Below are 57,671 nucleotides of genomic sequence, written 5' to 3'. Positions count from 1 at the left end.
TTTCGTCCGAGAAGCCCGATCAATTCATGATTAAGGCGCTGTTAAAAACTGATAGATGTCATAAAAAGGCCCTGGGATTGCAGGGCCTTTTTATGATTAGCGGAGAAAGTCTGCTACAGGAGTGTATGTGAGGCCAAAAGTGTCCGCTACTGCCTGGTAGACGACTTTGCCTCGGATTATATTTAATCCCGAGCACAGGTCTTGATGTGTTCGGCAAGCATCTTTCCATCCTTTGTCTGCCAGTTCCAGGGCGTACGGCAGGGTGGCGTTTGTCAACGCCAAAGTAGAAGTGTAAGGGACGGCTCCTGGCATATTGGCCACACAGTAGTGGAGCACGCCGTCAATCACGTAGGTGGGATTTTCATGTGTGGTAGGCCTGCAGGTTTCAATGCACCCGCCCTGATCCACTGCGACGTCCACCAGTACCGTGCCAGGATTCATCAAGGCCAACATGTCCCTGGTAATCAGGTGAGGTGCCTTTGCACCCGGTATCAGTACCGCACCAACTACCAGGTCGGCTGTTGGAAGTAATTTCCGGATGTTAAACTCATTTGACATCATGGTATTTACATTGGCAGGCATGATATCCGCTAGGTGCCGCATTCTTGGCAAGGAAACGTCTAAAATCGTGACATCAGCACCGAGTCCAGCCGCCATCCAAGCGGCATGTGTTCCCACGATACCTCCGCCTAGGATCAGGACTTTTGCCGGAAGGGTACCGGGGACCCCACCCAATAAAATCCCTCGCCCTCCTAAAGGTTTTTCGAGGTAATTTGCACCTTTTTGAATGGCCATCCGCCCGGCTACCTCCGACATTGGGATCAATAGGGGTAAACTCTTATCTGATTTTTCCACAGTCTCATAGGCAAGGCAAACCGCCCCGCTTTCGATCATTGCCCTTGTCAGGGGTTCATACGAAGCAAAATGGAAATAGGTAAAGAGTAACTGATCCCGTCTTATCAGGCTATACTCCTGTTCGATGGGCTCCTTTACCTTGAGAATCATCTCTGCAACCGTATACACTTCTTCTATGGACGGAAGGACGGTGGCCCCTGCTTGAAGGTATTGGCTGTCGGAAAAGCCGCTTCCTATACCGGCATGTTGCTGGACAAAAACTTCATGCCCGCGTTTGGAGAGCTCTTTGGCTCCGGCAGGTGTCAAAGCGACCCTGTTTTCGTTGTTTTTGATTTCCTTGGGAACTCCGATTTTCATTTCTATGCAGATTAATGGTGTGTTAGGGTTGTTCTGAAATATAACTAAATCAAGCGATTACGTTCACGAGCTGAATGTTTGGAATGTTCAATGAATGGTAGACAGGTGCTCGCCTTTTTCATACGTGTAGCGATGGTACAAGTTGGTGTACAGTTTTGATAAATCCAAATATAATACTGTTTTTAAATGCGTACGGTATCTTAAACAGAATTTTTACATATGGAGTATCGAAAATATTCCAATCATAAATTGGGAATAGTCACAAATTTCAGTATTTTTGGAGCAATAGGATTTTTTGTTTTCATTCGCTAGTTATTCGTAAGTAGAATTTGAGATGGAAGAAACAACCACGTCATATCGGAGAGAAAGGGTGGAAATAGATCGCGGTCAGGTCATCGAAGATTACCGTTTGGCGATGCTTAGTAGGCATGCGTCGTTGATGGGCAGGAAGGAAGTATTCATGGGCAAGGCCAAGTTTGGCATATTTGGCGATGGCAAAGAGTTGGCGCAGATAGCGATGGCGCGGTATTTTGAATATGGCGATTTTAGGTCGGGATATTACCGGGATCAGACGTTTATGATGGCCATTGGAGAGCTTACAGTAGAGCAGTATTTTGCTCAGATGTATGCCCACACCAGTGTAGAACGTGATCCTTCTTCGGCAGGAAGGCTGATGAATAGTCATTTTGCCACCCGATCGCTAAACCCGGATGGCAGCTGGAAGAATCTGATGGAAATCAAAAATTCTACAGGCGATATTTCACCTACGGCAGCACAGATGCCCCGCTTAGTGGGTTTGGCATATGCTTCCAAACTATATAGAGAAAATCCGGAACTTCACCACCTGACGCAATTTTCCCACGGTGGGCGAGAGGTCGCTTGGGGAACCATAGGCAATGCGTCCACCGCTGAGGGGATGTTTTTGGAAACCGTGAATGCCGGAGGGGTGCTTCAAGTGCCCATGATCATCTCGGTATGGGACGATGAGTATGGCATTTCCGTTACCAATGAATATCAGGTAACCAAAGCCAGTATTTCGGAGGCACTTGAAGGCTTTCGAAGAACCCCAGAAAAGGCTGGTTATGAAATATTGGTGGTTCGCGGTTGGGATTATGAGGGGTTGCTCAGGACTTATGAAAGGGCGGCATCTATCGCCCGTGATGAGCATGTTCCTGTACTGGTGCACGTAATAGAAATGACACAGCCCCAGGGGCATTCTACTTCCGGATCCCATGAACGATATAAATCCAAGGAAAGGTTGGCATGGGAAGCTGAATACGATTGTGTACCGCAGTTCAGGGCTTATATTCTGCATAATGGCTTTGCAACGGAGGAGGAGCTTGACGAGATCGAACAGGAAGCAAAGCGACAGGTGCGCATTAGTAAGGAAAGTGCCTGGAAAGCCTTTACCGAGTCGATCAGTCAGGACCTGAATCTAACACTTAGCCTGTTGCGACGTGCGGCAATGCAAAGTAGTCAGCGAGATCAGGTTTTTCAGCTTGCCAAGGAATTATCCAAGACGCTCCACCCCATTCGTATGGATGTGGTGAGTACGGTTCGGAGGGCCTTGTGGCTCATGCGGGTAGATCCGATGGAGGTGAAGGCAGAGCTCATGGCTTGGTATCAAGAAGAGTCAAAGAGAAACCTGGACCGTTATAGCAGTCACTTATACAGCGAGTCGTCCGAACGTGCCGAGCTGGTGGAAGTGATCGAACCCATTTACGAAGAAGGCGCTCCCATGGTGGATGGAAGAGAGATTCTTCAGGCCTGCTTTGATCATATGCTGACGCACAATCCGCTCGTATTTGCGATCGGTGAAGATGTGGGTAAGATCGGTGACGTAAATCAGGCATTTGCCGGCCTTCAGGCTAAGCACGGTGAACTTAAAGTAACCGATACGGGTATTCGGGAAATGACGATTATCGGACAGGGTATAGGAACGGCGCTACGAGGCTTGAGGCCTATTACTGAAATTCAATACTTGGATTACTTGGTATATGCACTAAATACGTTGACAGACGATTTGGCCAGCCTGCATTATCGGACGAAAGGAGGGCAGAAGGCACCGCTTATAATCCGTACGCGAGGCCACAGACTTGAAGGTGTTTGGCATTCAGGATCACCCATTAGCATGATTTTAGGGTCTCTGAGGGGTATACTGCTTTGTGTGCCGAGGAATATGACCCAAGCCGCAGGTATGTATAATACACTACTGAAAGGCGATGAGCCGGCAATTCTCATCGAGGTGCTCAACGGTTATCGAATGAAAGAAAAAATGCCTGCGAATGTGGGCGAGTTTACGGTTCCAGTAGGACAGGCTGAGGTTATACGAAAAGGAACCGATATCACAGTGGTTACCTACGGGGCCATGTGTCGCATTGTCGTGGATGCCGCTGAAATATTGCAATCCATGGGTATTTCCTTGGAAGTGGTTGATGTACAGACACTTATTCCTTTTGATAGAGGGCACATAATTGGGAAATCCATTGCGAAAACAAACCGGGTGATTTTTGCGGACGAAGATGTTCCCGGAGGGGCTTCTGCGTATATGATGCAGCAAGTATTTGAAAATCAAGAAGTGTATTTTTCATTGGATTCCCAGCCGGTTACGATTTCAGCGAAAGATCACAGGCCTGCGTATTCCTCGGATGGGGATTATTTCTCCAAACCGAGTGTAGACGATGTGGTGGAAATCGCATATGCGCTGATGCATGAATCTGACCCAACTAGGTATCCTAGAATTTACTGATAATAGAATCGGAAAAATCTTCTTTTTTAGTTACCTACTCCTTTGTACTTGGGATAAGGTAAAATCCGGTGTAGTGATCGCATTACTGCGTTGAAGTTGACGATCCTGCACTTGGACTTCCAGGCGTATGGTGTCATTTCTGAAAATGCTATTCCATCCGAGAGAAAGCATGGCATAGCGTATTTGCCCTTCTATGGATCTCCCGCGGTCGTCGGTGAGAATTCTGGGGAAACGTCCGTCAAACGTAGTGAAGTAAGGAGGAGCCGACCAGTCAAACTCGGTATACTGGCCACTCCGCTTGATAAAAAACTTGATAAAGATATTGTAATAATCGGGATTTTCCTGCACCCAAATGGTATCATTAACCCGTACATTGTTAATGAGGGGGGAGATGATCCAGTCACGGTTATTGAACGAAGGAGCCTCTGCGGGCCTATTTCGGTAGGTGATAAGCTGACCGTTTTGATCCCTGGGATAGATCAACTCATTGAAGGGTGGGTCTATATCTCTTGGATTTAGTCCTAAATCTCCCTCTTGGTCTTTGAAGTTTATAGTGACGATGAGGGAATCCGCTTCATTGGTTTCTACATATTCTAACGTATTAAAGCTGATTTCCGGTATACTAGGGAATCCCTCGGGAGGTGTAATGCAGGCATACGCGCCTGCTAGTACTAGGAGGATACAGGAAACTTTTATTACCTTCATTTGCTTTTTCATTTAGCAACGGTGCTGGAAGTCCGTAAAGTTGTTTAAAAATAGTTTTTAACCCTTAAAATAACGATGAAATATTTCAAAAGTTTTTCAGAATCGCTTGAAAGGCTGGAAGAGTACGGATTTGAAGACCTGGCGGTTCGGCTTTTTCGGCTACAGGCGGAGGCGAACCCTGTATACCGCGCTTACATTGAAGCACGGAGGTTATCCGTAGGCAGCGTGAAAAGCCTAGAGGATATTCCGTTTTTGCCATTGTCGTTTTTTAAAGACAAGGCAGTTTACTGTGGTAATATCGATGATGCTAGCCGATTCTATTCAAGCAGCGGCACGACCGGGCAAGTTTCCAGTAAGCATTACTATTGGTCGGAGGGGTTCTACCTAGCCCACGCTAGACGGATATTTGAAAAGTTTTATGGTCCGTTGGATACCTATCATTTGATCGCCTTGTTACCCTCATACCTGGAGCGGCAGGGTAGCTCGCTCGTTGCCATGGCAGATTACTTCATTCGAGAAACTAAATCGGATTATTCTGGTTTCTATTTATATAATCACCAAGAACTGGTAAAAACACTTTCAATTTTAGGTCAGCGTGCCGATAGGAAGGTTCTTTTATTGGGCGTAACCTTTGGGCTCTTGGACTTGGTGGACTCTGGTTTGGACCTCCCGCTGATTCCAGAGCTGATGATTATGGAGACCGGAGGGATGAAAGGGAGAAGAACTGAAATGATTCGCGAGGAAGTTCATGACCGGTTGAAACAGGCTTTTGGTGTGTCGCTCATTCATTCGGAATATGGAATGACGGAGATGATGTCCCAAGCATACTCCAAAGGGGAAGGCAAGTACGATCTTCCAGATTCAGTACGCATATTAATCAGGGATCCACATGACCCTTTCACGTATAAGCACCATAAAACGGGAGGGATTAACGTTATTGATTTGGCTAATTTCCATTCCTGCGCTTTTTTGGAAACACAAGATCTTGGGCGCTGGGATGAGGATGGTAGATTGGAAATATTGGGGAGATTTGATTATTCAGACCTCCGAGGATGTAATTTAATGGTCAATTAATTTTGCGAAGCCTTTAGAATTAATCATATTTGGTCACATAAAATTTACTCGATATGCGGAAATTAACCTTCATTGCGTTATTAATTGGCCTAATGGCCATGGGAGCCTGTGCTTCCAGCAAACCTTGTCCGGCTTATGCCAAAGCTGATCTGAACAAAGAGATAAAGGGATAAAGAATATGCTGACGCTAGTAGTCAGCATATTTTTTTACGTCATCTTCGCTAATTTCGTGATTGCCAAGGATTACGAGGCGTTCCACGACATTTCTGAGTTCACGAATATTACCGGTCCATGGATTTTTTTTCAATTTTTCCAGTGCTGCTTCCTGAATGTTCTTTTTGGCTGTGCCGTATTCCGCGGCAATGTCTTCCAGAAATTTATCCACCAACAAAGGAATATCTTCTACCCGGTCTTTGAGAGAAGGTACTTGAATTAAAATCACACTTAACCGGTGATACAGATCTTCCCGAAAATTACCCTCTTTGATTTCTTTTTTTAAATCTTTATTGGTAGCAGCTAACACCCGGACGTCAATGCGTATGTCTTTGTCACCACCCACCCGGGTGATTTTGTGTTCTTGCAAAGCCCTTAGAACCTTTGCTTGAGCAGATAAGCTCATGTCGCCAACTTCGTCCAGAAACAAGGTGCCCTCGGAGGCCTGCTCAAATTTACCCTGCCGCTGTTTTAAAGCAGAGGTGAAAGACCCTTTTTCATGGCCGAAAAGTTCACTTTCGATGAGTTCTGCGGGAATGGCAGCGCAATTTACAGCAATAAACGGGCCGGATGAACGGTTGCTTTTCGCATGTATCCAATGGGCAACCAATTCTTTCCCTGTGCCATTAGGTCCGGTAATCAACACGCGGGCATCGGTTGGCGCTACTTTTTCGATGGTCTCTTTGACCTGACGTAGTGCTTCGGAACTCCCTACCATGTCGAGTTTTTTGGAAAGCTTTTTCTTTAAAACCGTGGTTTCCTGCACCAAATTCTTTTTGTCCAAAGCATTTCGCACCGTCAATAATAGCCGGTTAAGGTCTGGTGGTTTAGGGACAAAGTCAAAAGCCCCTTTTTTAGTGGCTTCAACAGCTGTCTCTATGCTCCCATGAGCCGAAATCATGATAAACTGCGGCTGACGATCCAAGGTACCTACTTTGGTGAGCACCTCGATGCCGTCAATTTTCGGCATTTTTATATCACAGAGCACCAAGTCCACTTCGTGTTTTTGGATCATTTCAAGGCCTTGCTCCCCATCTTGGGCCTCAAGAATCTCATATTTCTCATACTCAAGGATTTCCTTTAATGTGGACCGAATGGCCTTTTCATCATCAATGATCAAAATTTTTGGCATATTTATATGTGTTAAAGGTCGAAAAAGCGTGCAAGCCTGTAAGCCGGGTTCTGTCACCTAGTGAGCCTTACGGTAAAAACCTGCTTCCTTGGTTACTTGTCATTTATCTAGTCCCGGCTTCACAACCGGGCTCAATCGATCTACCCGTTCCGTATGAGAGCGAGCAACCCCCTGTGAGATGCAATCCCACGACGGAACCTATTTGATCTTTCAACCCATAAGGTTTGCCTTGCCCCTACTGTTGCCAGTAGGGCGGTGGGCTCTTACCCCACCATTTCACCCTTACCCAACGATCAACGGAGGGCGGTATATTTTCTGTGGCACTAGCTGTAATCATGCCGTCGCCAGCATAACCCCTTCCCGTTAGGAAGTATGGCGCTCTATGTTGCCCGGACTTTCCTCCCCGCACGGACCTGGATCAGCACGGAGCGACAAGTCAGCTTGCACGGTACAAAAGTAAGGTTTTTTGGCGGTTTAGCATCTTGTGGAACACGTCCTATTCTCTTAACTACTTAATGAGGTGTCTATAGGTGGGGTCAAAGCAGGTTTGATGGATGACTTTTAGTCATTCGAACTCCATAGCGTTTGATAAGGTCATAAATCTTACTCGGTATTTAGGTCTTTTTTTCAAAAGATTTAAACCTTTTTGATTGTCGCTAGTTTTGTATCTATAAGGCTTAGACAAGCTTTTCTTCATAGTGCTGGGTTAGGCCGCCTCATCTTGGTGAGGCGGCTTTTTTTGTGGGGTATCATGATTGATCCGATTCGCGAAGATTCATCGATACCTGCGGACCGGGTTAAATTTATCCATACCTTTGTAGGTAAATATTTTCTCAGATGATTATAGTAGAAAACGCCGTATTGAGTGATGATATCAAAGAAAACTATTTTGTATGTGACCTTGCAAAGTGTAAAGGGGCATGCTGCGTAGAAGGAGATGCCGGTGCTCCCCTGGAGGACGATGAGATTGCAGTTTTGCAGCAGGATTATGAGCGCATCAAGCCATTTCTTTCCGAAAGGGGAATAGAAGCCATACGGAAAAAGGGTGTTTGGGAACTGGATCAAGAAGAGGAAAAAGGGACGGCGACCATTGGAGAGAACGGAGCCTGCGCATTTTCGTTGAAGGATTCAGATGGCGTACTGAAATGTGGAATAGAAGAGGCTTATACGGCTGGAATGACAGCTTTTCGAAAGCCGATCAGCTGCCATCTCTATCCCATTCGGGTGACCAAATACGACCAATTTGAAGCGCTAAACTACGACCGTTGGGATATTTGTGATGCCGCATGTACGTTGGGGAAAGCATTGGAAGTCCCCTTGTATAAATTCCTGAAGGGAGCACTTGTCCGCAAATACGGGGAGGAATGGTACGATCAACTTGTTGAGGAGATTGAAGGGAAATGAAATCTATAAAATCATCCATGGGTGATTTAGCAAATTCCGGGTGTACGATTTTTTTCAGGTTCCCTATTTTACAGATAGGGGTTAGTCTCTAAGTTGGGAGGAGATAGATGTCCATTTCACTTCCGTATCCTGCATACATCCGGTTCATTTAAGCAGCATAAAGGGGGGATCTCCTGTCTGCCCGTCTTCGATTTATCAAAAAAAATAATACGTTACTCTTGTCAGCCTGAAGGGAGGCAAGAGTAACGCAGAACCTCCCGACCGGCATCGCAACGCGCGATCACAAAAGCTTTGTTGTCAGCGTTTATTTTTCAATTGGTGGAGGATAACGGATTCGAACCGATGACCTCTACACTGCCAGTGTAGCGCTCTAGCCAACTGAGCTAATCCCCCAAATAATTTTTGACGAATTCACCTATCGTAACCTACTACCCTGTAAGTGGTCGGCGGCTCGCTTATGGGAATGCAAATATAGATACGGTTTTGAATTCGACAAATTATTCTGTGGAATAATTTGTCCTGGTGAGGATGCTTCTTCCCAAGGTTACTTCGTCGGTAAATTCCAGTTCACCACCTACAGGAATTCCTCTTGCGATGGTACTTACCTTGGTACCAAGCGGTTTGAGTTTTCGGCTTAGGTAAAAGGAGGTGGTGTCTCCTTCCATGGTAGCGGGAAGCGCTAGGATTATTTCTTTTACTACTTCTCCTCCGTGGGGCTGCACTACTCGGGAAAGGAGGGAGTCTATATGGATATTATCCGGGCCTATTCCCTGAATAGGGGAAATTACCCCACCCAGCACATGATACAACCCGTTGTATTGGGAAGTATTTTCAATGGCAAGCACATCGGGTATGTCCTCTACCACACAGATAAGCGAGTGGTCTCGCCGGTGTCCTCCACAAATGGAACAGATTTCCGTGTCGGACAGGTTGTGGCACACCCGACAATAGCTGGTTTTGGTACGAAGGTCTACGATGGCTTTGGCTAACGAGGTGGCAACAGACGCATCTTGTTTTAGCAGATGCAGGGAGAGGCGAAGGGCTGTCTTTTTACCGATACCTGGCAACCTACTTATTTCTGTTACAGCCTCTTCGATAAGCTTTGAAGGAAAGTTCACACTGACTGAAATTAGACGATTGTAGCCTGAATGCCCGCATCTAAGATAGATTCACACATGGGTTTCAGTTTTGCAAAACTCCCCTTTTTTACGGAGCACTTGCCCTTGAAGTGGATGATAAGGGAGCATTGCTCTGCCTGTTCCATCGTGTGATTGCAAACTTTCACCAGGATACGGATTACATGCTCGAAAGTATTTACGTCGTCGTTGAATACGACAAGGTCGTATTCCTCTTGGTCGACTATCTCCTCCAGTAGTACGTCTTCTTCGATTTCGATCAAATGTTCTAGTGGTTTCATTTTGCAAAGATAATAAATTGTCACAACTTTAGCGCGCTCAAGCCTGATTGCATATGGATATCACCCTGATTTTAGCCGTCATTGGAGGTTATTTTTTGCTCTTGTTTCTGATCTCCTGGTTTACAACCAGAAAAATTTCCGCAGAGACCTTTTTTACCGGAGACCGACAATCCCCTTGGTTTTTGGTGGCTTTTGGGATGATCGGTGCGTCCCTTTCCGGTGTGACGTTTATCTCTGTACCGGGTGAAGTTGGGACTAGTTATTTTTACTATTTTCAGATTATTTTGGGTTACACTCTTGGGTATGCAGTCATTGCAAAGGTATTGCTGCCACTCTATTACCGCTTAAATCTAGTTTCGATATATGCCTATCTCGATGATCGATTTGGTTTTTGGTCTTACAAAACGGGTGCTTTTTTCTTTATTTTATCCCGAACATTGGGCTCCTCCATTCGGGTATTTCTAGTAGCGGGGGTGTTGCAGTTAATCCTGTTCGATGCGTGGGGGGTTCCGTTTTGGGTATCCGTATTGGTGACCGTATCCCTTATCTGGCTGTATACCCATCGAGGTGGTATCAAGACAGTGGTTTGGACGGATACCTTACAGACCTTGTTTATGCTAGCGGCGGTCGTGGTGAGTATTTTTTTGGTAAAGCGTGAGTTGGGATTGGGTTTTGTGGAAATGGTGGAGGTGGTTTCTTCTCATCCTTATTCTAGGGTATTCAACTGGGATTGGCAAGAAGGGACGAATTTTTTCAAGCAGTTCTTTGCCGGGACTTTTATCGTCATTGTTATGACTGGCTTGGATCAGGACATGATGCAAAAAAACCTGACCTGCAAAAGTTTAAAGGATGCTCAAAAAAACATGTTTTGGTTTACCATTATCCTTGTAGTGGTAAACCTGATTTTTCTCTCTTTGGGTGTTTTGCTTTACCTCTATGCGGAAGCCAATAGCATTCCTCTGCCGGCAAGGACGGACGATTTATATCCCTTGCTCGCCAGTAAACATTTCTCCGCATTTGCAGGTGTGGTGTTTGTGTTGGGTATTACAGCTGCGGCATATAGCAGTGCAGATTCTACCTTAACGGCACTCACTACGTCCTTTTGTTATGATTTTTTGCAGATACAAAATAAATACGGGCTGGTAAAGCAAGTGAGTGTCCGCAAGCTGGTGCACTTGGGTTTTACGGGGTTGATGTTTCTTGTGATTTTGGTCGTAGAATGGCTAAACGACCAAAGCGTCATCAACGCCGTGTTTTTGATTGCAAGCTACACCTATGGGCCTTTGTTGGGGTTGTACAGCTTTGGGCTTTTCACAAAATGGCAACCGAGAGATAAATGGGTGCCTCACTGTGCACTGATAACTCCTTGCCTCGCCTATTTGATCTCGTTGTATTCCGAAAGCCTCTTTGGCGGATATAAATTCGGATTTGAGATTTTGATTCTTAACGGTGCGCTGATGTTTTTGGGCTTGTTGCTGTTAAGCGTCGGCCAGCGGAAGAAAAGCTAATAGACTTCCGTCTTCTTAATCGCTAAGCTTATTACCGTCCAGATGATGATTTTCATGTCCAATAAAACGGACCAATTGTCTACATAGAAAATGTCCAGTTTGCACCGGGAATAGATGTCGTAAAAAGTTTTTGTTTCACCGCGAAACCCCTTTGCTTGGGCTAGTCCCGTAATCCCCGGCCGTACCGTGTGCCTATACATGAAATTGTTTATTTCCGCCGAAAACCGATCATTCATCGGCAACGCATGCGGCCTGGGGCCTACGATCGACATTTCTCCGATCAGGACATTGATGAACTGAGGAAGTTCATCCAAACTGGATTTTCGAAGAAAGGAACCAAAACGGGTGACTCTCGGGTCATTTTTTGTTGCCTGTTTGAAATCTGCCTCAGAATTGGGGCGCATGGTTCGGAATTTGTAGCAATAGAATGGCACGTTGCCTTTTCCATGTCGCAACTGGCGAAAAAGTATGGGGCCTTTTGAATCCAACCGAATGACAAGCGCAATCAAGGGGAAAAGCCAAGAGAAAACAAAGACAAAGAGTAATGAACTCACCAGGATGTCAAACGTCCGCTTTAGCTTGTCCTGATTAGGGTTTAGAAACCTGGCTTTTTTCAGTTTTTTAAACCGTCTTTTGACCCTCCGCTTTTCTCGGTTGACGTTAACAGAAGTAACAGTTAGAATTTCAGCCATTGTCTGGTACGAACGATTGGTTTTTATTACATACAATAATGTTGCCGAATTGTTCCCGTTTGTCTTTTTTGTATTATTAAAAATGTTTTTCAAAGCTAAATAAACTTATTTTAATCTCCTAGACAACAGTAGGTTATTTTTTTGTATCGGTTATGAATGGATGAAAAAATTAATTGTGAGTCAAAATTTTGGGATGTTTGTTGAATTATTGTTAAAACAACACGAAATTTAGACCTCTGTCCTCTACGGGTGGTAAGGTTGTACGCAGGCGACACATGGAGGGAAATTAATATATCATACGAAGGTTTTCTTGTCTGCCGAACAGGCACGCATTTCGATAAACCGGGGCACGTTTTTACTGCCTAAAAGCAACATGATACCCCATGAAATGGGGACCGGGAAAATCATCGACGGGATTGCTCTCGTTCATTTGGTTTAGAACATGCGACGGACGCTTGAGAGTGAGGTGTCGGCGGGAAAAGTCAAAGTGTTAAATGGACACTAGGGTCCCAGAAATGGTCTTCAAAGTCTACCACACAGTCATTTTTTACCCGAATCCCCTCTTGTTCTAACAACTTTTGCATTTCCAGTGGGTGTCCAAAATGATTTTTGCCCGTAAGCATACCTTTGCGGTTTACGACTCTATGAGCGGGAATATCTCCTGCTACATGTGATGCGTTCATTGCAAATCCCACAGTTCTCGCCCCACTTTTTGCACCCAGAAAGGAGGCGATAGCACCATATGAGGTCACACGTCCTTCGGGAATCTGACGGACCACTTCGTATACATCATTGAAAAAGTTTTGCTGATTAGAGTTCACTGGACAGTTGGATGATTTTCTGATTGATCATTCGTTTGATTTTCTTTTCCACTGCGCGGTCTCCACTTATCAGCTGAAATTGGACTTTTATTTTTACGGCATCCCGCTGGATTGCAATTGCCTTGAGGACAAAGGAGTTTTTGGAAATGTGTTTTTCTACGGGGTTTAGGTGTCGAATTAAGCTGTTTTCCAGTGAGTCCAGGTTTAGTTTGTCGCTCAGCTTTGTTTCAAACTCGAAGGACATTTTTTTTATGTTTTGACGCGAGTGATTAATCACATGGGAGGAAAGGATTAAGCTGTTTGGTATCATAACGAGGTCGTCATCTTCATTTGCGATGATGACATTAAGCAGGGTGATGTCCTGAATTTTTCCTTTGAATTCACCCATTTTGATATGGTCTCCAAGAGTCAATTGGTCAGAAAACATAATAATCAGCCCATTAATCATGTTGGTGATATAGTCCTTGGAGAGCAGCGCAATTGCAGCCGCAACGATGGTGATGCTCGATAGGAATTCAAGTGGCTGAATATCTACCAGTACCATGATACCCAGCAGGACGATAATAACATTTAGGATGCTTGCAATGCGGTTGATACCCAACACGAAATTACCGTGTAAGCCGGTTCGTCGCTTTCTTCTCAAATAGAAGCGTATTAGTATGATCCTACCCAGAGAAATAACCAAGTTGCCGGCTACAACCACTTCAAGGGCGGTCAGGTAGCGGTTGATTTTTGGAAAGTACGGCTGGATTAGAGGGCCCAAATATTCAGACCCTACCAGCAAGGCTATGTATACGACAATTTTTACCAGAAAAATGGACCGACGCTTTCGCTCGGAGACTTCTATTTGGTCTTTTTTTGGATTCATGGGTATTTCAAAAATAAATCTTTAATTTTAAGGATTTGGAGAGATGCTCGCAAAATTATCGGTTTGAAACGTAAATAAATAATGAATGGATCGGAATATCATCGTAACAGGTAGTACGGGTAATTTGGGTACGGCGGTTATCGCTAAATTCAAGCGAGAAGGGTACCAGGTCATTGCCTTGGTTGAGCCTGGGAGTGATGTTGAGTTGGAGGAGGCAGACGATGTGTACCAGGTGGATGTGACAGACGAGAAGGCGGTACTTGCCTTTGCCAAGGAATACAATCTGCAGTATGGAGAACTCGATTGTGTGGCATTACTTGTTGGTGGATTTGCCATGGGGTCGTTGGAAGAAACATCCCAGTCGGAATTGTCCAACATGTTTTCACTGAATTTCTTTAGTGCCTTTAATATGGTGAAAGCCTTTTTGCCCGCTATGAAAAAGGCCAACCGAGGGTGTTTTCTGTTTGTTGGAGCCAGGCCGGCATTGGAAAAGGCTTCTGGGACACACGCTTTGGCATACGCTTTGAGCAAGGGATTGGTGATAGATTTGGCAGAATTTACCGCCCATGAAGTGTCTGGGACACAGATACGTTCCCATGTCTTTGTGCCGAGCATTATAGACACACCACAGAATAGAGAAAGTATGCCGGATGCGGATTTTACGCAATGGGTTTCTCCGGCTGATATTGCGGAAGCCATGCATTATGCGGTGAATACCGGGGCGTTGCGAAACATGACCTTTAAGTTATATGGTGGAGTTTGATTCAAGCTATGATAATTCAAAAAGAAGATAAACCATGTTATTTATGAACAGTAGAATTCTAATGGTGCTTTTTATGGGGTTTTTTCTACCTCAAATGCTGATGGCCCAAACGAATAACGAGACAAGGCCTCTTCCGGCCTTTAATGGCGTGAGCGTTTCCAATGGCATTGAAGCGGTCTTTGTAAAAGGAGAAAAACACGGAATTGAAATTACCGCATCGGGATTGGAGCTATCTAGGGTGGAGACTTCCGTGACCAATAGGGTGCTTGAGATGAAGATTGCCGGAGTAACGCCGCGGTCGGCAACCGTGAAAGCCACAATCACTTATGTAGATTTAGAGAATGTGCAGGCTGCTACCAGCGCCAAGGTGTTTATCAAGGACCCCTTGGCGGTCAGATCCGTTCAATTGTCAGCCGCCACCAGCAGTTACATTGAGGCCGTTATACAAGCACAGGGTTTGGTGTTGGAAGCCCAAACCAACTCCAAGATTTTTGTGAAGGGTAAAGCCTCCGATTTGAATTTTTCGGCGGCTACCAATGCAGAAATTGATGCAGAAGGACTTGAAGTTGCCCATGCGGAGGTAAAAATCAATACCAACGCAAAGGGCAGCTTTATGGTGACGGAATCCTTAAAGGGTACCGCAGCCACGCGCGGCAGAATTACTTACACCGGAGATCCCAAGATTTTGGATGTGAAGACAAATACAGGAGGCGCGATCGATGAAAAATAGTGTGGTTGCCAGGTTTGTTTTGTTTGTTACGCTGTTTTGGGGTGGCTCCCAGCACGGATTGTTTGCCCAGCAGCTTAGTGCGGAGAACGAAGTTCGTGATCTGCTCCAAGGATTTTTTGTGGCTATGAAGAAGAAGGATAGCGCAACCATTCGGCAGGCCTTTCACGTGGATGCTGTCATGCAGACGGTGGTTCAGGACGGAACTGTCGCCAGTCTAGGAACCAATGATGTCAGTGAATTCTTGAAAAGAGTTGGAACCAGCGAGGTAGAGTTGGATGAGCGGCTTTTGGCATATAGTATACAGGTTGATGGTTTATTGGCCCATGCATGGACACCATATGAGTTTTATGTGGATGGCAAATTCAGTCATTGCGGGGTGAACTCATTTCAGTTGATCCGAGCTGCCGAAGGGTGGCAGATCACCCACGTGATCGATACGCGAAGAAAGGAAGGCTGCCGATAGGCGGCCTTTTTTGTGCCGTAGGTTTGCAATCGAGCTACCCAAGGTTGATTCGGTGAACTGGTTCGGAGGCAGTTTCTTTTGGTAATTCAGGCCCTAAAAACTTGTGATATATAAAATTTGTCCTTAGAATTGTGCCTCAATTCAAGAAGTATGGATTACGCAGTACACACAATGACAGGTAAACCGGCGTCCGAATCCGTTTGGACGATTGACTGCGCCTATTTTTCTACCGGTTCAACCTTTCGTACTTACACCTCCATTACGGGTTAATCCCGTTCTGAAAACACATATCCCCCTTTTTGCAAGGTCTATTTTAGGCTTATCCACTACCTTTTAATCATATGTAAAGCAATGAAAATATTAAAATTTGGCGGTTCCTCCATTGGAGATATAGACAGGATAAAGAGCGTTCTCAACATCATAGGGAAGGAAAAGGACAAGGGTGAGATAGCGGTGGTTTTTTCCGCATTTGGTGGGGTGACGGAAGACCTGTTACGGTGTTCTGCACTTGCCAAAAACAACGATCCGGCCTATCAGCCCTTGTTGCTCGCGATGGAGAAGCGCCATATGCAACTGGTCAAGCAGCTTATCCCGGTGCAGCGACAGTCATCCGTGCTAACTTACGTCAAGGTTCGATTTAACGAGTTGGAGGATTTGTTTCACGGGATTTTTCTGATAAAGGAATTTTCTGCCAGAACTTCAGACTATGTGGTTAGCTTTGGCGAGCGGATTTCTGCTTACATATTGGCGGAGGCGCTGCGGGAGAAATCCCTAGATACGGTGTTTTTAGATGCCAGGGAGGTGGTTAGGACAAACGATCACTTTGGAAATGCTAAGGTGAATTTCCCGACCACCAATCAGTTGATCTGGGATTTTTACACCAAAAACAAAGGCAAAATGTTGGTTATTACCGGGTTTGTGTCGTCTACAGATAAAGGGGAGACCACGACACTCGGCAGAAGTGGATCGGACTATACGGCTGCGATTTTTGCCGCCGCGTTGAAGGCCGATTCTTTGGAAATTTGGACCGACGTATCAGGGGTGATGACCGCGGATCCCAAGCTGGTTTATTCGGCGATCACTATTCCACAGTTGAGTTACAGCGAGGCCATGGAGCTCTCCCATTTTGGAGCAAAGGTGGTTTTTCCGGCCACCATGCAGCCGGCAATGCGCCGACGCATTCCTATTTACATAAAGAATACCTTTGATCCCGCTAATTCCGGTACCTTAATTTGTGACGAAACAGAAAACAACAAGCTGATAAAGGGGATATCTTCGCTCAGCCACATTTCCTTGCTAAATGTACAAGGATCCGGCCTGGTAGAAGTGGTTGGGGTCAGTAGCCGGGTATTTGGGGCTTTGGCCCGTTCTGGAGTAAATGTAATCTTGATATCCCAGGCTTCTTCGGAACACAGCATCTGCATTGCGATAAAATCATCGGATGCAGCAAAGGCCAAAGAGGTGCTGGAGCAAGAATTTCATTACGAGATCATTGCTGGGGAGATGGATAAAGTGGCCGTCGTCCCCAACATGGCCGTGATTGCCGTAGTAGGGGAAAACATGAAACATCACCCCGGTGCCAGCGGCAGGCTGTTTCAGGCACTGGGAAGAAACAATATCAACGTTTCAGCTATTGCCCAGGGCAGTTCAGAGTTGAATATTTCGGCGGTAATCAAACAAACCGACCTTCAGAAGGGGTTGAACGCATTGCACGAAGCGTTTTTCTTGGCAGATAACAAGGTGCTGCACGTTTTTTTGGTAGGGGTAGGTCTGATAGGGAAAGCCTTGATGAAGATGATCAACAACCAACTCTCCAAGTTGCAGTCCGATTATATGTTGGATATCAAAATCCACGGATTGGCCAATTCACGGTATATGGCCTTTGACGAAGACGGCTTTGACCTCTCTCAAAATCCTGTGCCGTCCGAAAGAGACCTTCCGATGGATCTGAATGTGTTCCTAAATACCATGAACAGCATGAATTTCTCCAATTCAGTGTTGGTGGATTGCACGGCAAGTCAAGAAGTGGCAGACAGTTATCAGCGGGTGTTGGAATCAAAAGTAGCTGTAGTAACACCGAACAAAAAGGCCAACTCAGGTACCTTGGAGAAGTACAAGGAGCTAAAGAAGCTTTCCGGTCAGCGTAATATCAAATTTCTGTACGAGACCAATGTGGCGGCAGGTTTACCGGTGATCAATACGTTGCAGGATCTCATCTTGAGCGGTGACAAAGTGATCCGTATCGAAGGGGTGTTGAGTGGTTCGATGAACTTTATTTTTAGCGAACTTAGCAAGGGCATTCCATTTAGTGAGGTAGTGGCCAATGCCAAGGCAAAAGGATACACCGAGCCGGATCCTAGAGATGACCTGAGTGGCATGGATGTGGCCCGAAAGATTTTGATCCTCGGTCGGGAAGCAGAGCAAGAGCTCCATTTTGAAGACGTTACCGTCCAAAGCATGGTGCCCGATGACTGTGTGCACACCAGGTCGGTGGGGGAGTTTATGGAGAAGCTTCGTGCCCACGATGATCATTTTAAGGAATTGCTGGAGGAGGCAAACCGAAAGGGTGAGAAATTGCGATTTATGGCGGTTTTGGAAAATGGGAAAGCCTCCGTTGGACTGCGTTCAGTGGATGCCAGCCATCCCTTTTTCTCCTTGGTAGGTAGCGATAACATGATCTTATTTACCACCGAACGTTACCATGAATTTCCGATGATCATACGCGGTCCCGGGGCTGGGGCCGATGTGACAGCGGCAGGCGTGTTTGCAGACATCATTCGACTAGGTAATTATTCCCGATAAAGATGGAAAATAAGAAAGTAACTGCCTTTGCTCCAGCTACGGTAGCCAATGTGTCCTGTGGCTTTGATATTCTGGGGTTTGCCGTGGATAGCCTAGGTGATAAGGTCACCGTAAGTCTAAATGACCTAAACGAGATCCGCGTTACACGCATAGAGGGGGATAACGGCAAGCTTCCGTACGAAATAGAAAAAAACACCTGCGGGGTCGCTGTTAATGCCATGCTTAAAGACATGGGTTACCATGGTGGTGTAGACATAGAATTGTACAAAGGGTTGCCCCTGGGAAGTGGTATGGGTTCCAGTGCCGCGTCGGCCGTCGCCGCTTTGGTGGCTACTAACAGGCTTTTAGGAAACCCATTTGAGAAATCCGCCCTACTGCCCTTCGCCATCGAATCAGAACGGGTTGCCTGTGGCGCAGGACATGCAGACAATGTTTCTCCGGCCCTTTTAGGGGGCTTTGTGCTGATCAGAGACTATCACCCGTTGGACGTGATTCCACTTAATGTTCCCAGGGGCCTTTATTGTACCTTGGTGCATCCCCATTTGGTTTTGAATACGGCTGACTCGCGAAGTGTTTTGAAGCAGCACGTTTCTTTAAAGGATGCGACCACCCAATCCGGCAATATTGCAGGCCTAGTGGCTGGCCTGTATCAAGAGGATATGGCCCTTATCAGCCGATCATTGAATGATGTCATTGCAGAGCCTTCCCGATCTATTCTTATCCCTGGGTATGATGAGATGAAAGAAGCTATAAAAACTGCGGGTGCACTTGGCTGCGGGATTTCCGGTTCGGGTCCCACGCTGTTTATACTTTCGCCTACCGAAGAGATAGCTTGGGAGGTCAGCAGAAGGTCTCAGGAGGCTTACGACAAAGTTGGCCTGGAGATCGATGTATACGTGTCTGCCATAAACACCCGTGGCGCCTATGTTATCGAAGAGAAAAAATTGGCATAAACCCGCAGTTCCGCCTAGCTGCCAACCTCTAGTACCATGAAGTATTTCAGTACCAACGATAGAACGCACACCGTTTCCCTTCAGGAAGCAGTGATTCAGGGTTTAGCACCAGACCAAGGGCTCTATATGCCGGAATCCATTCCTGTTTTGTCACCGTCACTCATACAGCGTATGAGGGAGATGTCCTTTCGGGAAATAGGCTACGAGGTGATTGCGGCACTTTTTTCCGAGGACTTATCCGTAGAGCAAATTAGGGATTTGGTAGACCATACCTTGCAGTTTGACGCCCCCTTGGTTCAGATCGAGGAGCATGTGTTTAGCTTGGAGTTGTTTCACGGTCCCACCTTGGCCTTTAAGGACTTTGGGGCGAGATTTTGTTCTAAGCTCATGAGTTTGCTGCTGGATAAACAGCAGGTGAAAGTATTGGTGGCAACTTCGGGAGATACCGGCAGTGCCGTTGCCAATGGGTTTTTTGGTGTCGAAGGTGTGGAAGTGGTTATACTGTATCCCTCCGGCAAGGTTAGTGAACTGCAGGAAAAACAATTTACCACGCTGGGCGGTAACGTGACGGCCTTGGAGGTAGATGGTGTGTTTGACGATTGCCAACGAATGGTGAAGGAGGCTTTTCTGGATCCAGCGCTCAAAGGGAAAATGCTGCTGACTTCTGCAAACTCCATCAACATCGCAAGGTGGATTCCACAGTGTCTTTATTATTTTTATGCGGTTTCCAGGTTGCCCGAGGGGCACGGTAAGATTGCTTTTTCGGTTCCCAGTGGCAACTTTGGAAATATCGCGGCGGGAATGTTGGCGGAAAGGGCTGGCTTGCCCATCGAGGTCTTTGTGGCGGCTACGAATGTCAATAAGGTGGTGCCAGCGTACTTGGAGGGACACCCCTTTGCCCCAAAACCTTCCATCCAAACAATCAGTAATAGCATGGATGTGGGAAATCCCAGCAACTTTTACCGGCTGTTGGCTTTGTACGGTGGAGATGAGGCAATGCTTCGGGATAAAGTGAAGGGCTATTTTTACTCGGATAGCCAAACCAGCGAAGCCATGAAGGCCGTGAGAAAAAGCACGGGCTATACCATGGATCCCCATGGGGCTGTGGCGTATTTGGGCTTGAAGGATTTTATGGCCTCGCAAGAAGAGCCCTACGAGGGTATTTTTCTGGAAACCGCCCATCCTGGTAAGTTCCGGGATGTGGTGGAGGAGACGCTGGACGAATCCTTGGATATGCCTAGTCGATTGATGGATTTTATGAAGGGCGAGAAAAAATCCATTCCGATCGCAAACGATTACCAGGCTTTTCGGGAGTTTTTGCTCCAGTCCGTGTAAACGATTAGGATTGGTTATTAGGTATGCGACCTAGATTCACGCCCGGTTAAAGTGGATAAACGCTTGAAGGATGGTTTTTAGGTTATGCAGGTCTTCTTGGTCAAGTTGTCCCTGTTGGATGGATTGGAAAAGTTTATGAGGAATCGGAAGGGCTTTTTGTTTGGCTGATTTACCGGTATCCGTTAGGCTGATGATCACTTGCCTTTCGTCTTGCTCGGATCGCTCCCGTTTGATGTAACCTTTTTGTTCCAGTCGCTTTAGCAGGGGGGTCAGGGTACTGGTTTCCAAAAGAAGGCATTCTCCCAGATCCGTGACTTTTTGTCCGTCTTTTTCCCAAAGTAACAGTAATACCAAATACTGAGGGTAGGTGACTTCCAGTTCCTGAAGCAAAGGCTGGTAGCGTTTTATGATCAGTCTGGAGGCCGCATAAAGTGGAAAGCAGATCTGATTTTCAAGTTTTAGCACGTCTTCATTCATGGTCGGTAATTAGAGAAGCTGCTTGATGGTGGCTTCTATTTTTTCGGGTTTGGTGGTGGGAGCAAAGCGCTTTACCGGGTTACCGTCACGATCAATCAGGAATTTTGTGAAGTTCCACTTGATATCATCGGTAAAGAGACCGCCCAAGGACTGTTTGAGGTAGGCAAACACCGGGTGGGTGTTTTTCCCGTTTACGTGTACCTTGCGCATGAGTGGGAAGGTGACACCATAATTGATGCTACAGGTTTCGGATATGTTCTTGTCTGAGCCGGGTTCCTGATTGGCAAATTGGTTACTAGGAAAGCCCAATACCACTAAGCCATTTTTTTGGTAGGTCTGGTGTAGTTTTTCTAAGCCTTCAAATTGTGGGGCAAGGCCACACTTGGTCGCAGTGTTTACAACCAATACCACATTTCCCTTGAATTGGTCCATCTTCACAGTAACTCCCCGAATGTCGGTTGCTTCTAGGTCATAAAAGGTTGTCTCGTTAAGCTGTTGTGTAGTTGCATTTCGCTTAGAAAGGGCCTTGAGCGCACCTGTGGACCAAAGTGCCCAAAGGATCAGAACCGGCTGAAAAAACAAACGAATGAGGCGTGCACGGTCGGTGTCCAAGCCAAAGGCATCCGTTCCATTTACGTACTGAGCGACATTTCCCGGAAAAATTAGCACAAAAAAGATTCCCAACGCCAGACCTACCCAAACCCGATGCTTTTTCCAAAATACCATGGCCAAGCCGAGGGATAACTCGATGATGCCGGACAGGATGACTACCAAGTCTTTGCTCAATGGAATCCAGTTTGGTACCTGAGCTTGAAATTCTTCCCGCTGAAACGTGAAATGGCCGATGGCAGCCAAGATCATAAAGGAGCCAAGTATGATACGGAGAATTTTTTGAAGTAGATGGGTTTCTACGTACGGATTGGGTAAATATCGTTTCATATTATATCGTAAACGATATAAATAGGGTTTGGTTCACATTTTCCCAAAGAGAAGGATTCTTTTTTTGGTGGACAATTTCCGCTGTTACCAAAACAGGCGCGTATTCAAGCACTTTTTGGTAAGGATAAGGGGGTAAATGACGCGAAATGCCTAAATTCGTCGCTCAATCATCTCAAACCTACGCTATGAAGCTGATGTGGAATCTTATGGTAACGGGCCTACTTTTTTTAGGCACTTTGCAAGCACAAACTTGGTCTACGCTAAACCCTGCTAATTCCTGTACGGAAAGGCATGAATGTGCGGCTGCGGCTATCGGTGACAAGCTTTACTTACTCGGTGGACGGGGGCTGAAGGCGGTAGAAGTCTATGATCCCAATACGAACCGATGGGAAACGAAGGGAATGCCTCCTTTTGAAATGCACCATTTTCAAGCGGTACCTTACCAAGGAAAAATATATGTGTTAGGTGCGTTTACCGGTGGGTATCCTCATGAAATGCCGGTGTCCCATATTTATATATACGACCCTGTTTTGGATACCTGGATCCAAGGTGACGAAATTCCCGCCGACCGAAGAAGAGGCGCCGCGGGCGTGGCGGTTTATAAGGATAAATTTTATTTGTTGGGAGGTGCAGAGGATGGACATTGGGCTGACAATAGGGAGTATTTGGATGAGTATGATCCGCAAACCGGTCGGTGGACCAGGCTTGCGGACATGCCCCGAGTGAGAGACCATTTTCAGGCGGTGGTTTTAGGCGACAAGCTGTATGCAGTTGGCGGGAGAAGGTCTTTTGCCAAAGAAGGGCATGGTTTTGAGCTTACCTATGCCGAGGTGGATGTGTATGATTTTCAAAGGAATGCCTGGGAAACCCTCCGGGCCGATTATAATCTGCCCACCGAGCGGGCCGGAAATTCTGCGGTTAATTATGGCAATGGATTTATTGTTGTGGGAGGAGAAAGTGACCATCAGGTGGCCGCCCACGATGAAGTGGAATATTTTGAACCTGGCAAAGGGTGGAGGCTGTTGAACCGGTTGGAGCGCGGCAGACATGGTATGCAGGTAGTGCCTTTGGGTGGTAAATTTTACGTCGCAGCCGGTTGCGGCAACAGGGGAGGTAACCCGGAACTGAACAGCATGGAGGTACTAAAATAGCAATCGACAAAACGCATGGTAAAAGGAACGCATAACGCAGTCGAAGACGGGCGGAATAAGGATATACAGGTTTTCATTAATGGAGAATTGCTTCCAAGGCAGGATGCCAAAATTTCCGTCTTTGATAGTGGATACTTGGTAGGAGATGGTGTTTGGGAGGCTTTTCGGTATCACGAAGGAAAGATGCTTTTTTTGGATAAGCATTTGGATAGGCTTTGGCAGTCGGCCAAAGTGGTGGGCATGCACTTGCCCTTCAGTAGGGATTCCTTACGAACAGATATACAGCGTACCTTGGATGCCAATGCCATGCGAGACCATGTGCATGTGCGGGTTATGGTGACACGGGGCATCAAGAAAACCCCTTCTCAGGATCCTCGATTCACGATTTCAGGCCCCAATGTCGTCATTGTGGCGGAGCACAAGCAGGCCTCTGTAGACAATAAAAACCGGGGGATTTCGCTGTGGACCAGTACGATTCGTCGCGGTTCTCCCGATTACTTGGATCCCCGCCTCAATTGCCATAGTAAACTCCATGAGGTACAGGCATTGATTCAGGCGATAGAGGCTGGAGCGGATGAGGCCTTGATGCTAGATGTAAACGGTTTTGTAGCCACTTGTAATTCCACCAATTTTTTTATGGTGAAGGGGAAGGAAGTTTGGACATCCACGGGGCAGTATTGCATGAATGGCATCACCCGAGCGCATGTAATAGAATTATGTGAGCGGTATGGGGTGGTATGCAGGCAAAAAGATTTTTCGCTTTTCGACGTGTACGGGGCTGATGAGGCATTCGTTACGGGTACTTTTGGTGGGCTTACGCCGGTCACGGTCATTGACGGCAAGGACATTGGAGAAGGAGCCTTTGGCCCAATAACCAAACAGTTGAGCGATTGGTATGAGGGGTTGATACAGGAGGAAATCAAGCGACAGTGATGGGTGGAATGCAAACTACGAAACGAATATTTGTGTGGTCCGGGCCACGAAATATCTCCACGGCACTGATGTATGCGTTTGCGCAGCGGACGGACACCCAGGTGTTTGATGAGCCATTATACGGATATTACCTTGCCCATAGTCCTGCGAAAGCATATCACCCGGGTACCGAGGACATATTAAGGACCATGGAACATGATGGGGATCGGGTCGTGATGGCGATGCAGAAGAATCAGGAGAAGCCAGTGCTCTTTTATAAGAATATGTGTCATCACCTGTTGGATTTGAACCGGGCTTTTATGAAGCAAGGATTTAATGTGATACTGACCCGTGAACCTCGGGAAATGTTGTCTTCGTTTCGAGAGGTGATAGCAAAGCCCGCTATGAATGACGTGGGCTATCAAGCGCAGGTGGAGTTATTGAATTATTTTAGAAATGAATCCCTACCTTTTGTGGTGGTGGATTCCAAAGACCTCCTATTGAATCCGGCGGGTTACTTGGAGCGCTTGTGTGAGCGAATTGGAATTCCCTTTGATCCGGCAATGCTTTCTTGGGAAGAAGGGCCCCGCAAGGAAGATGGTATTTGGGCACCCTATTGGTATTCTAACGTGCACCGATCTACCGGGTTTGCACCTTACAAGCCCAAAGATGTCCCTTTTCCAAGTTCTCTCGAACCCCTTTTGGCTGCTTGCCAGCCGCTGTATGAAAAATTAATGGAATGTAAGTTATGAAGCGGTCTCTTTGATGGTACATCTAGAGGTTTTTGTCGTTCCGATGAATTCATCACGCCCACAGGCTTGGTTGCTTTTTTTGTCAGAAGCTGAAAAAAGTCGTATTGAACAAGATATACGGCTATATCGCCAGATGATCGGAATTCAAAATAGATTTAAACTCCACATAGGCCAAAAATAAATAAAGAACAGACAGCCAAAAGCCGACTATTCTTTCCTTTAATAAACCTTACAAAACAAATATAAGATAAAATTCAGAGAAGTCAATCTGATCTGTGATCGGTGGTTAGGGCGATTTTTTGGCTAGGGAGTAAAATCACGTACAAATAGCCGCAATCATACCTCCAAAAATCCACCTATCATCTACTTTTACCGACCAAATACACCCAATCTGCCGGGAGCTTGATTTTTTGAGAATCTACAACGAATTAACTGTTGTTTTGAAAATATTTTTACGTTTATCCAAAGCTGTTAACAATTTTCTATCTAGCGGGCAATTTCCCTAATATTCTATTGAAATATTAAAAATTACGTTTAAAACTAAACATTGCAAAAAATAAATAAACCCCTCATCTTTAACGTGTAAAATTAACAATCATTAATTATTGTTTTCTTAAATCCAAAAAAACGTATGACAAACTATTTACCCAAAATCAAATTGCTGTGGGTAGGGTTGATGCTTTTTATGGTGTCAACGCTGACTACGCAAGCCCAGACCAGGGAAGTGACGGGTACGGTTATTTCCGGAGAGGATAACCTTCCGCTTCCCGGTGTTTCCGTGCTTGTAAAAGGCACTACTCGTGGAGGTGTGACGGACATCGATGGTCAGTTCCGCGTGTCGCTTCAGCCGGGAGATAACGTGTTGGTATTTTCCTTTGTGGGATTTACCCCTTTCGAAGCAGAAGTAGGGAGTCGCTCCAGCATGGAGGTTACACTAATGCCGGATATGCAATCCCTCAGCGAGGTTATCGTGGTGGGATATGGTGAGCAGAAGAAGGAGACCATCACAGGTTCCGTGGCGACGGTAAAGGGAGCGGAGCTGGTGAAATCCCCCGCGATGAACCTGACCAATTCCATCGCAGGACGAATGGCCGGAGTGATCGCCGTAAACCGATCCGGTGAGCCGGGCTACGATGGTTCAGGTATCCGTATCCGGGGTTCCAACACCCTTGGTAACAATGATGCCTTGATCGTAATCGATGGGATTCCTGCCCGTGCGGGCGGTATCGATCGATTGAATCCAAATGACATCGAAACGATTTCCGTATTGAAGGATGCTTCTGCCGCCATCTACGGTGCGCGTGCGGCCAACGGTGTAATCTTGGTGACCACCAAGCGGGGAAAATCCGGAAAGCCTGAGTTGACGTATCAGTTTAACCAAGGATTTGCACAGCCAACCGTGATACCCAGAATGGCCGATGCAGCACAGTATGGAGAGATGCTGAACGATCTTAGCGTGTATGAGTTGCCCGTGAACGAATGGAGAGCTGCTACCGATGCCTATCGTGCTACGGGGTCTTACACCCGTCCCAATGGACAGGAGAGAACAGCTCCCTTTAGCCCGAATGCCTTAGAAATGCACCGTGCGGGAACCGATCCATGGAACTATCCCAATACAGATTGGTTTGGTGCTACGCTTAAGCCATGGTCTCCACAGGTTCGACACAATCTACAGTTGAATGGAGGAGGAGAGAATATACGCTACCTTGCTTCGTTGGGTTATCAAAACCAAGACGCATACTACCGAAATTCAGCTACTGGCTACAAACAGTATGATATGCGGTTGAATTTGGATGCAAAGGTAAATGAATACATTGATTTGCAATTAGGGATATTGGCCCGTCAGGAATACCGATTCTTCCCTACCCGTGGTGCTGGTGCAATCTTCCGTATGCAGATGAGGGGCAAGCCGCATGAGCCTGCTTTCTGGCCTGACGGCAGACCAGGTCCGGACATCGAAAACGGGGAGAACCCAGTCGTCATCACCACCAATGCGACAGGTTACGACCGCGATACCCGTGATTACTTTCAGACCAACGGTGCGATCAATATCAAAATACCAGGAGTGGAAGGATTGAAATTCCAAGGTACTGCTTCCGTGGATAAACTGAGCCGATTCCAGAAGCGATGGGAGACTCCTTGGATTCTTTATCAGAGAGGGAGCGGCTTTGAAGCAGATGGTGTGACTCCGGTGTTGGTTCCCAGTGAAAGAGGGCCTGCTGAGCCCCGGTTGCGTCAATCCAATAATAATCAGCTGAATATCCTATTGGGTGGTGTGTTTACCTACGACAAGCAAATCGGTGATCATGGGCTGAATTTCTTGGCAGGTGTGAACAAAGAAACCGTAGAAGGCGATGATTTCTTCGCTTACAGGAGGTTCTTTATTTCGCCCGCTATCGATCAGATGTTTGCCGGTGGCGATGCCGAAAAGGACAACGGGGGTGGAGGTTTCGAAAGAGCCCGATTGAATTACTTCGGTAGAATGGCCTACAACTACAAGGAAAAATACTTGTTCGAGTTTCTTTGGAGGTATGACGGTTCTTACATTTTTCCTGAGCAAACCCGTTTCGGATTCTTCCCGGGTGTAATGGCCGGTTGGGTAGTGTCTGAGGAAGATTTCTGGAAAAATAACATTCCTGTGATGGATTTCTTCAAAGTAAGAGGTTCTTGGGGACAGATGGGGAATGACCAGATTTTCTTTGATGGTAGCTTGCAGGAGTACCAATTCCTTTCTACATACGGTTTCCGAAGCCACATTTTGGAGAACAATGAAGCAAAAACGCTATTTGAAACCCGGGTACCCAACAATGCGATTACCTGGGAGGTGGCCAATAACTCCAATATAGGCGTAGAAGGCTCCCTGTTGGATGGAAAAATCTTTTTTGAATTGGATTATTTCTACAACAAGCGAACCAATATCCTTTGGAGAAGAAATGCATCTGTTCCACAGACGAGTGGACTTGCGTCTCTTTTACCTGCAGAGAATATCGGTGAAATCGAGAATCAAGGATTTGACTTTAATGTGGGCTATCGTGGTAGAAAGGGCGATCTACAGTACAGCGTCAGCGCAAACGGTGGGTACGCGTATAACAAAATTCTTTTCTGGGATGAGCCTCCGGGCGCACCGGAGTGGCAGCGTTCTACCGGCCTTCCAATGAACACGCCTGCTCCTATGTACCTGTATGATGGGGTTTTTGCGACCGAAGAGGAGATCGCCGCTAATCCATTGGATTATTCAGCCATTACGAACCAATTGCGGCCGGGTGATATGAAGTTTGTGGATTACAATGGCGATGGTGCCATTACGCCGCTTGACCGAGTGCGTTTAGATCGAAACAACATCCCTCGTTTTCAAGGTGGTGTGAACATGAATGCACAATGGAGAAACTTTGACCTCTCTGTACTGTTCCAAGGGGCTGCTGGTGCAATAGCGCAGGTAAGCTTGGGCGAATCTGGAAACATTGGTAATTACCTGTTGGAATTCTATGAAAACCGTTGGACGATTGACAACCCAAGTACGGAATATCCACGGATCGCCAATCGAAGCGATCAGTATTTTTCGTCCGGCAACGATTTCTGGTGGAGAAGTTCTGACTACATCCGACTGAAAAACCTAGAGATTGGTTATACCGTGCCTTCACAGGTTGGAAGCCGGTTCGGTATCAGTAATCTCCGATTTTATGTAAATGGCTTGAACTTATTGACTTGGGATAAACTGAAAGTATACGATCCGGAATCTGACAATGCCACAGGACAATACTATCCCCAAGCGAGGGTGATCAACGGTGGTCTATCAGTAACATTCTAAGCCCCAAAAACGTAACGATATGAAATACAATATAAAACATATTTGGGTAGGGTTGATTTCAGCTACATTGATTGTTACTTCCTGTAACGACGAGTTTTTGAACACCCAGCCCCTAGGACAGGTGTCGGAATCAGCCGTATGGCGTGATGCAGGTTTGGCCGAGGCCTTTGTAACGGACATTTACGCTGCCCTAGGACAAGGAGGTTTTTCCGAACAAGCGCTGGCGTCCTTGACCGATGAGGCGATTTTTACTCACCCAGGTCGAAACATAAACGTAGTAACAGAGGCTCGATCCAATCCGGAAACACCGGGATGGATCGATGCCACGCGAGGTTGGGTGAACATGTACAATGGCTTACGTGCGGCAAACATTGCCATCCAAAACCTTAGTGACCCACAGTTTGAAAATGCAGGGGGTATAGTCGACCGATTACTTGGCGAGGCGACTTTCATGCGGGCATATTTCCACCACCAGTTATTGCGTAATTATGGTGGCGTGCCCATTGCAGATCGTGCGTACACGTTGGAGGAAGAAACCTACGAGCTTCCTAGAAACACCTTCTCGGAGGTGGTGGAGTTTATCGTTCAGGATCTGGATCGTGCCGCACAATTGCTCGATGGCCACAACATGGTAAGGGGCCGTGCAAATAGAATCGCAGCACTGGCGTTAAAATCAAGGGTGTTGATCTATGCGGCCAGTGACCTGCACGATATGGCTGTCGCATCTGGAAAGTCCAGTGTTATTTCTTCGTATCAGAATAAGGAATTGATAGGATATACGACGGGGAGTCGCACAGAGCGATTGCAACGTGCTAAGGCTGCTGCCAAAGCGGTGCTGGACATTGCTGATGGCAACATGCTTAATTTGACGGAGCCGCTACCACACAGTGAAGCAATCCAAGTATATACCAATAACTCTCTTTCCCGAAACGGTGGCGAAGCGGAGATGATTTTCGGTCGCTATTTTCTGGCTCAAAAGCCTGAAACAGGGGGTCGCCATGGTCTGCACAACGGACCTAACGGATACAATAACTGGGCTGGAAATACCCCCATCCAATTGTTGATTGACGATTATGCGATGATGGATGGTACGCCATTTGATTGGGATAATCCGGCACATGATGAGGCACCTTACCAAGATAGAGAGGCCCGATTCTATGCGACATTCCTCTATGACGGCGCTCAATGGAAGCCGCGTTCCTCTGCTAATCAGGCCTTGGATCCACTTGGGCAAATTCAAACTGGAACCTACGAGCGTACAAATGCGCAGGGACAGGCGGTCACCCATTTTGGATTGGATACCCGAAACAGCCCGATTGAAGACTGGAACGGTTCATATACTGGATATTATATCAGAAAATTTATCGAACCAGATCCAAACTTTGTAGACCAAAACACCTGGCAGGAAATTCCTTGGCCGAACATCCGCTTTACCGAGGTAATCTTCAATTATGCGGAGGCTTGTATCTTTTTGGGTGAGGATGTGGAAGCCAGAAATTGGCTGAATAAGATTCGTTTCCGTGCTGGTCTGCCAGCTCTCACAGAATCTGGAGACGATCTGAAAATGGCATTCATCAACGAAAAGCGTAAGGAAATGGTCCACGAGGAGCAGCGCTATTACGATGCCCGAAGGTGGATGATTGCGCCGGAGACATTAGGAAGGCAGGCAAACGGCATCAGTATTACCGGTACCTTTAAACCTGGCCAGTCCCTGAGTGTCTATCGATACGACCCAGATGTGTACAACTACTCTTATGAGATAATCGATATCGATCCGGGAAAGGAAAACCGACTGTGGTTGGACAAGATGTATTGGATGCCTATCCAATTCCAGGAAATGCAGCGTAACGCAAATCTAATACAGAATCCCGGTTACTAAGTTGCTTCGGGAACTGCTTAAAGTGAAAAGGCTGCCTCCAACTGGGGGTGGCCTTTTTTTGGGTTTAGAGGGCTGGTTTAACGGCTGTCTTTGGGGGTAAAAGTTGTACTATTCCGTACATATTATAACAGCGGTACTGAAAGCTGAATCATTTTTCGTATTTTGCGCCTTCGTTAAAAGATGGGTATGTCCAAATTTGAAGCTATAAGACCTTATTACGATAGTGAAGTGAACGATGCATTGGCGGCGTATGCAGACCACCCGATGCTGAAAGCGATCATGCATTTCACTTTCCCGGATGTGCCGGATGAAGCGTGGCGAAGCCAGCTTCTCAGAACACATTCCATAAGGGATTTTCAGGTTAACTTCATCTACCAGGCAGTTTTGAGAGTACTGGAACGAAGCTCCTCTGGACTGACAACTTCCGGGTTTGAGAAGTTGGAGAAAAATAGTGCTTACCTATTTATTTCCAACCACCGGGACATCATTCTCGACACCTCCCTTTTGAATGCAGTATTGTATGAACATGGATGCAAAATGACCACTTCGGCGATCGGGGATAACTTGGTCAAAAAACCTTTCTTGAAAGCATTGGCCAAGCTGACCCGGAGTTTTATCGTACATCGTGGGTTGAGTTCCCGTGCCATGTTGGAAAGTTCCAAGTTAAATTCGGAGTACATTAGAGACTCGATCTTTTACGAAAACCGGTCAGTTTGGATTGCCCAGCGGGAGGGACGTACGAAGGACGGCAATGACATGACCCAGAAAGGTGTTTTAAAGATGTTATCCATGGCCTGTGAGGGCCAGGATTTAGCGGTGTATTTCAAGCACTTAAAGATTGTTCCCGTCTCCATATCCTATGAAAACGACCCCACTGACTTGCTGAAGATGCCGGAGTTGTTGGCCAAAGCCCGGTCGGAAACCTATGTAAAAGACAAAAATGAAGACTTCCGAACGTTGCTCAGCGGAATCATGGGACAAAAGAAACGTATTCATATCGCTCTCGGTGACGTGCTTCATGATGAAATTGACGTCATTTTCCAGGAGGAAACCACGCTAAATAGACAGCTTCAGCGAATTGGAGAGGAAATCGACCGGGTGATACTTTCCAATTTCAAACTATGGCCCACCAATTATATAGCCGTTGATTTACTCCATAATTCCAACGAATACGCCAGTCTCTATACAGAGGCGGAGAAACTGGCCTTTGAAAGTCGGTTTTTATCGGGGGTGGATAAAGATAATCCGGTGGCTGTACAGAGTTTTTTAGCCATGTATGCCAACCCGGTGATTAACAAACACAAGGTCTTGATCTCTTAGTGGCATGTTGGTTTCTTTACCAATAGATGTCCGATAGCCCAATAAAAATTAATTGAATAACGATGGATTGGTATTCCCGGAAATAATTGTGAATTAGGTGGATTACCCGTAATGGCTAGTGGGGGTCTGCCTCTGTGATGAGACAAGCAGTGAACACTAGATAACTAACTATAGACATATGAAATCGAAATCTGTACGCGTAGGACTGCTGCAATTGGCTTGTTGTGCAGATCCCGCTCACAATATGCGGAAGACCGTAGAGGGCATTCGGAAGTTGGCGCAGGATGGTGCGCAGATAGTTTGTTTACAAGAATTGTTTCGCTCCCTTTACTTTTGTGATGTGGAGGACTATTCGAACTTTAAGCTTGCCGAACCCATCCCAGGACCTTCAACGGATACGTTGGCCGAGTTGGCAAAGGAATTGGGAGTAGTTATCGTGGCCTCTCTGTTTGAAAAGCGAGCCGAGGGGCTCTACCACAATACCACTGCGGTATTGGATGCTGATGGAGCGTATTTAGGTAAATACCGAAAAATGCATATACCCGATGATCCGGGTTACTACGAGAAATTTTATTTTACTCCGGGCGATTTGGGTTACAAGGTTTTTGCTACCAAATTCGGAAAACTAGGCGTACTGATCTGTTGGGATCAGTGGTACCCTGAGGCGGCCCGAATTACCTCGTTGATGGGGGCGGATATTCTTTTTTACCCTACAGCTATTGGATGGCACAAGGATCAGGATTCCCAGACAAACCAGGATCAGTATCAAGCCTGGCAGACCATCCAACGATCCCATTCGGTAGCCAACGGTGTGCCGGTGGTCTCGGTCAATAGGGTAGGGATTGAAGGCGATATGAAATTTTGGGGAGGATCTTTCGTCAGTAATGCGTTCGGTAGAGTGGAATTTCAGGCAGACCATGAAGCCGAGACGTCGCAAGTGGTGGAGATATCCTTAGAAGGTTCGGATCGGTACCGTACGCATTGGCCCTTTTTGCGAGACCGGCGGATCGATAGTTATAACCCCATATTAAACCGGTATTTGGATGAGTAGCGATTGGCAGCAGGGTCGAGTTGGAACGATGGAGTTTCCGGCTGATAAGGGATATTATTTTCCGGCTGAGTTTGCACCTCATCAAGCCACCTGGTTAAGCTGGCCCCATAAGGAAGCTTCTTGGCCCGGAAAAATTCACACTGTTTATGATCCTTACGTCCAATTTATTCGCTATGTGACGGAGGGAGAAGAGGTGCAGTTAATGGTGAAGGACCAGTCAATGGAGGATTTTGCCAAGTCACATTTGATAAAGGGACAGGTTGATCTGGAAAGGATTATATTCCATCATTTTCCGACCAACGACGCTTGGTGCAGAGACCATGGCCCTGCCTTTTTGATTAATCCGAAGGCAGCTGCTAAGAAAGTGGTAGTCAACTGGAATTACAATGCTTGGGGAGATAAATATCCGCCGTATGACCTAGACAACCAGATACCCCAGCGGGTGGCTGACTACCTGCAATTGCCTTGCTACCATCCCGGTATTGTGATGGAGGGAGGTTCGGTGGACTTTAATGGAACTGGAACGTTGCTTACCACCACTTCCTGTTTACTGAACCCAAACCGTAATCCTCATCTGAACCAATCCCAAATCGAGGAGTATTTGTATAGATACTACGGCGTGAAGCAGATTCTTTGGTTAGGAGATGGGATTGAAGGAGACGATACCGATGGGCACGTGGATGACATTACCCGGTTTGTAAGTGAACGTACAGTGGTTACCGTGGTAGAGGAAAACAAGCGGGACAGTAACTTCCATCCCCTTCGTGAGAATTTGAAGCTGTTAGAGTCCTTTCGGCTGACGGATGGAAGCCCCCTTTCTATCGTTGAGCTTCCCATGCCTTCCCCTGTGGTTTACGAGGGAACACGGTTACCCGCCAGTTATGCGAACTTCTATATCGCCAATGCCTGTGTGGTGGTGCCTACTTTTCGGGATAAAAATGACGATAGAGCCCTGGAAATCATTCAAGATTGCTTTCCCGATCGAAAAGTGGTGGGCGTGGATTCGCTGGATATTATCTGGGGTTTGGGATCCTTCCATTGCCTCAGTCAACAAGAGCCTATGGTTTAGTGCGCCTTTTGCTGATACCATTGTGACTTACTGATCGCTGTCTCGAACAGTGAAAGCGATTCATGCCCGATGGAGCACTGATGAGGTGTTTGGTTTTTCTGCCCTGCACTCGTTTACGCCATCGCCTAAAGGACCCTTCCAGCAGTTCAATCCGCATGAGTCGGATGACCGCCTGCTCGTTCAGACCAAATTGCTGGAGAATAGCCTCAAAGGGTGTGCGATCTTCCCATGCCATCTCTACGATTCGATCTCGCTCTTCTGTAGTTAGGTGAAGAATTTCTGATTTTTTCATTGTCTCACTTAAACCAGCAAGTAACCAAATTGTTTGCTTTGTATCCGTAGCCTATACGCGACACAAAATGTCTTGAGTATTTCTTTTTTGGCGGATACGCTTATCTATCAAGATTCGGTGGAGCTGTAATAGTACAAAACCCCTTCAAATTCGTATTATTGTAGTTCAACCGATTTGTTATGCGCTTGTTTTTAGCTGCTTCCTTCCTTGCGGCATTAGCTCTTGGCGGGTGCTCGTTTCGATCTATTCAAATCTATCCGGATATCACTTACATGGAGGACGGGTTTTTGGGGGATTTGCCGGAGAAAAGGCTAACGGTCTTTGCGCCGAAAAAGCAGCATGAAACGTATCCGGTGTTTGTATTTATACACGGAGGGAGCTGGCGGTCGGGCAATAAGGAAAAATACATCCCTTTGGGAAAACGGCTTGCGAGAAAGGGGTTGGTCACCGTGGTTATAGACTATCCACTGAGCCCTACCTACAAGGTTCAAGCCATGGGAAAGGCTTCGGCAAAGGCGGTGGATTGGGTGCGTACCCATATTGGGGAATATGGAGGCGATCCCGATCGGATTTTTGTATCCGGCCATTCTGCGGGAGGTCATTTGGCCGCACTGATTAGCGTTCGGGACGAATATTTTGATTCGGTAGGTGTGGCGCAAAACCCCATTCGTGGCGCAGTGCTCATTGATCCAGCGGGATTGGATATGTACACGTATTTGGTAGAGGCAAACAATGCTCCTGGAACCTCCCATAACCGTTCCTTTACCGATGACCCTCAAGTATGGAAGGATACTTCTCCTATGTATCACCTTCACGAAGGGATGCCTCCCATGATGATTATGGTGGGTGGGCGTACGGAACCCAGTATTCTCCATGGCTCCGAGCGTTTCATAGAGGCCCATCGGCCTTACGAACCGATACCTCGCTATTACCTTCAAAAGCGCAAAAAACACATTCCCATGATCCTTCAATTTCTATACACACCCTCGCGAGCCTATCGGTGGGTGTTGGGATTTATCCATGAGATTGGGGATGATGCAAAGACCATACCGTGAAGCGGTTTTGTGATAAGTGAGGTTCCACGCCCAACTGGAGAAATGCCGGCTGGCCTGTTGCCTTTTGTACAGGATCGTATTTGACCATTGAAATATGACATTGAATAGATTAAACATCCAGCGCTAAACCGAATGAAGCTAAGAAATTTTCGAATGGTTCCGGTAGGGGTTTTTGTACTCCTTTTAGGTTGTGTATCCACTCCACGCAACGGACGTGAACTCAAGGCGCCCGGAGGATATTGGAGTGAGACCATGATGAAGCTGGCCTACGGTGTGGGTGCGCTGCGGTTGATTGATAGAAATCCAGAGATACCCGCGGATGTAGAGGTGTTTTCGGACCAAGTATACAAAAGGATAGACAGTGTCGAGCTGGCCTTGGATGTGTATAGGCTGCGGGATCAGGGAGATGAGCGAAAACCCACGCTAGTGTTTATCCACGGTGGGGCTTGGAAGACAGGAAAGCGATCGGATTACCTGCCCTATCTGATTGATTATGCGAAAAAAGGGTATGTGACGGCCACGGTTTCCTATAGGCTTTCCCGAGTAGCCAAGTTTCCCGCCGCCGTGAGGGATGTGAACTGCGCGGTACGATGGCTGAAGGTCCATGCGGATGAGTTTGGGATAGATCCGGACCGCATGGTGCTGATAGGAGGCTCAGCGGGAGGGCACCTTTCGATGATGGTTGGCTATGCGGGTGGGGAGGGCCTTTTTGAGCCGGAGTGCGAGGTTGGATCGGTAAGCAGTGAGGTTCAGGCGGTGGTCAATCTCTACGGCCCCACGGATCTGACTACCGAAGAGGCTAGAGGGAGGGGAGAACCCATCTCTTTTTTGGGGGCCACCTACGAGGAGCAACCGGATCTTTACCGGCAAGTTTCGCCTCGGTTTTACATTCGCCCTGGCTTGCCGCCAACCCTGATTTTCCACGGCACGATAGATTCCGTCGTTCCCGTATCTCAAGCAGATTCTTTAGCGAGGTGGTTGGCGGACGCGGGGGTACCCTATGATTATCACCGGCTCCATGGGTGGCCGCATACCATGGATCTTTCAAAAAAAGTTAACGCCTATTGTCAATATTACATAGACCGCTTTTTGGAGGAGTATCTAAAGTAGCGTTTATTTTGTTTACGCGCTCACTTCATGTCCAATTTGTGTACTAGGCCTTTTTGGGCGGTAGGTCAAACGCTATAGCCTCATGTTCCAAATGTCCTCGATGGGATCCGTCACAAAATGGTTTGTTATTCGAGAGGCCGCAACGACAAAGTCCCACGACTGTTCTACCCTGTAAGCCGTAGATGTTGCCTTTTGAATCAACTATTTCAAAGTCTCCATCAATTTTTAAAGAGCCGTTAGCGTTTACAGTAATTTTGGTTGATGCCATGGTTTTCGTTGTTTTTATTTTAATGCAAGCTAGGAAAAACCAGCCTTTGAAAAAATAATTTATTTTGAAAAATTTATGCAGCCTAGTTGGCTAGCTAGCGGCCATTACGGAATCTGAATAGGGTAATTGCCGTTTCGGTTCCGTAAGGTCAAGAGCCCTTGTGAGATGCACACGTTGACAAATGGCAAATAGTCAGAGGTATTCCAAGGCCATATGCCATACTTTGCATTTCGGCTCATAGGGAAACTCAGGGTACTTAAGTTACCGCGATGGAATCGCCGAGGAATATTTACGACTTTGGGGGATTTCCAAAAGCACTATTTGCCTTTACTTTACACGTTGGCGCTGTGGGAGGGAGAGGAACCCGTGAAGTTTTTCAACGATTTGCCGGTGGGAGGCTCATTGACCATGACATCCGTAAAGATAGGTTGAATCAGAGAGTCGTTCCATGGGATGGGATGTTGTCAATTTTCCTGTTCGTGCGCGGCCTTGGCATACACCTTCACCGTTTTCAGGATTCCACCTACCGAATTGACCTTCATTCCCTGGTTGTTTTTTAACCAGGCCTGGAGGTCCTTCATCAGCTCGCCGTTCGGCTCCGAAAATTTTATTTCTTCTCTCCACTGCCGGATTTTGTTGATGCTCGCTAGGGATAAAACACCCGAAAAGCTGCCCATCCACCGGCTACCGCTGGAAAGCACGAATGCCGCCGATATTTTTAAGTACCTGATGATGCGAAAGGTCTGGATACGGCATGTGCGTGGCGCTAGGAAACCGGAAGAGGGGGATGCGAGTGTGAGGGGGTAAAATACACAATACTTTTTTTATCTTTATAAATTGGGCACAAATTGAGGAATCATATGAAAGATTTGCTAGCTTTTTTAAAGGAAGTCATTTTTACATCTGTAGAGAGATTGAAGTTTCCTGTTTTTAGTTCGGTGCTGATTTCCTGGAGTTTACTTAATTGGCAGATAATACTTATTTTATTTTTTTCTCAAAAGTCTATTGAGGAACGCATTGCTGTGATACGTTTTTACCACATAGATCCTATTTTTAATATTTGGCTGCCTCTGTTATTTGGCTTTTGCTATGTGTTTGGCCTTCCTTTATTAAAAAAGCTTCTCTTTATGTCATTGCATGATATAAATTTAGAGAATTGGACGGACCAAATGAATTATAAAATTGGTTCGTATCAAAAAAGAATTGAGTTAGAAAAAGAAGAAAGAAAACTTCAATTGTTAAAGGCTGAAAATAAAGATATTAATGAGTTACGGAGGAAAATTGAAGATCTTGAGCAGGAAAAAATTGAATTGGGTAAAACGATAGATGCTTATAAAAAGCAGTATTATGAAAGTAATGAATTAATCGACAATTATAATAACGCCAAATCAGAAATTGAAAGAATAAAAGAGTATCAAGCCATAGATAGGTCAAGGATTGGAACTCAAATTGTAGAAATGCAGCAATTTGTCATGCAGTTACCAGATGAATTATTGATTGAATCAGGCCGTGGTTTCGAACTTGTTGACAGGAAGTACAAATCAGTTTTTTTATCAAAAACCATGGGGGATTCCCGATTTGTCATGAAGCCTTATGGTGAAGTTGATGAAGTACTAGCAAAGGTCGACATATTAAATTCTAGATTAATTGCAATACTTGACGCATATTCAAATAGAAAGGTGGGTGGGGTGGCCCCGAATTTGAGTGAATTGCGCGTTTTAAATGCTAACGGGATAATTTGGTCTACGGCAGTAAAAGACCAAGAATATGTGGGTTTAACAGACCTAGGTTACTATATTCTTCATTACTTGAAAGCAAATAGAACGGATGCGCGGGGAAAAACATCTAAAAAATAGTTTTATCATTAATTTTAAGCCAAAGAACTTCAATTTTTTATTTTTAAGGATTTTTTGTGGCTGAACCAAAAATGTTTTTCTCTGTCCTTTTCCCCCTCCCATCCCCGTGCGAACTTAGTCGCATGGGTGAATTGACCGTTTACAAGGCCGTTGCGGAGATGCGCAGGCTATCTGCCAGTGGGGAGGAAGTTTCCTTTTCCTTTACGTCGTATTCCGAATCCAAGCAGGAGACGCACGGCATCGTAGAAGTGCGCCGGGCTCGCCTTCGGGTCAGAGCCATAGACCATCCAGTGGAGAATGGCGACCTACTGGAACTCTATACCGACCTGGACACGCTGGAACAGCGGCGGTTTTACATTCCCACCCTGATGACCTTTAACGGCAAACTCCTGAAACTGCAATGATCCAAGACGCACCCGCACTAGATTAAAGCAGTTACCTGATGTATGATCCTTTGGGCTTTTTCAGGTATGGGATTTCGATCGGATGCCAAAGTAAGGACAGCTTTGGCCGGAATTTTTATAGCGTGCCACCATACCATGGCTCACTAAACTGGATCCTGCTCAGGTCCGGTATTCCGGACATATTGAAGTGCCTAAATAAAACGCCGGGAAGTCCAAACACACTAAAAGGCCTTGGATACGACCATTCAGGGAGAAGTTCAGCCTGGCCCGTAATCGAATAAACGGAGCTACTGGAGTCAACGGCACGCCGTTCAATTTGAATGATACAGGTTATTTAAGATTCGAATATTTTGGGTCTAATCAAATTAACAGTCCAGCGCTATATCAGGCGGTTTTGTGGATTTTGAGTTTGTCCTAACTTCATCCCTCCGGAAGGCAAATTGTTTTTGAAGATGGAGTACTCCATCAAGCCCATCTGTTGGCGCTTTCGCTCCTCATCCACGTGGGTATAGATCATCGTGGTCTCGATCTTTGTATGTCCCATGAGTTCTTTCAGGACTTCGATTGCTCCCCCTCTGCGTAGAAACTCCGTAGCAAATGTATGTCTCGCTAAATGTGTTGTGAGGTTTTTCCGGATATTGCATTTGATGGCAATATCTTTTAGCACCCGGTTTGTCGCTTGTAGGGCCATCGTTTCGAATAGCTTACCCTTCTTGGTTTGTATCAGGTAGAAAGCGGATTCAACTAGCGGTATTTTGATCCGTTTTTCAATACTTCGGGTTTTAAAGGGTTCAAAATCCAAGGTGTCGTCGTCAATATTTTTCCAGTCGACCCGCTCGATATCGCTAAACCGGAGACCTGTCATGGTGGAAAACAGAAACTGGCCCAATACGCGCTTATGGGTTTCTGAAATTTCCTCGCTCACGTAGTAGTGATGGAGTTTAGTCAATTCCTCCGGTTTTAGGTAGGTGATCCTCCCTTTGGATTGTGGAAGCTTAAACTTCGAAATGCTGTCAATGTCAATGGCGAGCCCCTGCTCGTGCGCGGCCTTGGCATACACCTTCACCGTTTTCAGGATTCCACCTACCGAATTGACCTTCATTCCCTGGTTGTTTTTTAACCAGGCCTGGAGGTCCTTCATCAGCTCGCCGTTCAGCTCCGAAAATTTTATTTCTTCTCTCCACTGCCGGATTTTGTTGATGCTCGCCAGGGAGTTTTTTCGGGTCTGGAGCTGGATTCGGTTGGCCTGGTACCTTTCTTCGATTTCAAGGTGCGACCACTGCAAAAAATTCGTTCTTGCGCCAAATCTACTGAATTCTTTCCGAAAAGATGCAGCAGTCAATTCTTGGTCATTATGGCGGTAATAAATGAAGATTTCGTTGGCTTTCGCCATCTGCATTTGGGCCAGCAAATTGAAGTCATGGGCTTGGGTATCCCCCTTGTATCGTTCAAGGAAAATACCGGCTTTAGCGTCAAAAAAAAACCACTGGCCAGGACACTTTTAAGGGTATCTGGAGCCTTTCGGAATTGACGATTATCTGGAGATATACGGGCGCTTCTCCGGATCGATTCATCCGGTCTTTACGGATTCGACATAGGGCACTAGCACGCATACCTCTACATCTTTCCGTGTGAAAAAAATGTGAAATGCGTTTTCGTGAACCCCGTTTCTGGGCTTCTGGAGGCAGGTTGTGTGAAATTTGTGTAACGGAGAAAACCCCCTCCAATGTGTCTTAAAGGCCGTTTTTGGCCAAATTTGTACCCAGGGCCGGAGTCGAACCGGCACGAGTGTAACCTCATTGGTGTTTGAGACCAACGCGTCTACCAATTCCGCCACCTGGGCAGGTACAATAGAAAGGGGATACGCTGCGACTAACATTGTTTTTGATCCTCGTAGATTAGTTTATCACCACAGACATCACTTTCTTTTCCGTTCCTTGCTGAACGGGATGCAAATATGGCTAAAGATTTTATTCTACACAACAAATTAAGGGGCGGTGCCAAAATATTTTTTTTGGTTGTGGGGTGTTTTTTGGCGATCTATTTGCCAGTCAGTTTGTTAGTGTTCGAACTGTATATAAACCGGACTGTCGTACCTCATGCCTAATAGATCAGCACCGTGGCCATGATTGATCCCTATTTCCAACAGGCCCAAACTATTGAACAAAGCAAAGCAATCTCCGGGCTCTACTTCGTGGTAACTATGTTGTAGGGTTTCCAAGGTTTCTCTACTAAACTCAATGGTGAAACGTCCCGGGTTCAATTTCTCGAAAACCTCCCTAGGTATGTTGGTAATCAGGTTTCCGTAATGGTCTACTCGCACCACATACCCGATAATTTCCTTTTTACTGGCCTTGAACTGACGGGATATTACCTTGCGGATGGATTGCAAAGGACCTCCGAAATCGTGTATGGCTGCACCACTTGCTACCTTTGCGGCAATGGGGGCCAAAATGTCCTTGGCGGGAAAGGTGCTGTCTCGCAAGTGGGCGCTGGAGAACTTTACGATGATCCCTGGGTCATGGTCAGCAAGCATGCTCAGCACGCCGTTATTGGGCCCAATGAATACGTGCTCATTGAGTTTGATACCAATAAATCCGTCCGCTTGTGCACTCGTGCTGTTAAGTGCCACCAAGTGAACAGATCCCTTTGGGAAATCGTTGTAAACGGCGCGCAACACAAAAGAAGCGTGGGCAATATCATATAAGCCCAACTGATGGGTGATATCCACGATGATGAGTTGTGGGTTTATGGAAAGCATCTTCGCTTTGACCGCAGGAACGTAGTAGTCCTCCAATCCAAAGTCGGAAGTGAATGTTATTAATGCCATAGAAGCAAATCATTTAAAAATTGTTACTTTTGTATCATGTGCTAAACAAAAATAGGAATTTTATCCTTGTTAGAATAGGCTGAGCGAAAATAGAAGAAATCAGGATTGGTAGAAAAAGTAATTACACTGGAAAATGTCTCTTTGTTGGAGTTTTTGGGGTCTGACAATGAGAACATACGGCAAATTGCCTCGGCATTTCCCGAAAGTAAGATCATATCAAGAGGAAATGAAATCCGCATAAAGGGGCAAGCGCCGGAAATACTCCGTATCAACGATATTCTCAACATGCTGTTGGAGCATTTAAACCGATTTGGGCGGGTGACTCCGGAAAACGTGCGGGATTATATTTCCTTGGAAAATACCCCTGTCGACCAAATGCAGGGCAAGAACGAAACGATTCTTTATGGGAATAAGGGGTTGGTTATTAAGCCTAAGTCGCCCAATCAGAAGAAGTTGGTGGAAGCATCGTTTAAGAATGACCTTGTATTTGCTCTGGGCCCTGCGGGCAGTGGGAAGACCTACATCGCTGTGGCACTTGCCGTGAGGGCGCTTAAAAACAGGGAGGTAAAGCGAATCATTATTACCCGTCCTGCAGTTGAGGCAGGTGAAAATCTGGGGTTTTTGCCGGGTGATCTCCAGGAAAAGCTGGATCCTTACCTTAGGCCGATCTATGACGCATTAGGCGACATGGTGCCATCTGAGAAGCTGAAATTTTATCAAGAAACCCGCGTGATTGAAATTGCACCTCTTGCCTATATGCGGGGTAGAACCCTGCACGATGCATTTATCTTGTTGGATGAAGCCCAAAACACCACGAGCGAGCAGATAAAAATGTTCCTAACAAGAATGGGACCGAACTCCAAAGTCATCATTACCGGAGACCAATCTCAAGTAGATTTGCCCCGGCGTCAAAAATCCGGGCTTTCCGAGTCACTAAAAATCCTCAAGGAGGTGAAGGGGATCGGAGTTGTTCAGTTGACCGGGAAGGATGTTGTCAGGCACCGTTTGGTCAAATCCATAATAGACGCTTACGAGAAACACGAAAGCATTGAAGAAAAGGAGAGGTTCTATGGCGATAGAAGTAAACAAAGTCAATAACCCCGACGAGCTTGAAGTGCTTTTTAGGATTCGTGAGGAAGTTTTTGTGATTGAGCAGCACGTAGCTCCTGAAGAAGAATATGATGAATACGAGGAGCGGTCTACCCATTTTCTGGCCAAATACGACGACGTCCCCGTTGCGACTGCTAGGTGGCGTTTTACGGATAAAGGCGTGAAATTGGAACGGTTCGCAGTACTCAAATTATATCGAAGCCGTGGAGTTGGCCAAGCTTTGTTAAAGGCGGTTTTGGGCGATATTGATCAAAATCCCGCGGCGGAAGGTAGGATTCGCTACCTTCATGCCCAGATAACAGCCATGGGTTTATATGAAAAATTTGGGTTTGAAAAGGTGGGGGATAAATTTGAAGAATGTAGCATCCTTCATTACAAGATGAAACTAGATCCTCCGTCTTCGAAATAATGTGATGTAGCGCCCACATTTTTTATAGGCGAGAGTAAGTCCAAACTTTACTTTTTGGGGCATTTCCGGGATTGGTCGGTATTCCTGTACTTCCAGGGTATTTATTAATGGAAAGCGAACGAAATGCTTGTGCTTTTTTATCATTGAGTTTTTTTGTTGACTGACAGAAGATAAGCTTGATGGGATTCGTCATTGTTCGTATATTGTGGAAAATGTGTAGGTTATGCCGTTTAATCAGTTTCCCTTTTTACGGTATGTGTTTTTTTTCTTTGTAGGGGTATGGTTGTACCCAAGCACGTTTTTTTTGTCGGGATACGGGTGGATAGGCGGCACATTTTTTTTGTTGGTAGTGTATGCTGGTTTATTGTATTCCGATCTTCGTTTTCGGACTTACTTTTATATCGATTTATTACCGATCACCGCTTATGGAATACTGATGTTAGCAGGCGTTGCATTTGCACATCAAAAGGATGTTAGAAATGATCCCTCCCACCTCCTTTTTCAAGGCGAGATAAATGGATATGTGGCCACGGTGATGGAAATAGATGAACCCAAAGCCAAGTGGGTAGCGAATCGGGTGGAGGTAGTAGCGGTAAGGTGCGAGGGTGCGTTTCACGCTGTAAGCGGAGTTGTGTTGATTTATCATGTAGGTGAAGTTGCTTTGATGCCAGGGGATGTCGTTTACATACAAGGTACACCCAGGCGGATAGCACCTCCTGAAAATCCCGGTGAATTTGACTACCAAAAATTTATGGAACGACAACAGGTCTACCATCGTCATTTTATAAACAAGCCTGTACAAATTTTAACAGAAAGGCAGCCTCTCGGGTTGTTTAAGCGGATGGTGGTGCTTAGGGATCGGCTAGCACAGCGAATGGATCTATACCTTCAGCGTACAGAGGCAAGGCAGATTGCCAAAGCACTGCTACTGGGTCAGAAAGACACCATGGATTCGGATATGAAAGAAGCTTATGCTACTGCCGGCGCAATGCATGTCCTGGCAGTTTCGGGGCTACATGTAGGGATCGTTTATGGATTTTTCTTTCTCTTCTGGAAACCTCAACGGCTTACTTTTTTACGGAGGGTGTTTCTGCTATCCGTGGTTATCTGCATCATATGGGTTTATGCGATGATTACCGGGATGTCACCTTCAGTCATGCGGGCGGCTACCATGCTTACTTTTGTAGCTATGGCACAGATAAAATCCCGAAGCCCATCAATCTTCAACCCATTAGCCCTTTCAGCCTTGATGTTGGTGCTTTATGACCCCTTTATTTTTTATGCTGTAGGCTTTCAGCTGTCCTATGCCGCATTGTTGGGAATCTTGCTTTTTCAGCCTGTAATCGTCGGATGGTGGACTCCGGGTTCAAAAATAGTGGATTATTTTTGGCAAATTGTAAGCGTAAGTATAGCCGCCCAGCTAGCTACTTTTCCCCTTACACTCCACTATTTCCATAGCTTCCCCACCTACTTTTTGCTGTCGAATCTTATCGCAATTCCGGGGGCCTTTGCCATTATGGCGCTGGGAATTCCGTTCTTGCTCTTTTCCTTCATTCCTTTTCTTGGGATTTGGCTGGGAAAGCTGCTGGAATGGGCAGTGTATCTATTCAATGCTTTGATTTACAGTGTTCAATACCTCCCAAATGCAAAACTCGACCACCTTTACTTGGACTTGGTCGAAATGGCCTTGGTATGGGTGCTGCTTGCCATGCTGTTTTGGTGGGTTTCGGATAGGGCTAAGGTAGCTTACCGATTGACGATGGCGACCCTGTTCTTATTGGTATGCTATCAATTCTGGGTTTTTGCCCGTGGGTACTACGCTGAGGATTGGGTGGTGTACCGCCTATCTAAAGGAACTTTAGTAGATTGGTATTATCGGGGTATGCTCTATAGCTTTCAGAAAGAGGTGACGGAGGAGGAGTTCCGGTACAAGGTACTGCCCAATCGGATTCGACGGGGTACTTTCGATCCGCTGCAGCTTCATGGATTTGAGGTGAAGGGAGAGACCTTTTTGGTATCTCCCAAGGGTGATCTGTTTTTTCTGGATACAGACCGAGGGGAACTTCTTACGGTAGAAAAAGGGTTTGGGTTAGATGGTTTGCCACATACTCATCCTCAAGTTAATATCTCTGGAAGCCAAAAGGATTTTTTCGATTAACTTGCCAGCCGGCTAAGAGTAGCTTATCTTCAACAAAAAAGGACGGGCTGAAGGGGGTGATCCAAGTGGACCCTTCGTGCCGAAAGATGATTCCATGGCTGCGTCAAAGGAAACAGCATTACAGGTTTTAAAATCCATCTTTGGATTTTCGGATTTTCGTCCATTACAGGAGGAAATCGTGCTTTCTGTGGCGGGAGGTAGGGATACCTTTGCGATTCTTCCTACGGGAGGAGGTAAATCGCTTTGTTTTCAGGTTCCAGCACTTATGCATGAGGGGATTTGCTTGGTAGTAAGTCCGCTGATAGCGCTGATGAAAGATCAGGTGGATAACCTAAAGAAGAAGGGTGTCAAGGCTGTGGCGGTGTATTCGGGGATGCGGCCGAGGGAAATTGATGTCCTTTTGGACAATTGCATCTATGGGGAAGTAAAGTTTTTGTACGTTTCCCCCGAGCGGCTAAAAACGGATCTTTTTTTGGAGCGGTTCAGGCAAATGAAGGTTTCCATGATCGCTGTAGATGAGGCACACTGCATTTCCCAATGGGGGTATGATTTCCGACCGCCCTATCTTGAGATAGCAGCACTTAGGGAAATTCACCCACAGGTTCCGTTTATCGCCCTGACAGCCTCTGCTACCTTAGATGTGCAGAAAGATATTATTGATAAGCTTGAGTTGAAGGACTGCGCAGTATTTGCGCAGTCCGCAAAGCGCCGAAATATTTCTTTTGTGGCAAGAGAAGCCGAAAATAAATTTGAAAAGGCCTGGGAGGTACTCAAGAAGGTGCAAGGATCTGCAATCTTGTATGTTAGAAATCGAAAAGGCACCAAGGAAATGTCTGATCAGCTCAACCGTCTGGGTATTTCCGCTACTTACTACCATGCGGGACTCAATAGCGAGGAGCGTTCTGTCCGACAGGTAGCTTGGATCAACGGGAAGGTACGGGTGATGGTGGCAACAAATGCTTTTGGAATGGGTATTGATAAACCAGACGTTCGTGTAGTAATTCATTTGGATCTGCCGGAAAATCTGGAAAACTATTACCAAGAGGCCGGACGGGCGGGCCGTGATGGGTTTAAGGCATTTGCTGTTTTGTATTACAGCCTACATGATATCGCACAGCTTCAGGAACGCGCCGCACAGACCTATCCGTCTTTGGAGTTTATCCGAAAGGTATATCAAAGTCTCGCAAATCATTATCGGATAGCCGTGGGCAGCAGTGAGATGAGTAGCTTTGATTTTGATTTGCATTCCTTTACCCAGACTTACCAGTTGGATGCATTGCTCACGTACAATGCGCTAAAGGTGATGCAGGAGGAATCGCTACTCTTGCTTAGTGAAGGACTGCTGGTACCCTCTACCATACACATCCCTGTTTCACAGTCGCAGCTTTACGAAGTACAGGTCCGCTATGCTAGTTTGGATCCATTAGTGAAGTTATTGCTGAGGATGTATGGAGGCGAATTGTTTTCCGGCTATGTCAAAGTGCAGGAGGGGAGATTGGCCAAGGCGCTGGGATTGTCAGAGACACAGATAGAGAAAATGCTTCAGAAGCTGGACTCGTTGGAGGTTTTGGCATATAATCCTCGAAGGGATCAACCACAAGTCACCTTTTTGACTCCACGTTTTGACGCAGGGAAGCTGCCGTTAAACCAAAAGAGGATTGGTCATCGCCGCGATTTGGCTGTCCGAAAGGCACGATCTATGGCGGCCTACGCAGAAAATAAGCAACTTTGTCGCACGCTGGTGTTGCTGGACTATTTTGGAGAGCATACGGACGAGGTTTGCGGGATTTGCGATGTATGCCTGAATAGGAAGAAGTTGACACTGGACGTAGGTAGCGAAGAAGGTATCCGGGAAAAGATTCTGATAACATTGTCCGGGGGTAAAGCGTTTTCTCTCAGGAAGCTCCTGGCGGAAGCTGGCTACAACGATAGTTTGGAAGCGGCCGAAATTGTACGTATGATGGAGGATGAAGAAGTCATTACAACAACGGCGGACGGCAGGATTAAACTTAAAATGGAATGACCTACATTGACGACCTGTTAGGGAAGCTTTTTCCCACAAGGAGTAAGAAGCTATCCCATAAAGAGAATTTTCTGGAGTCCCGGGAGGAAGCATCAGAGACGTTGGCTTGGATGGATTCTGACGAAGGCGAAGGCGTATTAAGTTTGATTTACAATAACTACCACCTGAAAACAATCGGGATCAACAAGAAGCCCGAAGTACATGTGTTGAATAGCCCTTATGCCAATGGATTGGCGATAAGCTATGAAAAGCCTTTGACTCCTGTCGATTTTCAGCATTTATTCTTTGCTTTTGGCGACCGTTTGTTAGCTTTGGGATATCATCGGGTAAGTTTGGACCGAAAAATGGAGGAATTGGCGGATCGGGTTCGCATGACAGAAAAGTTGTACTACAAGCCCCCGTTTTCCTCTGCCATGCCGAATCAGCCTATCGATCAGCTTTTTGGTAACGTAAGTATCGAAAAGGTTTCCCTTGACAATAAGCCCAGTTTCTTGAAACTATTGGTAACGGTATATTCCGACCGGATGTACTTGCCTGCAAAACCTTTCAGCGAGTTTATTGAAAGGGTATTTAAACGATAAGTCAGTTATGAACAGAAGCCAATTGAAGTTTTTACTGGAGCATTATAAAACGGTCTTTGAGGAGGAGCAGCATTTCGTTCGCGATTTTCTTGATCTCGTGGATCATCCATTGGCTTTCAGCAGAGAACGGACAGCGGGACATTTCACAGCTTCCGCATGGATTGTAAACAAAACCCGCACGCACACCCTGCTCACCCTTCATAAAAAGCTGAATAAATGGCTTCAGTTGGGGGGGCATGCTGATGGAAACGATAATCTTTTGGAGGTAAGCCTTACCGAGGCGAGAGAGGAAAGCGGTTTGACTTCTCTCCGCTTGGTGGATCGGACCATCTTCGATATAGACAGGCATCTGATTCCTGCAAGGGGAGACGTGGCAGAGCACTTTCACTACGACGTCCGGTTTTTGATTGAAGCGGAGATGGATGAACCACTTATTCTCAGCAAAGAGAGCAAAGAACTCGCTTGGGTGGGATTTGACATGGTGGAAACGTTTGTCAATGGAAATCTGTCCATCCTTCGTATGCTGGATAAAACAAGTCGTTCGGAAATAATCATGTAGTTTCTGAGGGCGACACCCTCCAAACTGGGGGGCTAGCCGTGGAATAGACGGGAAGAATCCCTATCTTTGCCAAAAAAACAACATGCGCAACATCTGCTGGCTTTTTGCCGCTTCCCTGCTATGGCTTTATTCTTGTAGCCCATCCCCGGACAAACTGTTTGAAGAGGGAGTGCAAGCATTAGAGCAGGGCGATTATAATAGGGCTGTCAGCCTACTGACGAGAGCGGTAGAGGCCGACGAAACGTTGGCCAATGCTTGGAATGCGATGGGTGTGGCTTACTTTGAGCAGCAGGATTGGGATCGAGCAGTCGATGCTTTTGACAAAGCGATCTCCCTGGACAGCACCTCCTATAAACCTTTCTTCAACAGGGGTAATGCTCAATTAGAAAAAAAGGAATTTCGAAATGCCGTAGTGGACTACAATAGGGCAAGCGCACTGGATCCAAACCAAACCGATATCTATTACAACCGGGGCTTAGCACTGTTAGGGATGGAATCGTATGAGGATGCGCTCTTTGAGTTCGATATGGCTTTGCAGGCAAACCCCAATCAGGCTATTGTACATTTTAACAAGGCCAAAGCACAGTTGGGTAACAACGACCCAATGGGAGCCATGGCTTCGCTGACAGAAGTAATAAATCTGGATAAGCGAAATGCGGCGGCGTTTTATCTAAAGGGTGTCACAGAGATGAGTGCTCTCGGGGATAAGGAAGGTGGCTGCGCCAACCTCAAGATGGCCTTGAGTTTGGGCTACACGGCCGCTAAGGAATGGATCGATGAATTTTGTGCGGACTAATGGCAGAACTTGGAAGCGACATTCATAGGGCAGCGGCGATTTTAAAAGGAGGAGAGCTGGTGGCCATCCCAACGGAGACAGTGTATGGATTGGCGGGAAATGCACTTGATCCGGTGGCGGTAACGAAGATTTTTGATACAAAAAATCGGCCCAGTTTCGATCCATTGATTGTGCACGTGGCAGATACGGATCAAGTGTATCGTTATATCCGGGAGTTTCCGGAGGAATTGAGAAAACTGGCGGACGCTTTCTGGCCGGGCCCCTTGACTTTACTGTTGCCTAAGAAGGATATTGTCCCTGATCTAGTTACAAGCGGGCTGGATACGGTCGCTGTCCGGGTGCCTTCCCATCCGGTGACTAGGGCCTTGTTGAAGGTGCTGGATTTTCCCTTAGCGGCACCTAGTGCTAATCCTTTTGGATATATCAGCCCCACGCGAGCGATACATGTAGAGGATCAGCTAGGCGATAGGATCCCGTACGTGTTGGATGGGGGAGATTGTTCCGTCGGTTTGGAAAGTACCATTGTCGGGTTGGAGCAGGGGCAGTTGATCATTTACCGTTTGGGGGGATTGTCGGTTTCCGCTATTGAAGAAGTGGTCGGTCCGGTTTTGATCTTACCTCAATCCAGTAGTAATCCCAAGTCACCGGGTATGTTAAAGAGCCATTATGCGCCGCGAACACCGGTCGTCCTAGGGGATTTGGACGAGTTGATAGTTCAATTTGGCCGTCAGGGTGAGGATTTTGCTGTATTGTCCTTTACTAAAGACTACCAAGGGATTGATGACCGTAAAAAGGTGGTTCTTAGTCCTGAGGGAGATTTTGGCGAAGCAGCCAGAAACCTATTTTCTGGTATGAGGTTTTTGGATAAGGCCGGGGTTTCTGTAATTTTGGCGGAGGAGTTGCCGGAAAAAAATTTGGGTAAAGCCATAAATGATCGCCTCAGAAGAGCGGCCGCTAGATAATTTGTTAGATTTGACCAACTAATCGTTTTCGAATATGAATAAGAGAATCAAAACCGTAGATAATGTTGATTTCAAGGGAAAGAAGGCACTCATCCGGGTTGACTTCAATGTCCCCTTGGACAGTAACTTCCAAGTGACTGACGACACCCGTATCGTGGCTGCCGTTCCTACCATAAAAAAGATCCTTAAGGATGGTGGATCTGCCATATTAATGTCCCATTTGGGGAGACCAAAAGGAGGGCCGGAGGATAAATTTTCCTTGAGACATATTGTGGTGGAGCTTAATAAGGCGTTGGGGCTAAAAGTAAAAGTGGCCTCCGACTGCATAGGTACTGAGGTCACCCAGCTTGCAGCAGGGCTCAATCCCGGTGAGGTCCTATTACTTGAAAACCTGCGATTTTACAAAGAAGAGGAAAAGGGAGACGAAGGATTCGCAGAAAAGCTTTCCAAACTTGGTGATATCTATGTAAACGATGCATTTGGTACCGCCCATAGGGCTCATGCTTCTACCGCTGTAATTGCCAAGTTTTTCAATGACAAGGCGGCCGGATATTTGCTTCAGGCGGAACTTGAAAATGCCGATAAGGTAATGAGTAGTGCTGAACGTCCTTTTACTGCCATTATGGGCGGAGCAAAGATTTCTGACAAAATATTGATTATCGAACGTCTTTTGGATAAGGTGGATAACCTGATCATCGGTGGAGGGATGTCTTATACATTTGCCAAAGCCCTAGGCGGTACCATCGGTGACTCCCTGTTGGAGGCGGATAAGATGGATTTGGCATTGGAACTAATGGAAAAGGCCAAAGCCAAAGGAGTGAATTTGGTGCTGCCATTGGATACGGTTACGTCTAAGGCCTTTGCCAATGACGCAGAGCAGGGATTGGCTCAGCGAGGCCAAATACCAGACGGTTGGATGGGACTTGACATAGGGCCCGAGACTGCTGCCTCTTTTGGGGAGATCATCCGAAATTCCAAAACCATTCTCTGGAACGGTCCCATGGGTGTCTTTGAGATGAGCAGTTTTCAACAGGGCACTAAAGCAGTAGCCGAGGCAATCGCAGACGCAACGCAAGCAGGCGCCTTTTCACTCATTGGAGGAGGTGATTCTGCCGCGGCTGTAAATATATTCGGCTATGGAGATAAAGTCTCTTATGTATCCACGGGAGGCGGTGCCCTTTTGGAGCTGATGGAAGGCAAAGAACTTCCTGGTGTTACCGCACTCGAACCGTAATTTATTTGATCGCATACACCTAGACCTCGCTTTTTTAGCGGGGTCTATTCTCTTTTACCTTATCTCGGGTTTTTCCAATTTTTTAAAATGATATCGTTAATTTTATCGTTATAGTGTGGAGTTTTAGAGATGTCAATAGAAGTCAGTCAACTGTCAAAATCCTACGGTACCCAGAAAGCCTTGGATAACGTAACCTTTCAAGCAAAGCCAGGTCAAATTCTGGGCTTCTTGGGTCCCAATGGGGCTGGTAAATCCACGACCATGAAGATAGCTACGGGCTATTTGGCAGCGGATCAGGGAGACGTAATGATCAAGGGGGTGTCGGTAAAAAAGCATCCAAAGGTCGTCAGCAGGATGATAGGCTACTTGCCTGAACATAACCCGCTTTACTTGGATATGTACGTTCCTGAATTTCTTCGATTTATAGGAGGACTTTATGGGGTGGAACGGAGGTATTTGGAGAGCCGGGTACGTCATGTAATGGAACGCTGCGGTCTTTTGCCGGAAGGAACCAAGAAAATCAGCCAATTATCCAAGGGTTACCGGCAGCGTGTGGGATTGGCCAAGGCACTGGTTCACGATCCGGATATCATCATTTTGGATGAACCGACTACCGGGCTGGATCCAAACCAACTGGTAGAAATCCGGAAACTAATCCGGGAAATCGGACAGGAGAAAACGTTGGTATTAAGTACGCACATCATGCAGGAGGTGGAGGCGATCTGTGAAAAGGTCGTAATCATCCACAAAGGTCAGGTTGTAGCGCAGGATCTGCTTCATCATTTGATTACTTCCGGAAAGGGAGAAAGCCTTGTTTTTGAGACCGAGGAGACGCTGGATCATACCTGGTTTCAACATTTGCCCATAAGAGAGATAAGGGAATTATCGGCCAATCGATTTTTATTGGTGCCAGCTCCGGGTACCCAAGACTTACGAAAGCAAGTGCTGGGATTGATAGCGGAAAAGGGTCTTTCGTTGGTTGAAATAAAGCAGCAATCCCAAAGTTTGGAGACGGTTTTTCACGAATTAACCCAACGTAAATGAAGAGTCTTTTCTGGCGGGAGATAAATGCCTTTTTTAATAACCTCAGTGGTTACATCGTATTGGTGCTTTTTTTGGTTTCTATTGGGATGATCGTATGGGTGTTTCCGGGTACCAGCGTGATTGAATACGGCTATGCCGATCTGGAATCGCTGTTTTCCTATACCCCATTGGTTATGGTTTTTTTGATTCCAGCCATTACGATGCGTATGATTGCGGAGGAGAAAAAGACGGGAACTTGGGAAATCTTGATGACTACCCCACTTAAGGGATATCAGATAGTGCTTGCCAAATACTTGGCCTCCTTGGTGCTTGTTTTGTTGGCACTTTTGCCTACGTTGGTGTACTATTATAGTGTTTACCAACTGGGCGATCCGGTAGGGAATATAGATTCGGCGGCATTTTTCGGGTCTTATATTGGGCTTCTCCTTATCAGTGCCTCCTTTGCGGCCGTAGGGATGTTCAGTTCGGCCCTTTCGGACAATCAAATTGTGGCTTTCGTGATAGGTGTTTTCATCAGTTTTCTTCTTTATGTAGGGATCGCCTCCCTGGCGGCACTTGGTTCCGGGAGTTGGGCGCTATTTTGGGAAGAGATATCCCTCAGTTACCATTACGAAAGCATGAGTAGAGGGGTGATTGTCTCGCAAAATGTCTTTTATTTTCTAGGTTTAATTATTTCGCTGTTGGCATTAACGTGGGGAGTGGTGGAAAGGAAATGATGCAAAAGATGAATAATATCGCGCGCACTATTTTGGTCATCGTCTTGACCTGGCTACTGGCATTTGGACTCGGGGAGACTGTACGGTTCCGTTGGGATCTGACGGAGGAAAAGCGCTTTTCCGTGGCGGAGGCTACCAGGGAGGTGCTGTCCGCTCTGGATGAACCCTTGGAGGTGGAGATTTTGCTCACCGGAGATTTGCCCGGTGGCATGCGCCGCTTTCAAAAGGCTATCGAAGAAACGGTGAAGACCTTCGATGCATTCAGTGCGACACCCATTCGGTTTTTTTACCAGAATCCGCTGGAGTTGCCGGCGGATATTCAGCAGGAATATATCCTGGCTTTGGCGGATTATGGCATTACGCCCACCAACCTCTTCGCTTCCCAACAGGGAGGTCAAACGTCCCGGTTGATATTTCCGGGAGTTGTGGTGCGAAACGAAGAATTTGAGGTGGGAGCGTTATTGCTCAAGGGAGAAAAAGGCATGTCTCCCGATGAAATCCTCAACCTTTCGATCGAAAACCTGGAGTTTGAGTTGGGCCAGGCAATTAAGCGGCTGGTTGCGAAGTATCAGCGGTCGGTAGGATTGGTGATGGGGCACGGTGAAATGGCCCTAGATGACGGATTTGGACTGGTGGAGGCCCTTAACGATGATTTTGAAGTTTATAAAGTTCCTTTGGAGCAGGCGACTAACGTAGAGGATCTGTTGGATTTTGAAGCGCTAATCATTGCAGGGCCCCAAGAGCCGTTTGATGAACGTGAAAAGTACTTGCTGGATCAGTACCTCATGTATGGTGGCAATCTGTTGTTTTTTATCGATCAGATGGCGGTAGACCTTGCGGATGCAGGAGGGGATGGAACCGTGGCAATGCCTTTCGACTCAGGCTTGGATGATCTGCTGTTTCGGTATGGCATTCGAATCAATAGAGACCTAATCCAAGACCTCAATTTTGGCTATCACCCGGTTGTCTCAGGGGAATTTGGGGATCAGTCCCAGATAGTACCGTTGCCTTGGCCATTTTATGTCATGGCAGGCCGTATGGCTAGCCACCCGATTACCAAAGGGTTGGATCAGGTGCAATTTCGTTTCGTTAGCAGTCTGGACACCGTGAAGGCGGAAGGTGTACGGAAAATCCCCCTGATTTTTTCTTCGGACTATGCCCGTCGCCTTCAGGCACCTGTCAGGGTGGCATTTGAGGACATGGTGCAAGAACCCGATATGGCAGCATTCGACCTATCAAGACTTCCAATGGCCTACTTACTTGAAGGAACCTTTACCTCCTATTTTAAAAATCGCTTCTTGCCTGAAGGTTTCGAACAGGCAGCGCTACTGGAACGTGGTGACAAGGGCAGGGTACTGGTGGTCGGAGATGGAGGCTTTGTGAAAAGTTTGATGAACCCTGTCAGCAAGGAGCCACTTCCACTGGGAGAGGATCCATTTGCCGAAGCCCCATTAGCAAACCGGGCTTTTTTGCAGCATGCGCTGCAATTCCTTTCCGATCCGGACGGCATTATCGCCTCTCGCACAAAGCACTATCAGATTCGGCCCCTAAACCGCGTCAAATCGGTTAATCAGCGTTTTTTTTGGCAATTCATCAATGTAGCATTGCCGGTAGCCATGGTGGTCATTTTCGGATTTAGCCGATATTTCATTAGGAAGCGGCGGTATGAACATACCATACACGAATAATACGCCTCGGTATAGGTTGGAAAAACTTTCGAAGGAATATTACGATGAACAAGGCCATTACTGATTTTATTTTTAAATTTACCCTGTTAAAAGTTGCGGTAAAAAAAATGCCGGTAGGATACTGGATAAATCACCGCGATTCCGTTATTTTGGCAGCCAGAAAATAGCTACCTTGCCCAGTTCTAACGGTCTTTGATGACCAAAAATATAAATCACATCCAAATGAAATTTATTGTTTCTTCTTCTTCGCTTTTAAAGCAACTGTCCTCAATAAACGGGGTGGTTACCACGAACCCCGTAGTACCCATCTTGGAAAATTTTCTTTTTGAAATTAAGGATAGCAAACTTACCGTCACCGCTTCTGATTTGCAGACGTCCATGATCACGGATATAGAAGTAGAAGCTAAAGAGGATGGAAATATTGCCGTTCCTGCCAAGATATTGATCGAGACCTTAAAGAATCTGCCTGAGCAGCCTGTGACATTCAGTATTGACAAGGAAACCTATAGCATTGAAATCAGTTCAGACAATGGTCGTTATAAGTTGGCCGGAGAAAATGCGACTGATTTTCCAAAAATACCGGTCGTAAGCAACGCAACTACGGTCGATATGTCCACGGAGGTGTTGAGCAGTGCCATCAATAATACGATTTTTGCAACGAGCGGGGATGAATTGAGACCCGCGATGACCGGGGTTTACGTTAACCTTAGTGACACAAACACCACTTTTGTGGCCACCGATGGTCACCGACTAATCCGGTATCGCCGAGTGGATATAGTTTCCTCTGAAGGGGCCAGTATTATCATCCCTCGCAAGGCGCTCAATCTACTCAAAGCAACCCTTCCTTCGGATAATGTGCCTGTCAGCGTGGAATTTAACAGTTCCAATGCCTACTTCAAGTTCAACAATATCAAGATGATCTGTAGGCTCATTGACGAGCGATTCCCCGATTATGAGAATGTGATCCCCTTGGATAACAATAACGACATGACGATTGATAGGCTGGAATTTTTGGGCTCACTTCGTCGGATTTCCATTTATGCCAACAAGACTACCCACCAAGTGAGGCTCAAACTGACGGGTAGCGAACTGCAGATCTCAGCAGAGGATCTGGACTTCTCCAATGAAGCCAATGAACGCTTAAGCTGCGTGCACGAGGGGGAGGACATCGAGATCGGTTTTAACGCTAAGTTTTTGGTAGAAATGCTGAACAATATCAATTCCAGGGAGATTACCTTGAAGTTCAGTGCGCCAAATCGTGCGGGACTGATCACCCCATCGGATATGAAAGACAACGAAGACATCCTGATGCTGGTGATGCCAGTTATGCTGAGCAATTACGTATAAAACCTATTTTGCCCGGCTGCCAGCCGACACCCCATTTTTCCTCCTCCAGGCGCTTGTTTGGGGGAGGTTTTTGTTTTAGTCATTTTTAAATTAAGAAATTAGGTGTATCTTGCTGTATGCGATTCATCTGGTTATCTATTTTTCTGACAATAGCGTGCGCCAAGCCCAGCGACCGGGAGTATGTGGCAGAATTGCCTGTGGAATTGATGTTGGTTCCGGTAGATAGCATTGAAATTCCGTTTATAGGTAAGCCAGTTGTTCATGATATAAATCCCGGAGCACGACGCATTCTATTTATGGACCACAGGGAATTGGGTGAGGAAATTTATGTAGTCGATTTTGAGGGTAATATATTGCATTCCTATACCAAGTTTGGAGATGTGCCAGACAGATATGGGGTACTGATGGCGCCTTTAACCTTCGTGGACAACCATCATTTTTTAGCGTATGGGTTCGTAGGTTTTAATACCTATGAATTGTCAGGAAGGCTTGTCAATTCAACAAAGGAAGACAATATGGAGCCCCACGTTTTTGCCCAACGGGTTTTTGGTAAAAGTTTTGCCAAACATGGCGACCGCTTATTATATTTTGACCAAGGGTCACGGACTAGAGAAAACGAGGGACCTGCAAGCTACGCAGCAATGCACTTACTTAAGTGGCTTGATCCATCAACTGGAAAAAGGAGACTTTTGCCAACTTCCCAAATGGGAGCTTGTTTAAAAACGGCAATTACTTTCCCTTTGGATCATGGTTGCCTGCTTTCTGTATTTCAGACGGATTCATTTATGTTGCCTTCGGGATTGAACCTGTGGTTTATTTATATGATGTTGATCCACCGCATGAGCTGATTTCTCAGTTTAAACCCTCGCTAAAGGACTATCATTACTTCCAAGGTGGTGAAAATGCCAAGGTAGGAACCGATATTGGATTTTTTTTATTGGGCGGAAAAATTGAAAGTATCGTCCGTTTTAACGAATTTCTCCTAATCTCGTATTTCCCGGGATATAGTCCTGCGGACGTAAGCGCATTT

General features: G+C 46.3%; 52 protein-coding genes, 2 tRNA genes and 1 other RNA gene. 37 read left to right on the top strand and 18 right to left on the bottom strand.

Annotation, left to right across the window (positions count from 1 at the left end):
* Positions 1-96 precede the first annotated feature (96 nt).
* Positions 97-1,212, bottom strand: coding sequence for an alanine dehydrogenase (gene ald / locus IAQ59_RS14760; RefSeq protein WP_209331590.1), 1,116 nt, complete (start codon positions 1,210-1,212; stop codon positions 97-99).
* A gap of 334 nt (positions 1,213-1,546) precedes the next feature.
* On the opposite strand from ald, the gene IAQ59_RS14755 reads away from it, so the two are divergent.
* Positions 1,547-3,961, top strand: a complete 2,415-nt coding sequence (locus IAQ59_RS14755; RefSeq protein ID WP_209331589.1) for an alpha-ketoacid dehydrogenase subunit alpha/beta — start codon at positions 1,547-1,549, stop codon at positions 3,959-3,961.
* Positions 3,962-3,991: 30 nt separating this feature from the next.
* Here IAQ59_RS14755 and IAQ59_RS14750 read toward each other — a convergent pair whose 3' ends face one another.
* Positions 3,992-4,666, bottom strand: coding sequence for a hypothetical protein (locus tag IAQ59_RS14750; protein ID WP_209331588.1), 675 nt, complete (start codon positions 4,664-4,666; stop codon positions 3,992-3,994).
* Positions 4,667-4,741: 75 nt separating this feature from the next.
* Between IAQ59_RS14750 and IAQ59_RS14745 the strand changes: the two genes are divergently transcribed.
* Positions 4,742-5,740 (top strand): acyl-CoA synthetase family protein, encoded by a 999-nt coding sequence (locus IAQ59_RS14745; RefSeq protein WP_209331587.1) that lies wholly within the window; start codon positions 4,742-4,744, stop codon positions 5,738-5,740.
* A gap of 187 nt (positions 5,741-5,927) precedes the next feature.
* Here IAQ59_RS14745 and IAQ59_RS14740 read toward each other — a convergent pair whose 3' ends face one another.
* Both IAQ59_RS14740 and rnpB read right to left on the bottom strand, forming a co-directional pair.
* Positions 5,928-7,085, bottom strand: a complete 1,158-nt coding sequence (locus IAQ59_RS14740; protein ID WP_209331586.1) for a sigma-54-dependent transcriptional regulator — start codon at positions 7,083-7,085, stop codon at positions 5,928-5,930.
* Positions 7,086-7,108: 23 nt separating this feature from the next.
* Positions 7,109-7,533: RNase P RNA component class A (gene rnpB, locus IAQ59_RS14735), an RNA gene on the bottom strand.
* 389 nt (positions 7,534-7,922) lie between these two features.
* Here rnpB and IAQ59_RS14730 point away from each other — a divergent pair.
* Positions 7,923-8,489: a DUF3109 family protein gene (locus IAQ59_RS14730; protein ID WP_209331585.1), complete on the top strand. Its 567-nt coding sequence runs from the start codon at positions 7,923-7,925 to the stop codon at positions 8,487-8,489.
* A gap of 316 nt (positions 8,490-8,805) precedes the next feature.
* Here IAQ59_RS14730 and IAQ59_RS14725 read toward each other — a convergent pair.
* The 3 genes from IAQ59_RS14725 to IAQ59_RS14715 all read right to left on the bottom strand — a co-directional run bounded on the left by IAQ59_RS14725 (position 8,806) and on the right by IAQ59_RS14715 (position 9,906).
* Positions 8,806-8,882: transfer RNA gene (locus IAQ59_RS14725), tRNA-Ala, on the bottom strand.
* A gap of 104 nt (positions 8,883-8,986) precedes the next feature.
* Positions 8,987-9,607 carry a recombination mediator RecR gene (recR, locus tag IAQ59_RS14720; protein WP_209331584.1) on the bottom strand — a complete coding sequence of 207 codons (621 nt, stop codon included), beginning with the start codon at positions 9,605-9,607 and terminating at the stop codon, positions 8,987-8,989.
* Between the two features lie 11 nt (positions 9,608-9,618).
* On the bottom strand, positions 9,619-9,906 hold the full coding sequence (locus IAQ59_RS14715; protein WP_209331583.1) for an ATP-dependent Clp protease adaptor ClpS: 288 nt from the start codon (positions 9,904-9,906) through the stop codon (positions 9,619-9,621).
* Positions 9,907-9,959: 53 nt separating this feature from the next.
* On the opposite strand from IAQ59_RS14715, the gene IAQ59_RS14710 reads away from it, so the two are divergent.
* Positions 9,960-11,414, top strand: a complete 1,455-nt coding sequence (locus tag IAQ59_RS14710) for a sodium:solute symporter (RefSeq protein WP_209331582.1) — start codon at positions 9,960-9,962, stop codon at positions 11,412-11,414.
* Here the strand turns inward: IAQ59_RS14710 and IAQ59_RS14705 are convergent.
* From IAQ59_RS14705 to IAQ59_RS14695, 3 genes are all read right to left on the bottom strand, one after another.
* Positions 11,411-12,106 (bottom strand): sugar transferase, encoded by a 696-nt coding sequence (locus tag IAQ59_RS14705; RefSeq protein WP_209331581.1) that lies wholly within the window; start codon positions 12,104-12,106, stop codon positions 11,411-11,413. The two genes, IAQ59_RS14710 and IAQ59_RS14705, sit on opposite strands and share 4 nt — an antisense overlap.
* A 482-nt stretch (positions 12,107-12,588) precedes the next feature.
* Positions 12,589-12,927, bottom strand: a complete 339-nt coding sequence (locus IAQ59_RS14700; protein ID WP_209331580.1) for an MGMT family protein — start codon at positions 12,925-12,927, stop codon at positions 12,589-12,591.
* On the bottom strand, positions 12,917-13,795 hold the full coding sequence (locus tag IAQ59_RS14695) for a mechanosensitive ion channel family protein (protein ID WP_209331579.1): 879 nt from the start codon (positions 13,793-13,795) through the stop codon (positions 12,917-12,919). Before IAQ59_RS14695 ends, IAQ59_RS14700 begins: the two co-directional genes overlap by 11 nt.
* 85 nt (positions 13,796-13,880) lie before the next feature.
* Here IAQ59_RS14695 and IAQ59_RS14690 point away from each other — a divergent pair, with 85 nt between their 5' ends.
* The 6 genes from IAQ59_RS14690 (at position 13,881) to thrC (ending at position 20,841) form a co-directional block, all read left to right on the top strand.
* Positions 13,881-14,558 (top strand): SDR family NAD(P)-dependent oxidoreductase, encoded by a 678-nt coding sequence (locus IAQ59_RS14690; RefSeq protein ID WP_209331578.1) that lies wholly within the window; start codon positions 13,881-13,883, stop codon positions 14,556-14,558.
* A 43-nt stretch (positions 14,559-14,601) separates the two neighbouring features.
* Positions 14,602-15,288, top strand: a complete 687-nt coding sequence (locus tag IAQ59_RS14685; RefSeq protein ID WP_209331577.1) for a head GIN domain-containing protein — start codon at positions 14,602-14,604, stop codon at positions 15,286-15,288.
* Positions 15,278-15,751, top strand: a complete 474-nt coding sequence (locus IAQ59_RS14680; RefSeq protein ID WP_209331576.1) for a nuclear transport factor 2 family protein — start codon at positions 15,278-15,280, stop codon at positions 15,749-15,751. Before IAQ59_RS14685 ends, IAQ59_RS14680 begins: the two co-directional genes overlap by 11 nt.
* Before the next feature lie 351 nt (positions 15,752-16,102).
* On the top strand, positions 16,103-18,553 hold the full coding sequence (gene thrA, locus IAQ59_RS14675) for a bifunctional aspartate kinase/homoserine dehydrogenase I (protein WP_209331575.1): 2,451 nt from the start codon (positions 16,103-16,105) through the stop codon (positions 18,551-18,553).
* 2 nt (positions 18,554-18,555) lie between these two features.
* The gene (locus IAQ59_RS14670; protein ID WP_209331574.1) at positions 18,556-19,506 is read left to right on the top strand and encodes a homoserine kinase; all 951 of its coding nucleotides are present in this window, start codon (positions 18,556-18,558) and stop codon (positions 19,504-19,506) included.
* Between the two features lie 36 nt (positions 19,507-19,542).
* A complete protein-coding gene (gene thrC / locus IAQ59_RS14665; RefSeq protein WP_209331573.1) occupies positions 19,543-20,841 on the top strand; it encodes a threonine synthase in 1,299 nt (432 codons plus the stop codon).
* A gap of 36 nt (positions 20,842-20,877) precedes the next feature.
* Here thrC and IAQ59_RS14660 read toward each other — a convergent pair whose 3' ends face one another.
* Positions 20,878-21,318: a MarR family winged helix-turn-helix transcriptional regulator gene (locus IAQ59_RS14660; RefSeq protein WP_209331572.1), complete on the bottom strand. Its 441-nt coding sequence runs from the start codon at positions 21,316-21,318 to the stop codon at positions 20,878-20,880.
* 9 nt (positions 21,319-21,327) lie between these two features.
* Positions 21,328-22,257, bottom strand: a complete 930-nt coding sequence (locus IAQ59_RS22630) for a hypothetical protein (protein ID WP_342450710.1) — start codon at positions 22,255-22,257, stop codon at positions 21,328-21,330.
* A gap of 185 nt (positions 22,258-22,442) precedes the next feature.
* Here IAQ59_RS22630 and IAQ59_RS14645 point away from each other — a divergent pair, with 185 nt between their 5' ends.
* The 8 genes from IAQ59_RS14645 to IAQ59_RS14610 all read left to right on the top strand — a co-directional run bounded on the left by IAQ59_RS14645 (position 22,443) and on the right by IAQ59_RS14610 (position 34,199).
* Complete coding sequence (locus IAQ59_RS14645) at positions 22,443-23,408, top strand: Kelch repeat-containing protein (protein ID WP_245189618.1); 966 nt, start codon at positions 22,443-22,445, stop codon at positions 23,406-23,408.
* Positions 23,409-23,423: 15 nt separating this feature from the next.
* Positions 23,424-24,341: an aminotransferase class IV gene (locus IAQ59_RS14640; protein ID WP_209331571.1), complete on the top strand. Its 918-nt coding sequence runs from the start codon at positions 23,424-23,426 to the stop codon at positions 24,339-24,341.
* Complete coding sequence (locus IAQ59_RS14635; RefSeq protein WP_245189617.1) at positions 24,341-25,072, top strand: sulfotransferase-like domain-containing protein; 732 nt, start codon at positions 24,341-24,343, stop codon at positions 25,070-25,072. The genes IAQ59_RS14640 and IAQ59_RS14635 overlap by 1 nt, the downstream gene beginning before the upstream one ends.
* A 631-nt stretch (positions 25,073-25,703) precedes the next feature.
* Entirely contained in the window at positions 25,704-28,880 is a 3,177-nt protein-coding gene (locus tag IAQ59_RS14630; protein WP_209331570.1) for a SusC/RagA family TonB-linked outer membrane protein, read from the top strand.
* Between the two features lie 19 nt (positions 28,881-28,899).
* Positions 28,900-30,759, top strand: coding sequence for a RagB/SusD family nutrient uptake outer membrane protein (locus IAQ59_RS14625; protein WP_209331569.1), 1,860 nt, complete (start codon positions 28,900-28,902; stop codon positions 30,757-30,759).
* 186 nt (positions 30,760-30,945) lie between these two features.
* Positions 30,946-32,079 carry a 1-acyl-sn-glycerol-3-phosphate acyltransferase gene (locus tag IAQ59_RS14620; protein WP_209331568.1) on the top strand — a complete coding sequence of 378 codons (1,134 nt, stop codon included), beginning with the start codon at positions 30,946-30,948 and terminating at the stop codon, positions 32,077-32,079.
* 178 nt (positions 32,080-32,257) lie between these two features.
* The gene (locus IAQ59_RS14615; RefSeq protein WP_209331567.1) at positions 32,258-33,130 is read left to right on the top strand and encodes a carbon-nitrogen hydrolase; all 873 of its coding nucleotides are present in this window, start codon (positions 32,258-32,260) and stop codon (positions 33,128-33,130) included.
* Positions 33,123-34,199 (top strand): agmatine deiminase family protein, encoded by a 1,077-nt coding sequence (locus IAQ59_RS14610; RefSeq protein ID WP_209331566.1) that lies wholly within the window; start codon positions 33,123-33,125, stop codon positions 34,197-34,199. Before IAQ59_RS14615 ends, IAQ59_RS14610 begins: the two co-directional genes overlap by 8 nt.
* Here IAQ59_RS14610 and IAQ59_RS14605 read toward each other — a convergent pair.
* The gene (locus IAQ59_RS14605) at positions 34,189-34,491 is read right to left on the bottom strand and encodes a TIGR03643 family protein (protein WP_209331565.1); all 303 of its coding nucleotides are present in this window, start codon (positions 34,489-34,491) and stop codon (positions 34,189-34,191) included. The genes IAQ59_RS14610 and IAQ59_RS14605 overlap by 11 nt on opposite strands.
* A 179-nt stretch (positions 34,492-34,670) precedes the next feature.
* On the opposite strand from IAQ59_RS14605, the gene IAQ59_RS14600 reads away from it, so the two are divergent.
* Positions 34,671-35,546: an alpha/beta hydrolase gene (locus IAQ59_RS14600; protein WP_209331564.1), complete on the top strand. Its 876-nt coding sequence runs from the start codon at positions 34,671-34,673 to the stop codon at positions 35,544-35,546.
* A gap of 132 nt (positions 35,547-35,678) precedes the next feature.
* On the top strand, positions 35,679-36,656 hold the full coding sequence (locus IAQ59_RS14595) for an alpha/beta hydrolase (protein ID WP_245189615.1): 978 nt from the start codon (positions 35,679-35,681) through the stop codon (positions 36,654-36,656).
* Between the two features lie 43 nt (positions 36,657-36,699).
* Here IAQ59_RS14595 and IAQ59_RS14590 read toward each other — a convergent pair whose 3' ends face one another.
* Positions 36,700-36,924, bottom strand: coding sequence for a CDGSH iron-sulfur domain-containing protein (locus IAQ59_RS14590; RefSeq protein WP_209331563.1), 225 nt, complete (start codon positions 36,922-36,924; stop codon positions 36,700-36,702).
* A gap of 639 nt (positions 36,925-37,563) precedes the next feature.
* On the opposite strand from IAQ59_RS14590, the gene IAQ59_RS14580 reads away from it, so the two are divergent.
* The 3 genes from IAQ59_RS14580 to IAQ59_RS14570 all read left to right on the top strand — a co-directional run bounded on the left by IAQ59_RS14580 (position 37,564) and on the right by IAQ59_RS14570 (position 39,184).
* Complete coding sequence (locus tag IAQ59_RS14580) at positions 37,564-37,731, top strand: hypothetical protein (RefSeq protein ID WP_209331639.1); 168 nt, start codon at positions 37,564-37,566, stop codon at positions 37,729-37,731.
* A gap of 53 nt (positions 37,732-37,784) precedes the next feature.
* Positions 37,785-38,780, top strand: coding sequence for a hypothetical protein (locus IAQ59_RS14575; protein ID WP_209331561.1), 996 nt, complete (start codon positions 37,785-37,787; stop codon positions 38,778-38,780).
* A 122-nt stretch (positions 38,781-38,902) separates the two neighbouring features.
* A complete protein-coding gene (locus IAQ59_RS14570) occupies positions 38,903-39,184 on the top strand; it encodes a hypothetical protein (RefSeq protein ID WP_209331560.1) in 282 nt (93 codons plus the stop codon).
* A 379-nt stretch (positions 39,185-39,563) separates the two neighbouring features.
* Here the strand turns inward: IAQ59_RS14570 and IAQ59_RS14565 are convergent, their stop codons facing one another.
* The 4 genes from IAQ59_RS14565 to IAQ59_RS14550 form a co-directional block, all read right to left on the bottom strand.
* Entirely contained in the window at positions 39,564-40,577 is a 1,014-nt protein-coding gene (locus IAQ59_RS14565) for a site-specific integrase (RefSeq protein ID WP_209331559.1), read from the bottom strand.
* A gap of 79 nt (positions 40,578-40,656) precedes the next feature.
* The gene (locus IAQ59_RS22785; protein ID WP_425342612.1) at positions 40,657-40,797 is read right to left on the bottom strand and encodes an Arm DNA-binding domain-containing protein; all 141 of its coding nucleotides are present in this window, start codon (positions 40,795-40,797) and stop codon (positions 40,657-40,659) included.
* Positions 40,798-40,943: 146 nt separating this feature from the next.
* Positions 40,944-41,027: transfer RNA gene (locus tag IAQ59_RS14555), tRNA-Leu, on the bottom strand.
* A gap of 216 nt (positions 41,028-41,243) precedes the next feature.
* Positions 41,244-42,014, bottom strand: a complete 771-nt coding sequence (locus IAQ59_RS14550) for an SAM hydrolase/SAM-dependent halogenase family protein (RefSeq protein ID WP_209331557.1) — start codon at positions 42,012-42,014, stop codon at positions 41,244-41,246.
* A 105-nt stretch (positions 42,015-42,119) separates the two neighbouring features.
* Here IAQ59_RS14550 and IAQ59_RS14545 point away from each other — a divergent pair, with 105 nt between their 5' ends.
* The 14 genes from IAQ59_RS14545 (at position 42,120) to IAQ59_RS14480 (ending at position 57,489) form a co-directional block, all read left to right on the top strand.
* Entirely contained in the window at positions 42,120-43,112 is a 993-nt protein-coding gene (locus tag IAQ59_RS14545; protein WP_209331556.1) for a PhoH family protein, read from the top strand.
* Positions 43,084-43,533 carry a GNAT family N-acetyltransferase gene (locus IAQ59_RS14540; protein ID WP_209331555.1) on the top strand — a complete coding sequence of 150 codons (450 nt, stop codon included), beginning with the start codon at positions 43,084-43,086 and terminating at the stop codon, positions 43,531-43,533. Before IAQ59_RS14545 ends, IAQ59_RS14540 begins: the two co-directional genes overlap by 29 nt.
* A 223-nt stretch (positions 43,534-43,756) precedes the next feature.
* Positions 43,757-45,691: a ComEC/Rec2 family competence protein gene (locus IAQ59_RS14535; RefSeq protein ID WP_209331554.1), complete on the top strand. Its 1,935-nt coding sequence runs from the start codon at positions 43,757-43,759 to the stop codon at positions 45,689-45,691.
* Positions 45,692-45,785: 94 nt separating this feature from the next.
* Positions 45,786-47,714, top strand: a complete 1,929-nt coding sequence (locus IAQ59_RS14530; protein WP_209331634.1) for a RecQ family ATP-dependent DNA helicase — start codon at positions 45,786-45,788, stop codon at positions 47,712-47,714.
* The gene (locus tag IAQ59_RS14525; RefSeq protein ID WP_209331553.1) at positions 47,711-48,295 is read left to right on the top strand and encodes a hypothetical protein; all 585 of its coding nucleotides are present in this window, start codon (positions 47,711-47,713) and stop codon (positions 48,293-48,295) included. Before IAQ59_RS14530 ends, IAQ59_RS14525 begins: the two co-directional genes overlap by 4 nt.
* 7 nt (positions 48,296-48,302) lie before the next feature.
* Complete coding sequence (locus IAQ59_RS14520; protein WP_209331552.1) at positions 48,303-48,854, top strand: NUDIX hydrolase; 552 nt, start codon at positions 48,303-48,305, stop codon at positions 48,852-48,854.
* 82 nt (positions 48,855-48,936) lie between these two features.
* A complete protein-coding gene (locus IAQ59_RS14515; RefSeq protein ID WP_209331551.1) occupies positions 48,937-49,650 on the top strand; it encodes a tetratricopeptide repeat protein in 714 nt (237 codons plus the stop codon).
* Positions 49,650-50,612, top strand: a complete 963-nt coding sequence (locus tag IAQ59_RS14510) for an L-threonylcarbamoyladenylate synthase (protein ID WP_209331550.1) — start codon at positions 49,650-49,652, stop codon at positions 50,610-50,612. Before IAQ59_RS14515 ends, IAQ59_RS14510 begins: the two co-directional genes overlap by 1 nt.
* Positions 50,613-50,646: 34 nt before the next feature.
* Positions 50,647-51,846, top strand: a complete 1,200-nt coding sequence (locus IAQ59_RS14505) for a phosphoglycerate kinase (protein ID WP_209331549.1) — start codon at positions 50,647-50,649, stop codon at positions 51,844-51,846.
* Between the two features lie 129 nt (positions 51,847-51,975).
* Entirely contained in the window at positions 51,976-52,890 is a 915-nt protein-coding gene (gene gldA, locus IAQ59_RS14500) for a gliding motility-associated ABC transporter ATP-binding subunit GldA (RefSeq protein ID WP_209331548.1), read from the top strand.
* Entirely contained in the window at positions 52,887-53,606 is a 720-nt protein-coding gene (gene gldF, locus IAQ59_RS14495; protein ID WP_209331547.1) for a gliding motility-associated ABC transporter permease subunit GldF, read from the top strand. The genes gldA and gldF overlap by 4 nt, the downstream gene beginning before the upstream one ends.
* A gap of 8 nt (positions 53,607-53,614) precedes the next feature.
* A complete protein-coding gene (gldG, locus tag IAQ59_RS14490) occupies positions 53,615-55,294 on the top strand; it encodes a gliding motility-associated ABC transporter substrate-binding protein GldG (protein WP_245189614.1) in 1,680 nt (559 codons plus the stop codon).
* A gap of 222 nt (positions 55,295-55,516) precedes the next feature.
* Entirely contained in the window at positions 55,517-56,641 is a 1,125-nt protein-coding gene (dnaN, locus tag IAQ59_RS14485) for a DNA polymerase III subunit beta (protein ID WP_209331545.1), read from the top strand.
* Positions 56,642-56,838: 197 nt separating this feature from the next.
* Entirely contained in the window at positions 56,839-57,489 is a 651-nt protein-coding gene (locus IAQ59_RS14480; protein WP_209331544.1) for a hypothetical protein, read from the top strand.
* Positions 57,490-57,671 lie beyond the last annotated feature (182 nt).

It is taken from the genome of Lunatimonas salinarum, assembly GCF_017811155.1.
In the GTDB taxonomy this organism is placed as follows: domain Bacteria; phylum Bacteroidota; class Bacteroidia; order Cytophagales; family Cyclobacteriaceae; genus Lunatimonas; species Lunatimonas salinarum.
Note: the sequence above shows the minus strand (reverse complement) of the source record. Positions and strands in the feature narration are given on the sequence as shown.

Coding starts and splice junctions, on each gene's coding strand:
- ald (WP_209331590.1), bottom strand. CDS start 1,212: ATGAAAATCGGAGTTCCCAAGGAAATCAAAAACAACGAAAACAGGGTC.
- IAQ59_RS14515 (WP_209331551.1), top strand. CDS start 48,937: ATGCGCAACATCTGCTGGCTTTTTGCCGCTTCCCTGCTATGGCTTTAT.
- IAQ59_RS14505 (WP_209331549.1), top strand. CDS start 50,647: ATGAATAAGAGAATCAAAACCGTAGATAATGTTGATTTCAAGGGAAAG.
- IAQ59_RS14590 (WP_209331563.1), bottom strand. CDS start 36,924: ATGGCATCAACCAAAATTACTGTAAACGCTAACGGCTCTTTAAAAATT.
- IAQ59_RS14685 (WP_209331577.1), top strand. CDS start 14,602: ATGAACAGTAGAATTCTAATGGTGCTTTTTATGGGGTTTTTTCTACCT.
- IAQ59_RS22785 (WP_425342612.1), bottom strand. CDS start 40,797: ATGCGTGCTAGTGCCCTATGTCGAATCCGTAAAGACCGGATGAATCGA.
- IAQ59_RS14630 (WP_209331570.1), top strand. CDS start 25,704: ATGACAAACTATTTACCCAAAATCAAATTGCTGTGGGTAGGGTTGATG.
- IAQ59_RS14620 (WP_209331568.1), top strand. CDS start 30,946: ATGTCCAAATTTGAAGCTATAAGACCTTATTACGATAGTGAAGTGAAC.
- IAQ59_RS14645 (WP_245189618.1), top strand. CDS start 22,443: ATGAAGCTGATGTGGAATCTTATGGTAACGGGCCTACTTTTTTTAGGC.
- IAQ59_RS14670 (WP_209331574.1), top strand. CDS start 18,556: ATGGAAAATAAGAAAGTAACTGCCTTTGCTCCAGCTACGGTAGCCAAT.
- IAQ59_RS14615 (WP_209331567.1), top strand. CDS start 32,258: ATGAAATCGAAATCTGTACGCGTAGGACTGCTGCAATTGGCTTGTTGT.
- IAQ59_RS14570 (WP_209331560.1), top strand. CDS start 38,903: ATGGGTGAATTGACCGTTTACAAGGCCGTTGCGGAGATGCGCAGGCTA.
- IAQ59_RS14635 (WP_245189617.1), top strand. CDS start 24,341: ATGGGTGGAATGCAAACTACGAAACGAATATTTGTGTGGTCCGGGCCA.
- IAQ59_RS14510 (WP_209331550.1), top strand. CDS start 49,650: ATGGCAGAACTTGGAAGCGACATTCATAGGGCAGCGGCGATTTTAAAA.
- IAQ59_RS14715 (WP_209331583.1), bottom strand. CDS start 9,906: ATGAAACCACTAGAACATTTGATCGAAATCGAAGAAGACGTACTACTG.
- IAQ59_RS14740 (WP_209331586.1), bottom strand. CDS start 7,085: ATGCCAAAAATTTTGATCATTGATGATGAAAAGGCCATTCGGTCCACA.
- IAQ59_RS14730 (WP_209331585.1), top strand. CDS start 7,923: ATGATTATAGTAGAAAACGCCGTATTGAGTGATGATATCAAAGAAAAC.
- IAQ59_RS14605 (WP_209331565.1), bottom strand. CDS start 34,491: ATGAAAAAATCAGAAATTCTTCACCTAACTACAGAAGAGCGAGATCGA.
- IAQ59_RS14595 (WP_245189615.1), top strand. CDS start 35,679: ATGAAGCTAAGAAATTTTCGAATGGTTCCGGTAGGGGTTTTTGTACTC.
- IAQ59_RS14710 (WP_209331582.1), top strand. CDS start 9,960: ATGGATATCACCCTGATTTTAGCCGTCATTGGAGGTTATTTTTTGCTC.
- gldA (WP_209331548.1), top strand. CDS start 51,976: ATGTCAATAGAAGTCAGTCAACTGTCAAAATCCTACGGTACCCAGAAA.
- IAQ59_RS14565 (WP_209331559.1), bottom strand. CDS start 40,577: ATGGCGAAAGCCAACGAAATCTTCATTTATTACCGCCATAATGACCAA.
- IAQ59_RS14755 (WP_209331589.1), top strand. CDS start 1,547: ATGGAAGAAACAACCACGTCATATCGGAGAGAAAGGGTGGAAATAGAT.
- IAQ59_RS14660 (WP_209331572.1), bottom strand. CDS start 21,318: ATGAATGAAGACGTGCTAAAACTTGAAAATCAGATCTGCTTTCCACTT.
- IAQ59_RS14580 (WP_209331639.1), top strand. CDS start 37,564: ATGCTCGCTAGGGATAAAACACCCGAAAAGCTGCCCATCCACCGGCTA.
- IAQ59_RS14530 (WP_209331634.1), top strand. CDS start 45,786: ATGGCTGCGTCAAAGGAAACAGCATTACAGGTTTTAAAATCCATCTTT.
- IAQ59_RS14640 (WP_209331571.1), top strand. CDS start 23,424: ATGGTAAAAGGAACGCATAACGCAGTCGAAGACGGGCGGAATAAGGAT.
- thrA (WP_209331575.1), top strand. CDS start 16,103: ATGAAAATATTAAAATTTGGCGGTTCCTCCATTGGAGATATAGACAGG.
- IAQ59_RS14575 (WP_209331561.1), top strand. CDS start 37,785: ATGAAAGATTTGCTAGCTTTTTTAAAGGAAGTCATTTTTACATCTGTA.
- IAQ59_RS14680 (WP_209331576.1), top strand. CDS start 15,278: ATGAAAAATAGTGTGGTTGCCAGGTTTGTTTTGTTTGTTACGCTGTTT.
- IAQ59_RS14540 (WP_209331555.1), top strand. CDS start 43,084: ATGGCGATAGAAGTAAACAAAGTCAATAACCCCGACGAGCTTGAAGTG.
- IAQ59_RS14520 (WP_209331552.1), top strand. CDS start 48,303: ATGAACAGAAGCCAATTGAAGTTTTTACTGGAGCATTATAAAACGGTC.
- IAQ59_RS14525 (WP_209331553.1), top strand. CDS start 47,711: ATGACCTACATTGACGACCTGTTAGGGAAGCTTTTTCCCACAAGGAGT.
- IAQ59_RS14705 (WP_209331581.1), bottom strand. CDS start 12,106: ATGGCTGAAATTCTAACTGTTACTTCTGTTAACGTCAACCGAGAAAAG.
- IAQ59_RS14625 (WP_209331569.1), top strand. CDS start 28,900: ATGAAATACAATATAAAACATATTTGGGTAGGGTTGATTTCAGCTACA.
- IAQ59_RS14695 (WP_209331579.1), bottom strand. CDS start 13,795: ATGAATCCAAAAAAAGACCAAATAGAAGTCTCCGAGCGAAAGCGTCGG.
- IAQ59_RS14550 (WP_209331557.1), bottom strand. CDS start 42,014: ATGGCATTAATAACATTCACTTCCGACTTTGGATTGGAGGACTACTAC.
- IAQ59_RS22630 (WP_342450710.1), bottom strand. CDS start 22,257: ATGAAACGATATTTACCCAATCCGTACGTAGAAACCCATCTACTTCAA.
- IAQ59_RS14750 (WP_209331588.1), bottom strand. CDS start 4,666: ATGAAGGTAATAAAAGTTTCCTGTATCCTCCTAGTACTAGCAGGCGCG.
- gldG (WP_245189614.1), top strand. CDS start 53,615: ATGAATAATATCGCGCGCACTATTTTGGTCATCGTCTTGACCTGGCTA.
- gldF (WP_209331547.1), top strand. CDS start 52,887: ATGAAGAGTCTTTTCTGGCGGGAGATAAATGCCTTTTTTAATAACCTC.
- IAQ59_RS14535 (WP_209331554.1), top strand. CDS start 43,757: ATGCCGTTTAATCAGTTTCCCTTTTTACGGTATGTGTTTTTTTTCTTT.
- IAQ59_RS14690 (WP_209331578.1), top strand. CDS start 13,881: ATGGATCGGAATATCATCGTAACAGGTAGTACGGGTAATTTGGGTACG.
- thrC (WP_209331573.1), top strand. CDS start 19,543: ATGAAGTATTTCAGTACCAACGATAGAACGCACACCGTTTCCCTTCAG.
- IAQ59_RS14745 (WP_209331587.1), top strand. CDS start 4,742: ATGAAATATTTCAAAAGTTTTTCAGAATCGCTTGAAAGGCTGGAAGAG.
- IAQ59_RS14610 (WP_209331566.1), top strand. CDS start 33,123: ATGAGTAGCGATTGGCAGCAGGGTCGAGTTGGAACGATGGAGTTTCCG.
- dnaN (WP_209331545.1), top strand. CDS start 55,517: ATGAAATTTATTGTTTCTTCTTCTTCGCTTTTAAAGCAACTGTCCTCA.
- IAQ59_RS14600 (WP_209331564.1), top strand. CDS start 34,671: ATGCGCTTGTTTTTAGCTGCTTCCTTCCTTGCGGCATTAGCTCTTGGC.